General features: G+C 62.9%; 40 protein-coding genes, 2 pseudogenes and 1 riboswitch (1 of these 43 only partly in view). Of the genes and pseudogenes, 19 read left to right on the forward strand and 23 right to left on the reverse strand.

The features are described from left to right. Nucleotides 1–11,743, forward strand: the 3' portion of a protein-coding gene (locus tag ACHIRB_RS13465; RefSeq protein WP_395127705.1) for a non-ribosomal peptide synthase/polyketide synthase. 9,392 nt of this gene lie to the left of the window's left edge; 11,743 of the gene's 21,135 nt are visible here — the last part of the coding sequence; its start codon lies off the left edge, out of view; it ends in the stop codon at nt 11,741–11,743. Nucleotides 11,744–11,750: 7 nt separating this feature from the next. Here the strand turns inward: ACHIRB_RS13465 and ACHIRB_RS13470 are convergent, their stop codons facing one another. Both ACHIRB_RS13470 and ACHIRB_RS13475 read right to left on the reverse strand, forming a co-directional pair. Further along, entirely contained in the window at nt 11,751–12,053 is a 303-nt protein-coding gene (locus tag ACHIRB_RS13470) for a putative quinol monooxygenase (protein ID WP_395112690.1), read from the reverse strand. Between the two features lie 180 nt (nt 12,054–12,233). Next, nucleotides 12,234–13,100, reverse strand: coding sequence for a hypothetical protein (locus ACHIRB_RS13475; protein ID WP_395124532.1), 867 nt, complete (start codon nt 13,098–13,100; stop codon nt 12,234–12,236). Between the two features lie 233 nt (nt 13,101–13,333). On the opposite strand from ACHIRB_RS13475, the gene ACHIRB_RS13480 reads away from it, so the two are divergent. From ACHIRB_RS13480 to ACHIRB_RS13495, 4 genes and pseudogenes are all read left to right on the forward strand, one after another. Next, nucleotides 13,334–13,819 (forward strand): GtrA family protein, encoded by a 486-nt coding sequence (locus ACHIRB_RS13480; RefSeq protein WP_395124533.1) that lies wholly within the window; start codon nt 13,334–13,336, stop codon nt 13,817–13,819. A 222-nt stretch (nt 13,820–14,041) separates the two neighbouring features. Next, nucleotides 14,042–14,920, forward strand: coding sequence for a DUF2637 domain-containing protein (locus ACHIRB_RS13485; protein WP_395124534.1), 879 nt, complete (start codon nt 14,042–14,044; stop codon nt 14,918–14,920). Nucleotides 14,921–14,972: 52 nt separating this feature from the next. Next, nucleotides 14,973–17,197 (forward strand): annotated as a pseudogene (locus ACHIRB_RS13490) (thiamine pyrophosphate-dependent enzyme). 136 nt (nt 17,198–17,333) lie between these two features. Then, nucleotides 17,334–18,320, forward strand: a complete 987-nt coding sequence (locus ACHIRB_RS13495) for an AurF N-oxygenase family protein (protein WP_395124566.1) — start codon at nt 17,334–17,336, stop codon at nt 18,318–18,320. On the opposite strand, the gene ACHIRB_RS13500 is transcribed toward ACHIRB_RS13495, so the two are convergent. Beyond that, nucleotides 18,321–19,055, reverse strand: coding sequence for a TetR/AcrR family transcriptional regulator (locus ACHIRB_RS13500; protein WP_395112685.1), 735 nt, complete (start codon nt 19,053–19,055; stop codon nt 18,321–18,323). A 60-nt stretch (nt 19,056–19,115) separates the two neighbouring features. Between ACHIRB_RS13500 and ACHIRB_RS13505 the strand changes: the two genes are divergently transcribed. After that, on the forward strand, nt 19,116–20,720 hold the full coding sequence (locus ACHIRB_RS13505) for a Na+/H+ antiporter (protein WP_395112684.1): 1,605 nt from the start codon (nt 19,116–19,118) through the stop codon (nt 20,718–20,720). A gap of 29 nt (nt 20,721–20,749) precedes the next feature. Beyond that, on the forward strand, nt 20,750–20,968 hold the full coding sequence (locus ACHIRB_RS13510; RefSeq protein ID WP_199701595.1) for a hypothetical protein: 219 nt from the start codon (nt 20,750–20,752) through the stop codon (nt 20,966–20,968). 30 nt (nt 20,969–20,998) lie between these two features. Here ACHIRB_RS13510 and ACHIRB_RS13515 read toward each other — a convergent pair whose 3' ends face one another. The 8 genes from ACHIRB_RS13515 to ACHIRB_RS13550 are packed head-to-tail and all read right to left on the reverse strand — an operon-like array spanning nt 20,999 to nt 28,669. Beyond that, complete coding sequence (locus ACHIRB_RS13515; RefSeq protein ID WP_395112683.1) at nt 20,999–22,000, reverse strand: DUF5914 domain-containing protein; 1,002 nt, start codon at nt 21,998–22,000, stop codon at nt 20,999–21,001. Next, nucleotides 21,997–23,556 (reverse strand): FAD-dependent oxidoreductase, encoded by a 1,560-nt coding sequence (locus ACHIRB_RS13520; protein ID WP_395124535.1) that lies wholly within the window; start codon nt 23,554–23,556, stop codon nt 21,997–21,999. The genes ACHIRB_RS13515 and ACHIRB_RS13520 overlap by 4 nt, the downstream gene beginning before the upstream one ends. Beyond that, complete coding sequence (locus tag ACHIRB_RS13525; RefSeq protein WP_395124536.1) at nt 23,553–24,290, reverse strand: class I SAM-dependent methyltransferase; 738 nt, start codon at nt 24,288–24,290, stop codon at nt 23,553–23,555. The genes ACHIRB_RS13520 and ACHIRB_RS13525 overlap by 4 nt, the downstream gene beginning before the upstream one ends. Continuing rightward, complete coding sequence (locus ACHIRB_RS13530) at nt 24,287–24,643, reverse strand: lycopene cyclase domain-containing protein (RefSeq protein WP_395124537.1); 357 nt, start codon at nt 24,641–24,643, stop codon at nt 24,287–24,289. Before ACHIRB_RS13530 ends, ACHIRB_RS13525 begins: the two co-directional genes overlap by 4 nt. Then, nucleotides 24,640–24,993: a lycopene cyclase domain-containing protein gene (locus ACHIRB_RS13535; RefSeq protein ID WP_395124538.1), complete on the reverse strand. Its 354-nt coding sequence runs from the start codon at nt 24,991–24,993 to the stop codon at nt 24,640–24,642. The genes ACHIRB_RS13530 and ACHIRB_RS13535 overlap by 4 nt, the downstream gene beginning before the upstream one ends. A 1-nt stretch (nt 24,994) precedes the next feature. Then, on the reverse strand, nt 24,995–26,587 hold the full coding sequence (gene crtI, locus ACHIRB_RS13540) for a phytoene desaturase family protein (RefSeq protein WP_395124539.1): 1,593 nt from the start codon (nt 26,585–26,587) through the stop codon (nt 24,995–24,997). A 7-nt stretch (nt 26,588–26,594) separates the two neighbouring features. Beyond that, nucleotides 26,595–27,713 (reverse strand): polyprenyl synthetase family protein, encoded by a 1,119-nt coding sequence (locus tag ACHIRB_RS13545; protein ID WP_395124540.1) that lies wholly within the window; start codon nt 27,711–27,713, stop codon nt 26,595–26,597. After that, nucleotides 27,710–28,669: a phytoene/squalene synthase family protein gene (locus tag ACHIRB_RS13550; protein WP_395124541.1), complete on the reverse strand. Its 960-nt coding sequence runs from the start codon at nt 28,667–28,669 to the stop codon at nt 27,710–27,712. The genes ACHIRB_RS13545 and ACHIRB_RS13550 overlap by 4 nt, the downstream gene beginning before the upstream one ends. 227 nt (nt 28,670–28,896) lie before the next feature. Between ACHIRB_RS13550 and ACHIRB_RS13555 the strand changes: the two genes are divergently transcribed. Then, nucleotides 28,897–29,994, forward strand: a complete 1,098-nt coding sequence (locus ACHIRB_RS13555) for a GGDEF domain-containing protein (protein ID WP_395124542.1) — start codon at nt 28,897–28,899, stop codon at nt 29,992–29,994. Here the strand turns inward: ACHIRB_RS13555 and ACHIRB_RS13560 are convergent. Then, entirely contained in the window at nt 29,991–30,548 is a 558-nt protein-coding gene (locus tag ACHIRB_RS13560) for an FKBP-type peptidyl-prolyl cis-trans isomerase (protein WP_395124543.1), read from the reverse strand. The genes ACHIRB_RS13555 and ACHIRB_RS13560 overlap by 4 nt on opposite strands. A 78-nt stretch (nt 30,549–30,626) precedes the next feature. On the opposite strand from ACHIRB_RS13560, the gene ACHIRB_RS13565 reads away from it, so the two are divergent. After that, nucleotides 30,627–31,340 carry a DsbA family oxidoreductase gene (locus tag ACHIRB_RS13565; protein WP_395124544.1) on the forward strand — a complete coding sequence of 238 codons (714 nt, stop codon included), beginning with the start codon at nt 30,627–30,629 and terminating at the stop codon, nt 31,338–31,340. Nucleotides 31,341–31,355: 15 nt separating this feature from the next. Here the strand turns inward: ACHIRB_RS13565 and ACHIRB_RS13570 are convergent, their stop codons facing one another. The 3 genes and pseudogenes from ACHIRB_RS13570 to ACHIRB_RS13580 form a co-directional block, all read right to left on the reverse strand. Continuing rightward, entirely contained in the window at nt 31,356–32,456 is a 1,101-nt protein-coding gene (locus ACHIRB_RS13570) for a hypothetical protein (RefSeq protein WP_395124545.1), read from the reverse strand. Nucleotides 32,457–32,897: 441 nt separating this feature from the next. After that, nucleotides 32,898–33,713, reverse strand: coding sequence for an AarF/UbiB family protein (locus ACHIRB_RS13575; protein ID WP_395127708.1), 816 nt, complete (start codon nt 33,711–33,713; stop codon nt 32,898–32,900). 13 nt (nt 33,714–33,726) lie between these two features. After that, a pseudogene (locus ACHIRB_RS13580) lies at nt 33,727–34,323 on the reverse strand (AarF/UbiB family protein); the annotation flags it as partial. Nucleotides 34,324–34,387: 64 nt separating this feature from the next. On the opposite strand from ACHIRB_RS13580, the gene ACHIRB_RS13585 reads away from it, so the two are divergent. The 6 genes from ACHIRB_RS13585 (at nt 34,388) to ACHIRB_RS13610 (ending at nt 40,244) form a co-directional block, all read left to right on the forward strand. Further along, on the forward strand, nt 34,388–35,152 hold the full coding sequence (locus ACHIRB_RS13585; RefSeq protein WP_395124547.1) for a FadR/GntR family transcriptional regulator: 765 nt from the start codon (nt 34,388–34,390) through the stop codon (nt 35,150–35,152). Nucleotides 35,153–35,179: 27 nt separating this feature from the next. After that, entirely contained in the window at nt 35,180–35,623 is a 444-nt protein-coding gene (locus tag ACHIRB_RS13590) for a helix-turn-helix transcriptional regulator (protein WP_395124548.1), read from the forward strand. A 10-nt stretch (nt 35,624–35,633) separates the two neighbouring features. Continuing rightward, complete coding sequence (locus tag ACHIRB_RS13595) at nt 35,634–36,044, forward strand: VOC family protein (protein WP_395124549.1); 411 nt, start codon at nt 35,634–35,636, stop codon at nt 36,042–36,044. Between the two features lie 57 nt (nt 36,045–36,101). Further along, nucleotides 36,102–38,486 carry an ATP-binding cassette domain-containing protein gene (locus ACHIRB_RS13600; protein ID WP_395124550.1) on the forward strand — a complete coding sequence of 795 codons (2,385 nt, stop codon included), beginning with the start codon at nt 36,102–36,104 and terminating at the stop codon, nt 38,484–38,486. Nucleotides 38,487–38,523: 37 nt separating this feature from the next. Next, nucleotides 38,524–39,804 (forward strand): lipase family protein, encoded by a 1,281-nt coding sequence (locus ACHIRB_RS13605; protein ID WP_395124551.1) that lies wholly within the window; start codon nt 38,524–38,526, stop codon nt 39,802–39,804. A gap of 53 nt (nt 39,805–39,857) precedes the next feature. Then, nucleotides 39,858–39,919, forward strand: a riboswitch (guanidine-III (ykkC-III) riboswitch). 10 nt (nt 39,920–39,929) lie between these two features. Continuing rightward, nucleotides 39,930–40,244, forward strand: coding sequence for a DMT family transporter (locus tag ACHIRB_RS13610; protein WP_395124552.1), 315 nt, complete (start codon nt 39,930–39,932; stop codon nt 40,242–40,244). Between the two features lie 34 nt (nt 40,245–40,278). On the opposite strand, the gene ACHIRB_RS13615 is transcribed toward ACHIRB_RS13610, so the two are convergent. Beyond that, nucleotides 40,279–41,739, reverse strand: a complete 1,461-nt coding sequence (locus tag ACHIRB_RS13615) for an alpha/beta hydrolase (protein WP_395124553.1) — start codon at nt 41,737–41,739, stop codon at nt 40,279–40,281. Nucleotides 41,740–41,919: 180 nt separating this feature from the next. Here ACHIRB_RS13615 and ACHIRB_RS13620 point away from each other — a divergent pair, with 180 nt between their 5' ends. Beyond that, nucleotides 41,920–42,513: a TetR/AcrR family transcriptional regulator gene (locus ACHIRB_RS13620; protein ID WP_395124554.1), complete on the forward strand. Its 594-nt coding sequence runs from the start codon at nt 41,920–41,922 to the stop codon at nt 42,511–42,513. 52 nt (nt 42,514–42,565) lie between these two features. On the opposite strand, the gene ACHIRB_RS13625 is transcribed toward ACHIRB_RS13620, so the two are convergent. Further along, complete coding sequence (locus ACHIRB_RS13625) at nt 42,566–43,810, reverse strand: M23 family metallopeptidase (RefSeq protein ID WP_395124555.1); 1,245 nt, start codon at nt 43,808–43,810, stop codon at nt 42,566–42,568. 49 nt (nt 43,811–43,859) lie between these two features. Here ACHIRB_RS13625 and ACHIRB_RS13630 point away from each other — a divergent pair, with 49 nt between their 5' ends. Then, nucleotides 43,860–43,994, forward strand: coding sequence for a hypothetical protein (locus ACHIRB_RS13630; protein WP_395124556.1), 135 nt, complete (start codon nt 43,860–43,862; stop codon nt 43,992–43,994). Nucleotides 43,995–44,037: 43 nt separating this feature from the next. On the opposite strand, the gene ACHIRB_RS13635 is transcribed toward ACHIRB_RS13630, so the two are convergent. Both ACHIRB_RS13635 and ACHIRB_RS13640 read right to left on the reverse strand, forming a co-directional pair. Further along, the gene (locus ACHIRB_RS13635; RefSeq protein WP_395124557.1) at nt 44,038–44,451 is read right to left on the reverse strand and encodes a hypothetical protein; all 414 of its coding nucleotides are present in this window, start codon (nt 44,449–44,451) and stop codon (nt 44,038–44,040) included. A gap of 12 nt (nt 44,452–44,463) precedes the next feature. Next, a complete protein-coding gene (locus ACHIRB_RS13640) occupies nt 44,464–44,646 on the reverse strand; it encodes an antitoxin VbhA family protein (RefSeq protein WP_395124558.1) in 183 nt (60 codons plus the stop codon). A 115-nt stretch (nt 44,647–44,761) separates the two neighbouring features. Here ACHIRB_RS13640 and ACHIRB_RS13645 point away from each other — a divergent pair, with 115 nt between their 5' ends. Next, nucleotides 44,762–44,917: a hypothetical protein gene (locus tag ACHIRB_RS13645; RefSeq protein ID WP_395124559.1), complete on the forward strand. Its 156-nt coding sequence runs from the start codon at nt 44,762–44,764 to the stop codon at nt 44,915–44,917. Between the two features lie 11 nt (nt 44,918–44,928). Here the strand turns inward: ACHIRB_RS13645 and ACHIRB_RS13650 are convergent, their stop codons facing one another. Then, complete coding sequence (locus ACHIRB_RS13650) at nt 44,929–45,132, reverse strand: hypothetical protein (RefSeq protein WP_395124560.1); 204 nt, start codon at nt 45,130–45,132, stop codon at nt 44,929–44,931. 521 nt (nt 45,133–45,653) lie between these two features. Next, entirely contained in the window at nt 45,654–46,130 is a 477-nt protein-coding gene (locus ACHIRB_RS13655) for a DUF4160 domain-containing protein (RefSeq protein WP_395124561.1), read from the reverse strand. Nucleotides 46,131–46,275: 145 nt separating this feature from the next. On the opposite strand from ACHIRB_RS13655, the gene ACHIRB_RS13660 reads away from it, so the two are divergent. Continuing rightward, nucleotides 46,276–47,226: a hypothetical protein gene (locus tag ACHIRB_RS13660; RefSeq protein WP_395127706.1), complete on the forward strand. Its 951-nt coding sequence runs from the start codon at nt 46,276–46,278 to the stop codon at nt 47,224–47,226. Between the two features lie 936 nt (nt 47,227–48,162). On the opposite strand, the gene ACHIRB_RS13665 is transcribed toward ACHIRB_RS13660, so the two are convergent. Continuing rightward, the gene (locus ACHIRB_RS13665) at nt 48,163–50,601 is read right to left on the reverse strand and encodes an AAA family ATPase (protein WP_395124564.1); all 2,439 of its coding nucleotides are present in this window, start codon (nt 50,599–50,601) and stop codon (nt 48,163–48,165) included. A 603-nt stretch (nt 50,602–51,204) separates the two neighbouring features. Next, nucleotides 51,205–51,725: ATP-binding protein (locus tag ACHIRB_RS13670; protein ID WP_395127707.1), on the reverse strand; the 521-nt coding region annotated here is incomplete at its 5' end.

A 51,725-nucleotide genomic window follows, 5' to 3' on the forward strand; every position in this document is an offset into this window, starting at 1 on the left:
GCGGCATCTGATGTCGGTCGGCGTCGGTCCTGAGGACATCGTTGCTGTCGCTCTGCCACGATCGATCGACCTGGTGGTCGCCCTGGTGGCGATCACGAAGGCAGGCGGCGCCTACCAACCTGTCGATCCGTCCGCACCCCGAGATCGCCTGGAATTTATGCTCGCCGACGCCGCCCCGGTCTGTGTGATCGCGTATGCGGGCGGATCGACGGGCGATACCGCAGGCACCGTCGTGACTATCGATGTTCTTGACCTGTCGGACTATTCATCCGCGCCCGTCACCAACGCGGACCGCACCCGACCAGTTCGTGTGGACGATGCGGCATACGTCATCTACACCTCGGGATCGACGGGGCGCCCGAAGGGCGTCGTTGTCACACATGCGGGCATCGCAGGACTCGTTGCGGCTGAGCGCAGCCACTTCGATGTCACCGCGAGGTCGCGCGTATTGCAGGTGTGTGCCCCGAGTTTCGATGTGTCGATGCTCGAGATGACGCTCGCGTTGACCTCCGGGGCGGCACTGGTCGTCGCACCTGCCGACGTCTTCGGCGGTGACGACCTCGCCGAACTGCTTGCGGCGCAACGTGTGAGCCACATGCTGATCACACCCGCCGCGTTGGCGACCGTGCCTGCAGCGAACCTGCCCGACCTGTCTACCGTCGTCGTCGCGGGCGACACCTTCGGACCCGACCTGCTCGAACGCTGGGCGACGGGACGCCGTTTCGTCAACGGCTACGGTCCGACCGAGGCAACCATCCTTGCCACGAGCAGTGCTGTGCTGCAACCCGATTCGCAGATCGTGATCGGAGCGCCCGTCCCCGGTGTCGCGGCACTCGTACTCGATGGTCGGCTTCGTCAGGTGCCGTCCGGAGTGGTCGGCGAGCTCTATCTCGGCGGTCCGCAGCTTGCTCGCGGCTACCACGCCCGGCCGGGTCTGACCTCGGAACGTTTCATAGCGAACCCTTTCCATGCCGTAGGAGTTGCCGCGTCACCGTACGGCGCTCGCCTCTACCGGACCGGCGATCTGGTTCGCCGCTCTGCCACAGGCGAATTGGAGTACGTGGGTCGTAGCGACTTCCAGGTGAAGTTGCGTGGCTTCCGCATCGAACTCGGCGAGATCGAGGCACAACTTGCCCGTATAGACGGAGTTGCACAGGCAGTAACGCTCGTACGCACCGATACGTCCGCATCCGACCGACTGGTCGCCTACCTCGTCCCGGTGGCCGGTGCGACTCTCGAACCGACCGCTGCCACAAGGTTCGTCGCCGAGTTCTTGCCGACGCACATGGTTCCCGATGCTGTGGTCGTACTCGATGCGCTGCCGTTGACGGCCAACGGCAAAGTGGACCGCAGAGCGCTGCCTGCGCCGGTTATCGATGGCCCGGAGACCTTCCGAGCGGCGGAGACCTACGTCGAGCTTGTGATCGCGGAGGTCTTCGCCGAGGTTCTCGGTGTAGCGCGGGTCGGTCTCGACGACTCGTTCTTCGCGCTCGGCGGCGACAGCATCGTCTCGATCCAACTGGTGTCGCGGGTGAAGGCTCGCGGTGTGGTCATCACACCGCGAGAGGTGTTCGAACACAAGACAGTCGCCGCACTGGCGGATATCGCACGGCTTGTCGACGAGTCCGCAGCAACGCTGTTGCAGGAACTTCCCGGCTGCGGAATCGGCTGGATGCCGCTGACGCCGATCGCGCGGGCGATGGTCGACGGTCCAGGCGGCTTCGCCCGCAACAGTCAGACGATGCAGCTTGTGCTGCCGAGTGGAATCGACAGGGCTGCACTCGTGCAGACGATCACCGCTGTCGTCGACGGCCACGATGTGTTGCGGTCGCGGCTGGTGCACGACCACGACCGCGGCTGGGGACTGGAGACTCGAGTGCGGGGGAGCGTCGACGTTGACGCAGCCGTCACACGGGTCGAATTGGCCACCACTGGTTTGGCCACCACTGGTACCGAGAGCATCGGCTCCGTGGCCGACCAAGCCTTGGACGAGGCACTCGGCCGCCTCGATCCGCGCGCGGGTGTGATGACGCAGTTCGTGTGGTTCGACCGGGGCCCGGCGCAGTCCGGATACCTGCTCGTCGTCGCCCACCACCTTGTGATCGACGGCGTCTCCTGGCGAATCATCGTGCCCGACCTGATGTCCGCGTGGGGGCAGCTCACGTTCGGACACGACCCGGCAGTTGCGCCGGTCGGTACGTCGATGCGCCGGTGGGCACACGCCCTCGTCGACGACGCGCACAGCGAAGCACGCGTCGCCGAGCTCGGGATGTGGCGGTCGACCCTCTCGGGCTCGGATCCGGTGCTCGGTCGCCGCGCTTTCGACCGCTCGCTCGACGTCGTTGCGACGGTCCGTCGGCTCGATGTCGTTGTGCCCGCGGATGTCACGACAGCTTTGACGACGACGATTCCGCGGCTGTTTCGCGGTGGTGTGAACGATCCGCTGCTGGCGGGACTTGCTTTGGCGCTGGTCAAATGGCGCGCAGATCGTGGTGTCACCGAACCGACCGCACTCGTGCAACTCGAAGGCCACGGTCGCGAAGAGGACGCCTTCCGGGCTGGTTCGGCGCCAGAACTCTCGGCGGACCTGTCGCGCACCGTCGGCTGGTTCACGACGGCGTTTCCGGTGCGGCTCGACCTGACCGGTATCGACGTCGACGATGCATTCCGGGGAGGTGCCGCTGCTTCCGACGCGATCAAAGCGGTCAAGGAGCAGTTGCTTGCGATACCCGACAAGGGACTCGGCTTCGGTTTGCTGCGCCGGCTCAACAGCGAAACAGCCTCGGAGCTAGCGCAGTTCGAGAGTGGTCAGATCAGCTTCAACTACCTCGGCCAGGTTGGCGTCGGTGACGCCCAGACCGCGTCCGACGTCCTCGACTGGACGCCCGCCGACGGCGTGGGTGAGCTGACTGCCCGTGGCGACGCGGACATGCCCGCGAACAAGATCATCGATATCAACGCGATCGTCACCGGATCTGCCGACAGCGCAACAGGTCCGAGTCTCGGTGCGTCGTTCGCCTACGCCTCGGACGCGATCGCCGAGTCCGACGTTGCCGACCTCGCGAACCTCTGGGTAGCTGCGTTGACGGCACTCGCGACACAGGTCCAGTCGCCCGCAGCGGGTGGACTGACCCCCTCCGACCTGACGCTCGTCTCGCTGCTTCAGCACGAAATCGAACGGTTCGAGTCGAAATACCCAGCGTTGACCGATATTTGGCCTTTGGCACCACTGCAGTCCGGCCTGTTGTTCCACGCCCTGCTTGCCGAGACCTCGCTCGATGCGTACTCGGTTCAGGTTGTCCTGACGCTGTCCGGCACAGTCGATGCCGTTCGACTGCGCACCGCCGCACAGGGATTGCTCGACCGGCATGCCAACCTGCGTACAGCCTTCGTAGGCGCCGACGACGGTACGTCGGTGCAAGTCGTCGTCGACGAGGTCGACGTCCCATGGCGCACAGTCGATCTGAGCGCCGTCGAAGGAGATGGGCAGCGATCGGCGCTGGCGGAGGTACTGTCCGCCGACCGTACGACCCACTTCGACGTAACCCGACCGCCGTTGCTGCGATTCGCCCTCGTCACCCTCGGCCGCGACGAATCGGTCCTCGTCGTCACCAACCACCACATCTTGCTCGACGGCTGGTCGATGCCGTTGCTGTTGAAAGATCTGCTGTCGCTGTACGCAACTCACGGCGACACCCGAATGCTGCCCCGGGTCCGGCCGTATCGCTCCTACCTCACTTGGTTGGCCGAACAGGACCGGCATACCGCGGAGCAGGCGTGGGCTCGAGCATTGGCCGGAGCGAGTGCGACGCTGATCGCGCCGGGCGACCACAATCGTGAACTCGGTTCCTTTGCCGAGGATCTCACCGTCGATCTGGCCGAGGATGTAACAGCCGAGCTGACCACCCTGGCGGGTGATTGGGGGGTCACACTCAACACGATCGTGCAGAGCGCGTGGGGAATTCTGTTGAGTCGCCTGCTCGGTCGTGACGACGTCGTGTTCGGCGCGACGGTGTCCGGTCGTCCTGCAAGCCTGCCCGGCGTCGAGTCGATGGTCGGTCTGTTCATCAACACACTGCCCATTCGCATCCAGTTCGACCCGGCGGAGTCGATAGAGGCGTTGCTGCACCGCATTCAGCGCGAGCAGGCGGCGCTGCTCGATCACCACTATCTGGCATTGCCCGACATCGTTGCTGCCGCGTCGTCGGAGATCGTGTTCGATACCTTGACGGTCTTCGAGTCGTACCCGATCGATCACCAAGGCCTTGCTGCCCAAGCCAGCGCGATCGACGGCATGGCACTCACCGGCGTTCGAATGTCGGACGCGACCCACTACCCGTTGACGCTCATCACAACCGTCGATACCCGGGTCCACCTCGAGTTGCGCTATCAGAGTGCACTGTTCGACGAATCGACGATCGCGACGTTCGGACAGCGGTTGCTCGCGATCCTGCACGCAGTCGTCGCCGATCCCGCTGTTCGTGTCGGCGACATCACGCTGACGACCGCTGCCGAACGCGCTGTTCTCGAGAACGTTCGAGGCCCGGCCGGGGAACCCGTCGCGACGCTTCCGCAACTGCTCGACGCGGCCGTCGCGGCGAACGCCGACGGACCTGCCGTTCGCTTCGACGGCAACGACATCACCTACCGAGAACTCGATCGGCGATCGAATCGCATTGCCCGCGAACTGATCTCACTTGATATCGGTCCGGAGTCCTACGTCGCGGTCGGGATCGAGCGATCGATCGACTCCGTCGTAGCGGTATGGGCGATCGCCAAGACCGGTGCCGCATTCCTCCCCGTCGACCCGGCGTATCCGACGGAACGCATTGCGCACATGCTTCACGATTCGCAGTGCGCAACCGGACTCACCGTAACCACGCACCGCGATGCGCTGCCTGCCGCAACCCGCTGGTTCTCCCTCGACGATCCTGAATTCGTTGCGCGCGTTGCCGAACACTCGGCAGGTCCGATCACCGACGACGACCGCACGACCGCTGTGCACGACACACACGCTGCCTACGTCATCTACACATCGGGATCCACCGGTGTGCCAAAGGGTGTCGTCGTCACCCATGCCGGTCTCGCCAACTTTGCCGCCGAGCAGCGAACCCGATACAAGATCGTTCCAGCATCGCGGACACTGCATTTCGCGTCGCCGAGCTTCGACGCCGCGGTGCTCGAGCTTTTGCTTGCCGTACCTACCGGAGCAACGATGGTCGTTGCACCGCAACAGCTCTACGGCGGTGACGAGGTCGAGACGCTGCTCGCCGACGAGCGCGTCACCCACGCCTTCTTCACACCTGCAGCGTTGGCGACCATAGATCGCGCGGGGCTGACCGCGCTCGAGGTCGTCGTCGCGGGCGGTGAAGCCTGCACACCAGAGCTGGTTCGGCAGTGGGCCGCGACGGACCCGACCGCCACACCACGGCTGTACAACGGCTACGGACCGACCGAGACCTCGATGATGACGAACATCAGCGACCCGCTGGTACCGGGTCGCGACATCACCATCGGCGGGCCGATCCGAGGGGTCCGTGCGCTCGTACTCGACTCGCGCCTGCAGCCGGTTCCGATCGGCGTGGTCGGCGAATTGTATTCGGGCGGTCTGCAATTGGCGCGCGGCTACCTGAGCCGTCCAGCGTTGACGGCGCAACGCTTCGTCCCCGACCCCTACAGCACCGACGGCGCACGGCTCTACCGCACCGGCGACCTCGTTCGCTGGACGGCCGACTGGTCCCTCGAGTACCTGGGACGCGCGGACTCCCAGGTGAAGGTTCGTGGCTACCGCATCGAGCTCGGTGAGATCGAATCTGCTCTGGCTGCGTACGACGGAGTGCGCCATGCGGTTGCCGTTGTGCACAACGACTCTCTGACCGGGGACAGGTTGGTCGGCTACGTCGTACCGACGACCGATGCAACCATCGATCTCGATCGGGTGCGGAACAACGCGGCCGACGTGCTGCCCGCATACATGGTGCCGGACGTCGTCCTCGTCCTGGACTCGATACCGCTGACGCCGAACGGCAAGCTCGACCGAAAAGCGCTGCCTGCACCGGTATTCGGCAGCACAGCCGAGTTCCGGGCAGCCGAGACCTACCTCGAATCGGTGATTGCCGAAGTGTTCGCCGAGGTTCTCGGTGTCCAACGAGTCGGGCTCGACGATTCGTTCTTCGCACTCGGCGGCGACAGCATCGTCTCCATCCAGTTCGTCTCCCGCGCCAAGGCTCTCGGCGTCGTCCTCACGCCGCGACAGGTGTTCGAGCACAAGACGGTTGCACGACTCGCCGAAGTCGCGCAGCTTGCCGACGAATCGGCAACCGTTGTCCTGCAGGAGCTTCCCGGTGCCGGTGTGGGGTGGCTGCCGCTGCTGCCGGTAGCGCGCGCACTCGTCGAAGGAACCGGTGGATTCGCCCGCAGCAATCAGTCGATGATCGTCGACCTACCGGTCGGGATCGACCGCGCCGGTTTGCTTGCGACCATCGGGGCGGTCGTCGAGCAACACGACATGCTGCGGTCGCGGCTCGTTCACGACAACCACCGGGGCTGGGGGCTGCAGACCGTTCCAGCAGTTGGTTTCGACGTGGATCAGCTGCTCACCCGCGTCGAACTCGATCCGGCACTCGACAGTTCGGCGAAGACGGAAATCGCCTCCGCCGAACTGGATGCCGCACTCGGTCGCTTCGGTCCAGGCGCCGGACGGATGCTGCAGTTCGTGTGGTTCGACAGCGGCGCAGGCAAAGCCGGTCAACTACTCGTTGCAGCCCACCACCTGGTGATCGACGGTGTTTCGTGGCGAATCCTGCTGCCCGACTTCGCGGCCGCGTGGGCACAGGTCGCAACTGGCCAAACCCCCACTCTCGCTCCGGTCGGAACATCGATCCGCCGGTGGTCGCACGCGTTGCACGAAGTTGCATTGGAGCCCAGCCGCGTTGCCGAGTTGGCGTGGTGGCGCTCCGCCCTCGCCGGACCCGATCCGGCGCTCGGTTCGCGTGAGTTCGACCCGCTCGTCGACGTCGTGTCCACTGTTGCTCGGCTCGATCTGCATGTGCCCGCCGACGTGACGGCCGCATTGCTCAAGACGATTCCAGGCTTGTTCAGGGGGAGCGTCAACGACGGACTGCTAGCCGCACTGGCGCTGGCGGCCACGAAGTGGCGATCCGAGCGCGGCGTCGAGGTCACGTCGACGTTGATCCAATTGGAAGGGCACGGTCGGGAGTCCCACGTTGTCGCAGGGGCTGATCTGTCGCGCACTGTCGGTTGGTTCACCAGCGTGTTCCCGGTGCGACTCGATGTGTCCGGTATCGACATCGACGACGCGATCGCAGGCGGAACGGCAGCGGGTGCGGCAATCAAATTGGTGAAAGAAACGCTGCTCGCGATACCCGACAAGGGTCTCGGCTACGGGTTGCTGCGGTACTCCAACGCGTCGACCGCGGTCGAATCGGCGGATCTCCCGGACGGGCAGATCAGTTTCAATTACCTCGGCCAGGTGCTGCTCGGTTCGGGCGACAAGGAGGCGGGGGCCGTTGCTTGGGCTCCAACCGGCGCCTTCGGTGACGTCACGGCCGCCGCTGACGCGGACATGCCCGCCAACAAGGCCGTCGACATCAACGCCATCGTCACCGAGGGACCGGATGGCCCAGCGCTGCGCGCCTCGTTCGCGTATGCATCGAAGCTGCTGTCGGAGAGCGAGGTTCGGCACCTGTCCGAACTGTGGCTGGACGCCTTGACTGGGTTGGCACATCACGCGAGCTCTGGCACCGCGGGTGGGTTGACCCCGTCCGATGTGCCGTTGGTTGCGCTGGATCAGAGTGAGTTGGACCGTTTCGAGAAGCGGTACCCGAGCGCGGTCGACGTGTGGCCGTTGGCGCCGCTGCAGGCGGGCTTGCTGTTTCACGCGCTGCTCGCCGAATCGTCTGTCGATGCCTACTCGGTGCAGGTCGTTCTCGATCTCGAGGGAGCCGTCGACGCCGCGCGGCTGCGCGCCGCCGCACAGGGCCTGCTGGATCGACACGCGAATCTACGGACCGCGTTCGTCAGCGATCGGCACGGCACAGCAGTGCAGGTTGTGCTCGAGTCGGTGACTGTGCCGTGGCGCGATGTCGATCTCCGCGGTCTGCAACCTGGCGACCGCAACGACGCTCTGGCGACCTTCATCGCACAGGACCGCGTCGCGCATTTCGATGTAGAGCAACCACCGTTGATCAGGTTCGCGCTGCTCGAGCTGGAGGACGGCGTCTACAAGCTGGTCGTGACGAACCATCACATTCTGCTCGACGGTTGGTCGATGCCGTTGCTGCTCGCCGACTTGCTGACCCTCTACGCGACAGGCGGTGACGGATCGTCGCTGCCGCGGGTTCGGCCGTACCGGTCCTACCTGGAATGGGTCTCCGAACAAGACCACGAAGCGTCCGAACAGGTCTGGCAACGCGCCCTAGCCGGGGTCGAGCCAACCCTCGTCGCACCGATCGACCCGGGTCGTGAGCTGAGCTCGCTATCGGAGCAGGTGAGCGTCGAGATCGATCACGCATTCACCGCGGCCCTGGCGGCGGTCGCAGCCGAGCACGGCGTCACCCTCAATACCATCGTGCAGGCGTCGTGGGGAATTCTGCTGAGCCGCTTGGGTAGTCGTGACGACGTCGTATTCGGCGCGACAGTATCCGGCCGGCCGGCCGGCTTGGCAGGCGTCGAGTCGATGGTCGGTCTGTTCATCAACACATTGCCCGTACGGATTCGCGTCAACGCGGACGAGACCTTCGCGACGCTGTTGCGGCGTGTGCAGAACGAGCAGACGGAACTGCTCGACCATCACTACCTCGGCATCACCGACATCCAGGCTGCTGGCAACGGCGGGGCCGTGTTCGACACGTTGACGGTGTTCGAGTCGTACCCGATCGATGCGAAGGGACTCACCGAACAGGCGGGCGCTGTCGACGGCATGACGCTGGCGGGTGTCTCCCTGCGCGATGCGACGCACTATCCGCTGACCCTGGTTACAACCGTCGACGACGGCATGCACCTGCAATTGCGTTACCTCAGTGCACTTTTCGACCGGCACGAGGTCAGCGCGATCGGGGGGCGCCTACGCCGCATCCTTGCCGCCGCCGCCTACGAAGCCGACAGACCGGTCGGTGCGATCGACATCCTCACCCCGGACGAGCGGCGCGAGTTGCTGGTCACACGAAATGCCACCGCACACTACGTGTCCGAGCAGGATCTCCTCGCAGGATTCGATCAGCAGGTACAGCTGACGCCCGCGGCACCGGCGTTGATCTTCGGTGACCGGACGCTCGGCTTCGCCGAGGTCGACGACCGGATCAACCGGCTGGCGCGGCACCTTGTCACGCTGGGTGTCGGCCCCGAAAAGACTGTCGCACTTGCCATGCGACGCTCGATAGACCTCGTCGTCGGCATGTACGCGGTTGTGCGTGCCGGTGGTGCGTTCGTCCCGGTCGATCCGGATCACCCAGCCGCCCGCAACGCCTACATATTGGATACGTCCGCACCCGTGTGTGTGCTGACGCAGGGCGACACTGACCCGGTCGTGCCCGCAGGCTTGGCCGTTGTGCGCATCGATCGGCTCGATCTTTCCCAATACTCGGGCGCTGCAGCCGGATTCGTCATACCTTCGCAGGCGAGTCCTGCGTACGTCATCTTCACCTCGGGATCGACGGGCCGACCCAAGGGTGTTTCGGTATCCCGCGGTGCCTTCGTCAATCAGCTCGAGTGGATGCGGGCCACCTACCCGATGTCCAGTGCCGACGCCTATCTACAGAAGACGGCCACGACGTTCGACGTGTCGATGTGGGGATACTTCGTCCCGTGGCGCTCGGGCGCGCGCCTTGTGCTTGCGACTCCCGACGGTCACCGCGACGTCGCATACGTCTCCGATCTCATTGCACGACACCAGATCACCGTCACCGACTTCGTGCCGTCGATGCTCGCGGTGTTCGCGACTGACGCCGATTCGGCTGCGCTGTCGAGCCTGAGATGTGTATTCGTGATCGGTGAGGCGCTGCCGCCTGCGACGGTTGCAGCGCTGCGACGTGTCAGTCCCGCGGCGCTGTACAACCTGTACGGACCGACAGAGGCCGCTGTATCGGTGACGGCCGAGCAGGCCTTCGCGAACGGCGCGCCTGTCCCGATCGGAGCGCCGATCTGGAACACGCAGACCTACGTCCTCGGCGCGCGGCTCGAGCCCGTTCCTGTCGGTGTGACCGGCGAACTGTACTTGGCGGGAGCACAACTCGCGCGCGGCTACGTCACGCGACCGGACCTAACGGCCGACAGATTCGTCGCCGACCCGTTCGGCAGCAACGGTTCTCGGATGTATCGAACCGGCGATCTGGTGTCGTGGAATGCGAGCGGCGGGTTGAACTATGTCGGCCGTACCGACTTTCAGGTGAAGTTGCGCGGTCAACGGATCGAACTCGGCGAGGTGGAAGCAGCGCTCACCGAATCGGACGACGTGTCGCAGGCCGCCGTAGAAGTTGTCGGCACCGCGGTGGGGGAGCAGTTGGTCGGCTACGTTGTCGGCATTCCGGGTGTTGCGCCCGCACCGGACCGACTGCTGACCGCACTGCGTGATCGGCTGCCCGGCTACATGGTCCCCGACACGATCGTGCTGTTGGCAGCGTTCCCGTTGAACGCCAGCGGAAAGCTGGACCGCGCGGCGCTGCCGCAGCCGACACGCACGAACGACCTCGAGTTCGAAGAGCCGACAACGCCGGTCGAGCTTGCGATCGCCGACGTGTTTGCCGAATTGCTCGCCGTCGATCGGGTCGGTCGCAACGACGACTTCTTCGCTCTCGGCGGCAACTCGCTCGTCGGTGCGCAGGCGATCACAAAGATCAAGGGAGCCACCGGACTCGATGTTGCGTTGCGGTGGTTGTTCACTCATCGCACCGTCGCAGAGTTGGCAGCGCGAGTGGAACGTCCCGCCGTGTCGGCCGACGACACCGGCGGGCTAGACATTTTGCTGCCGATCCGTGAATCCGGCGACGGGGCGCCACTGTTCTGCGTGCATCCTGTCGGTGGCCTCGCGTGGCAATACCTGGCTCTGACGCGGCATCTCGATCCGCGTACGGGTATCTACGGTGTGCAGTCGCCGAACATCGTTCACGCCGAACCGAGTCCGTCATCGATCGAGGAGATGGCAGCGCGCTACGTCGAGGAGATTCGCCGAGTTCAGCCCGACGGACCGTACCGGCTCTTCGGCTGGTCGCTCGGCGGCGTCGTCGCGCATGCGATGGCAGTGCAGTTGCAGGCTGCCGGCGCCGACGTGTCCGTCCTTGCTCTCGCGGACAGTCATCTGGCGATGGACAGCGCCGCGTTCAGGAAGGCGCTTCGCGCGTTCTTCAGGTCGGTGGGCATCGCCATTCGCGACGACATGGATCTGGCGGAACTGTCCACCGAGCAATCCGCGCAGTTCATCGCGGCGACCCGTGCCGACATCGCCGATTTCACCGTCGATCGAATTCAACGGATCTTCGGTGATGCAGCCAAGGCGCCGACACTCGTCAACGAGTATCGCCCGGGAGTCTTCGACGGCGACCTGCTGTTCTTCACAGCCGCGCTGGAGGGTCCAGCGAGTGCGGCGGATGCGACGAAGTGGCAACCGTTCGTGCGAGGTCGCGTCGAGAATCAGCCGATCACCGCGCTGCACGCCGACATGATGACGGAAAACGCACTCGTCCAGATCGGTCCGCTAGTCGACGAATGGATGGCGAAGCGGGAGTAGCTGGTTGTCAGTTCGGCAATTTGGTCTCGAGGATGTCGACTGCGTTGACGATCGGCGGAACTGTGAACAGCTGTTCCCATTGCGCGTAGAACCGCTCGCGGACTTTCCCGTGCAGATGGGTCTGCCGATCGTCTTCGGTCTCGAAAGCGTCGAAGATTCGAAACGTGGTCGGCCCGACTCGAAAGGCGAACCACGCCAACGTTCCTGGTTCGTCGTCGACGAGTACCTTCGCTTCGGCGAGGAAAGTCGCGACGGCAGCCTCGCGTCCTGGTTGTGCTTCCATCTCCACCAGAAATCCGAATGCAGGCATGGTGTCCTCCCGTTGATATAGGCGCGTAACTCTTTCCTGTAAGTCAGTCTGCATGGCTGGATCTGGTTAAAAAGCTCAGATCCAGCCAAGATCGCCACAGATCCAGCCATCGTTGGCGGCGAGCAGGCTGTTGTTGCGATGTCCTCTCGCACGTTGTTCCGCTAAGCGCCTGCTCGGCGGTCACAACGGGGCGCCGGCGTCACGCAACTTGGCGCTGATGCGGCGAATCAGCTCCTCCCGCCTGCTCAGCAGAGCGGACCCCACGCGAACGATTCGCCAGCCCAGCTCTTCCAGTCGCGGGTAGCGCTCGAGGTCACGCTGCTTCTGCCGAGGATCGGACCAGTGTCCATCGCCCTCGTATTCGACGAGCACCTGCCACCGCCGCCAGCCGAGGTCGGCGCGGGCAACGAAATAGCCTGAGTCGTCGGTGATGACGAGTTGCGTTTCCGGGCGCGGCAGACCGGCGTCGATAATCGTGAGTCGCGTCCGGGTTTCGGGCGGTGATTCGGCGCCGCCGTCGACGAGTCCGAGCATCGAGCGCAGACCGACGATGCCGCGAGCGCCGGGGTGACGTTCGGCCAACTCGGCGACCTCGTGCGGTCGCAATTGCGTTGCATTGCATAGGGCGTCGACGATTTCGATCGCTCTCGGCGCTTGCAATGTCCGCCCGAGGTCGAACGCGGTCCGTGCCGGTGTCGTCACACGTCTGCCGTGGATTGTCACGATTTCGTCGGGATGGATGGCGTACTGCCGCACGATCAAACCCTTGGGGGCGTGAAAGTTGTCGTGGCGGATCACTTCTGCGGGTTCGTGAGGGTCGATCCACTTCGTGCCGTGTAGCGCTGCGGCCGAACGGCCGGCAAGGATCGAGTTCTCGCCCGAATACATTGCGGCAGCATGTGCCCGCATGTGGGCGGTGAGTTCGATTCGCTTCCGAACGTAGATGTCGCGGTACACCCGGGTGAAGTCGCAACGAAGTTGATACGCGGTCAGCTCACCGAGGGCGATCGCCTGCGAGCCCCGAAACGGTCGGTCGTATGTCCCCACCGATCGAGCCTTGCAAAATTCACGGCGACGCTCGCATGGAAATCACGCGGCTGTGGATAATCGCCCCGTTATCCACAGCTGAGCCGCGCAAGCAGGCTGTTAGGTGTACATCGAGCGAGTGGACAGCCCAGCAACAGCCTGGTCGACAGCATTCCGCGACATGCCAACGTCCGCCGAGCTGCGGGTTTAAGCGAGCTGTAAGTGAGCAGCAAGCGCCGCCTGTGAATCTGACAATGCGTCGAACGCCGCCGCATACGTCGAAGAAGGGTGGTTCGAAGATGTTGGTCGCCGAACCTGCCCTCCGGCAGCTGCGAGCGTTCGACCTTCATGGCAACCACGCATTCGCGCAGCTCGTCCGATTCGCCATGGTCGGAGTCGTCAGCAACATCGTGTACTTCGTACTCTTCGTCGCACTCCGCCCCGAAGGGGTGATGACTGCCAACCTCGTCGGCGCTGCCGTCAGCACCGCGCTTGCCAATGAGCTCCATCGGCGGGTGACGTTCGGCGCCGCACATCGAGTCGGCTGGCTCGCCGCACAGTGGGAGAGCGGTGGCCTCGCGATCGTGGGTTTGATCACCAGCTCCGTCGCGTTGGGAGCGCTCGAGATCGCCTTTCCGGACGCGTCCGCAATGACGGCAGGCGCCTTCGTCATTGCGGTCGGTGCGGCGGTCGGCGGAGTGCGTTTCTTGCTGCTCCGGGGCTGGGTTTTCGCCGCGTAGTTCCCGTTGCAGACCGTTTGGGCGTGTCGTCGGCGCGGCGTCGATCACCGCGGCGTGTCAGCGTTCGCAGCCGACCTGGAGCGAGAACGATTGCTGCAGTCGGCCATTGCAACGTCGCTTCGGGCCGGTGACCCCACCGCCGCGCAAACGCACTTCTGCGTGCCTCGGTGCCCACACACCCGCACCCAACGTTGGCAACACGCCATTCGGGAGGACAGACCCGTGACCCTAGATGTCGAATCGAATTCGGAGACCAGTTCATCAGCGCCGCCACTGGTGCTGCGGGTTGCCCTGTGGGCCGCCGTCGTAATCACCGTCGTGATCGTCGCGGCGAGCTTCGTCCTGTCGTTCTCCGCGCTCTGGGACTTGGCGACGCTCGCCGGACTGCCGCGGGAACTGTCGTGGCTGTGGCCTGTCGTCGTCGACGGCACGATCCTGCAGGCGACCATTTCTGTTGTCGCGCTTGCCCCGTACGAGGAGCAGCGCAGAGGGCGCCGGTTCTTCTGGTCGGTCCTCGCCGTGTCCGCGATGGTCAGCATTGCGTCGAATGCGTTGCACGCGGTCGTGACCGATGCCGCCGAACTGCCACCGTTACTTGCAGCAGCGATTGCGACCGCAGCACCGATATCGCTGCTTGCTGCAACCCATGGAATCGCGGTGCTCTTCCAGTCGAGAGTCCGAGTCGCGGCTCCGGTCCGTCGGCAGGCTGCGGTGCATGCACCCGTCGACGTGCTTGTCGACCCGGCTCCCGAGCTGCCGACGGCCGACGAACAGCACCCGGTATCGACTCCGGAAATCGAGCAACCGGTTGTGGTCGAACAGGATTCGTGGGATCACGTCGCGGCGGACATGACCCGCGATCAGCTGACGACCCGCCCTGCGGCTGAGGTCGCACAGATCTTGCGCCTTCGCTATCAGCGCGACCTGTCCAAGACCCAGATCGCACGGGAGCTGCGCTTGCACCATTCGACGGTGGGACGCGTCATCGATGCGTCGGCCGGTGTCCTGCGACCGCAGGCGAGCGTCGATGCCCCGCTCGGTCGGCGCCGCAGCGTGCCGCGCCACGATCCTGCAGCCGGGGTGCTGTCCGCGGTCAGGTAGCAGCCTCTGTGCGTAGATTGGACGCGACGCCGATCTCAGCGAGGAGCACCCTATGGCCGAGCCGATCGACACGCTCTTCCTCGAATCGATCGCCGCGCTGCCTGGGCATGCCGAGGTCGAGTCGCGTAGCCACCGCGACCCGATCAGGGATGGTTCGTCGCTGACAGTGGGCCGCTGCGCCGAGCTTTCGACGCTCAGCTCGGTAGCAGGCACCTGGACCTCGCCGCCCGCTCGCTACGTGCCGAAGGCGCGGGCTTCTACACGATCGGGTCGTCGGGTCACGAAGGCAACGCAGCAGTCGCCGGGGCGCTTCGGCTTACCGATCCCGCACTGCTGCACTACCGTTCGGGCGCATTCTTCCTCGAGCGGGCGCGGCAGGGGAGTGGCGGAAATCCGCTCGACAATCCGCTCCGAGACATCCTGCTCGGCATCGTCGCGGCGCGCGACGAGCCGATTGCAGGCGGCCGACACAAAGTCTTCGGCCGCCACGACCTCAACGTGATACCGCAAACCTCCACCATCGCATCACATTTGCCACGCGCCGTCGGTGTCGCCTTTGCAACCTGCCGGGCACCGAAGTTGGGAGTCGAGGCCGCGTGGCCGCAAGATTCCGTCACCGTCTGCAGCTTCGGCGATGCGTCTGCGAACCATTCGACGGCGGTCGGTGCGATCAATGCCGCGCTGTACACCGCGTATTCGGGTGTGCCGCTGCCACTGCTGCTGGTGTGTGAGGACAACGGCATCGGCATCAGTGTGAAGACCCCGACCGGGTGGATCGAGCGGTCCTACGGCCACAGGGACGGCCTTACCTACTTCAGCGCGGATGGTTGCGATATCGCGTCCGCATACGACGCAGCCACTGCCGCAGCCGCTTTCGTTCGGACCGAACGCCGCCCCGCGTTTCTCCACCTGCGGACCGTACGGCTGATGGGACACGCCGGATCGGATCTCGAAGCCGCATACCGGGTTCCAGCCGAGATCGCCGACGAGCTTCGACGCGATCCGCTGCTCGCCACTGCTCGACTTCTGGTCGCGGCCGGACTCTATACGCCACAGGATGTGGTCGACCTCTACGAGACCAAGCGCGACGACGTTGCAGCGTTGGCACGGGAGGCCACCCGTCGACCCAGACTGGAGTCTGCGGCCGACATCATGGCGCCGCTGCAACTGCCCGACCCGAACAAGGTCGCCGCGGCTGTTCCTTCTCGGGGCGTTGGACGACCCGCGCCCGAGGAAGATCGGCTGACTCTGGCACAGTCGATCAACCGCGCGTTGCTGGACATCCTTGTCCAACATCCGAATTCGCTGGTCTTCGGTGAGGACGTCGCCCGGAAGGGTGGTGTCTACGGCGTCACCCGAGGGTTACTGAAGAAGGTCGGTCCGGCGCGGGTGTTCGACACACTTCTCGACGAGCAGTCGATCCTGGGCGTCGCGCTCGGCGCGGGAGTGTCGGGCCTGTTGCCGATACCGGAGATTCAATACCTCGCGTATCTGCACAATGCCGCCGACCAAATCCGCGGTGAGGCAGCGACACTCAAGTTCTTCTCGAGCGGTCTGTACCGAAACCCGATGGTCGTGCGAGTTGCGGGCTACGGCTATCAGAAGGGTTTCGGTGGCCATTTCCACAACGACAATGCCGTCGCCGCACTGCGAGATATTCCTGGCATCGTCGTCGCGTCGCCGGCACGACCCGACGACGCGGCAGCGATGCTGCGCACGTGCGCGGCGGCCGCGCAGGTGGACGGCACGACGTGCGTCTACCTCGAACCCATTGCGCTGTACCATGTTCGGGATCTGCACGCCGACGGTGACGCCATGTGGTCGGCCCCGTATGCGAGCGCGGAGGAGTGGGGTGCAACGCACGTTCCCATCGGGTCGGCACGTGTGTACGGCTCGGGCAAGGATCTGACGATCGCGACCTTCGGCAACTGCGTCTACATGAGTCTTCGCGTGGCGCAACGGCTTGCACACATCGGCATCGAGGTCCGCGTCGTCGATCTACGGTGGCTCGTACCGTTGCCGACGGCCGACCTCCTTCGCGAAGCGAAGTCGACCGGACGCGTTCTCGTCGTGGACGAGACCCGCCGCTCCGGGGGAGTCGGAGAGGGGATCGTCACCGAACTCGTCGCCGGTGGCTTCGACGGTGACATCGTCAGAGTCGCATCCGAAGACAGCTTCATTCCGCTCGGCGACGCGGCGCTGCGGGTACTGCTCTCCGAGGAATCGATCGAGGCTGCGGCGCTCGCCCTCTGTGGAAACGGTGCTGGATCGGTCTGACTGCGGCGTTCATCCGGTATGCGAGGTCCCACTCGCTAGGACTTGTGTGGGACTCGATGTCCCACTAGCCTGGGCGACGACAGAAAGTGAGACACCGATGACGTTGTCGATACCGTCCAGGCACATGCAAACCGAAATGCCCCCATCTCCGTACGGGGAACAAGCATCCGGTCCCGAGCACCTCGCGCGAATCCAGACCTTGTCCGACGGATCCGTTCACCGCAGTTTCGACCCCTATCGCGACATCGATTGGGACTCGCCGGAGTTTGCGATCGACGTCGGCGATCCACGCTGGATCCTCTCGCCAATATCGGACCCCCTCGGCGCGCATCCCTGGTATCAGGCACTGAGCGAAGAGCGTCAAATCGCAATCGGATTTGCGAGGCAAGCGAACGTCACCAAAGTTGGATTGTTCTTCGAAAGCGTTCTCATCCGTGGGCTTATGCAAACTGCCATGCGAATGCCCAACGGATCGACCGAATTTCGGTATTGCATGCACGAAATGACCGAAGAGTGCAACCACATCCAGATGTTTCAAGAACTGATCAACCGCATGGGCGTAGATGTTCCAGGGATGCGGTGGTTCTACCGGCGCACATCGCCTGTCTGGCCCTTGATCGGGGCTGCCATGCCCGTGGCTTTTCTTTACGGCATTCTCGCCGGGGAAGAGCCGATAGACCACTTTCAGAAGGACCTCATTCGCGAAGGACGTGCGGTACCACCGGCAATGCTGCGGACGGTGGAAATCCATATCGCCGAGGAAGCGCGGCACATTTCCTTCGCCTACGAATTCGTGCGCGCCCGAGTTCCCGAGAAGGACCCGATCAGCAGGGCTCTGCTCTCCCTCTGGGTGCCCTTCATCATGCGCTTTCTAGCCGGTGCAATCATGGTTCCGCCGCGACCGTTCGCTCGTGAACTCGGTATTCCGCCGCATGTCATCAGGGAAGCATTTTGGCGAAGTCCCGCGTCGCGTGAGATCTTGGCCGGCTACTTCGGCGATATCAGAATGCTGACCGAAGAACTCGGACTGATGAACCCTGTTGCCCGTTTCGCGTGGCGGGTACTCCGCATCGACGGACCCGCGGCACGCTATCGCGGCGAGCCCAACCGCCGAGACCGGTGATCAGGACAGCGGCTGCGGACCCAACAACGCGCTGATAACCGCCAGCACTTGCATGTCGGGATCGACGGTGAGACCTCGCGTTCGAAACTCACCGTCGACCACGAACCAGACGTAGGACGTCAGCGTGTCGACCATGGAACTCCGGCTCATGGTCACGTCGGGGTCGCGGATCCATTGCCGAACACTACCGTCCGTCATCGTCACGAGTGCCGACGTCAACGATTGAAAGTCGTTGTCTGCCATGCCAATCGACGTTGCCAGTGCTGACATTATTTCGTTGGCCCTGCGTGCAACCGACTTCGCGAGGCTGCTGACGGCATCGAGATCGTCGTCGTCCGCCGACGGTCCGGTCCGCATGAATTCGACCAGCTTCGGATGATCGGACACCCAATCGACCAGTACGAGAATCGTTCGCGAGATGATCTGCCGAATCGTGCCCTGCGTGTAGTCCAGTTCGGAGTCGAACGCAGCACTCAGTTGGGCGGCGATGAACGATCTGATCCGACGATCCAATTCGTCGCGGCCGGTGAATCGTCGGTACAGCACCGATTTGGCCAATCCGGCGCGTTCCGCGATCTGCGCGATCGTGAGGTCCGCTCCGGCGTCGCTGAGTTCGATCAGTTCCACCGCTGCTTGCAGAATGCGGTTTTCCCTGTCGGTGTTGTGTTTCTCCCAGCGCGCGTCTTGACCGGTCAACGGCACTACTGTGCGCGGTTCGGCGGGGGCGCTCGGCATCACGCCATGGTAGCGACAACTGTCACTGTTGGATCTCACGCCACGGGGTATTCGTCGACGATGGGCCAGTTGACGTTATTGCTTGTGCTGTTGACCGCGACGATCGCATTGTCGCCACTGGCCGTCAGGTGGAACGTGCCGTATCCCGTGCTGCTGCTTGTGTTCGGGCTATTGATCGCCTTCGTTCCGGGTTTACCCAGAGCGGATATCAGTCCCGATCTGATTCTGCCGCTGGTGCTTCCGCCGTTGCTGTTCGCTGCCGCTCGCAGAACGTCGTGGCGGGAATTTCTGGACAACCGGCGCGCGATCGGCTTGCTTGCCGTAGCGCTGGTCGGGGTGACGGCCCTTGTGGTTGGAGTCGTATTGCAGGCACTCGTGCCGGGACTGCCGCTCATTGCCGCGATCGCGCTCGGTGCGCTCGTCGCACCGCCGGACCCGGTCGCCGCGACAACCGTCGCCCGCGGGCTGCGGTTGCCCCGTCGTTTACAGACCGTTCTCGAAGGGGAGGGCCTGTCCAACGATGCAACGTCACTCGTCCTGTACGAGGTAGCCGTCGCCGCTGTCGCGACCGGAGCGTTTTCGCCCGTCAAAGCCGGCGGGCAACTGCTTCTTGCCATTTCGCTCGGCATCACGATCGGGCTGCTGATCGCGCTTGCGACTCGGTGGTTGTTGAACAGGCTGCCAGCGCATCCGGCGGGCACAGCTTTGGTTCTCGTGGTGCCGTTCGTTGCCTATGTCGCCGCTGACGAAGCACACGGCAGTGGCGTTCTCGCCGTGGTCACCCTTGCACTCGCGTTGAGTCGCTACGCAGACAAGGAATCCGCGGCGACCAGACTCGCGGCCGGAACGACATGGGAGATCGTCGAACTTCTCGTCACCGGAGCGGCTTTCGCTTTCGTCGGTCTGGAACTGCGAGTTATCGCCGAAAGTGTTCCGGGTGATGTCACAGTGCTGATCGGTCAGGCGCTGGCGATCACGGCCTTCGTCGTCGTGGTTCGCTTCGTGTGGATCTTCCTGGTCGGTTCCCTCGAGGAGAAGTTTCGTAGACGGCGTGGACGCGACGCCGAACCCGTTGGCTGGCAAGAGATGACCGTCGCGTCGTGGGCAGGCATGCGCGGGGTGGTGACGCTGGCCGCCGCGCTTGCGCTGCCGACCGAAGGATTTCCCGAACGCGACCGTTTGATCTTCATTGCCTTCGTCGTCATCATCGTGACGCTTCTCGTGCAGGGCCTCACGCTGCCGTTACTGGTGCGGCGCCTCGGTGTACAGACATCCGAGTCGCATCGCATTGCGTCGGAACAGAAGGTGATGCGGCGTGCTCGCGACGCCGGTTTCGACAGGCTCGACGAGTTGAAAGGCGACGACTCGGTCGACAAACGACTCCTCGAGCAGGCCTATCAGGATGCGACGACGATGTGGCACAAACTCGGTCTCGAGCCCGACGAGGACGAGGACCGCGAGTTTCCGGTCCGCAGTATCGCCCATGCCCGACACTTGGCGCGCGTCGAAGCGGAACTGCTCGCGGCCGCGCGAACCGAAGTTGTTGCAGCACGCAACGAGCACGGCGCCGATCCGGTGATCGTGGACGAGGTGCTGCACAGACTCGACGCAACAGGGGCCGTGGCGAAGACGAATTCGGTCTCCGACGAGACCGAACACGGTTGAGCTCTTCGGCCACCGGGTAGGTCACCTACATGACCGAACCACTCACGCCGCCGAGTCCGTCCGAGCCCACCCCGGTGCCGGAGCCGTCACCTGTGCCTGATCCCGTTCCAGCGCCGGATCCAGCACCAACGCCGGAACCGTCGCCGACGCCGACGCCCGCTCCCAACCCGGATCCGACGCCTGCACCTGCACCCACACCGCCTGCCCCGCCGGGTCCGAGCCCCGATCCGGCGCCCGTGCAGATCTAGGCCCGGGTGCAGATCTAAGCGGTCAGCGCCTCAGACGTGGCCGGCGCGTAGCAGGTAGCGGCGCTCCGCATAGTCGAGGTCGTCACGCCACAGCCTCGCGGCGGACCGACGCATCAGTGGGCGCAGCAACGTTTGCGCCTTCCGCGCGACGGCAAAACCGGGCCGCTCCGAGTCCGCTGCGACAGCTTCGATCACCGCGGTCCTCGGTAGGCCGTCGGGACCGGGTCCGAGGGGGGTGGCGTGCGTTTCGACGACGCTGCCGATGCCCTCGCCCTCGACTATTCGCATCACTACGGTCCGTGGATCCGGACTGGTGAATTCGGCCTTGACCGGAACTCCTATCCGACCCCCGAGGCGGAAGGTCACTGCGACGAGGAAGCGGTCGTCGCTGTCGCCGTCTTCGATCACCGGCGGCGAACTGAGAACGTCGAGCCGCGTGAACGAGTACGGGTGGAACCATGCTCCGTGCCACGGGTCGAGCCTGTTGGCCACGATGTCGTAGGGCTCACAGGTGCCGACGACGGTTGCCACAGCGTCGATACTCGTCGCCTTGTTCGGTCGCTCCGGCACGATGGGCGCGTCGAGCGGTTCTTCACCGCCTACGGTGTCGAGTCGGACCCAGACGAGGATGCCGTCGTCGTAGCTGGGAAAAGGCCTCCAGCCGTACGCCCCTTTCGAGTCCAAAGCCAGACCGTGCCACCGGCAACGAAGGGTGCCGCAGTCGACTTTTCCGAGTGACAGCGGAGCACCGAGGTGCGGGCACGCGCCAGGACCGACCAGGAGGCCGCCGTCCTCGGCTCGCCACGCAACGACCTCGACGCCGTCGACGGTCGTGCCGAAGGGTCGGTCGGAGCGGACCTCTCGACTAGCGCCGATGACGTACCAGTTTCCCGACGGGCGTTTGTGCGCACGTTCGGCCGCCGCCGCGATCAAGTCGGGCCGCGCTTCACGGTAGGTGGTCTTCTGCGAGGCCCAGTCGATCCGCGGAATCGCCCGTAGCGGCACTTTGGCGGCCCAGCGTGACTTGCTCATGTGCGCTCCTTGGCTGCTCGGGTTCCGAGCCAGCGCAGCGGCCGTGATCGCCCACTGGTCGGAACGGTGTACGTGTCGTGGCCGGCAAGTTTCCAGCTCGACAGCAGGATGTTCGCAGCGCGCCAGCCTGTTGTTGCGGCACGTTCCATCAACGCGACAGGCAGGTCGATGCGAATACCGTCCCCTGCCAGGACAAGTCGGGGGTGTGGCGTCGATACCGTCGGCCGTGCGGCGAAATCGCCGAGTCCGAACAAGGGGCAATCTTCGCGCCACAGCGTCGATTCGTGGACTACCTTGGCGTCGGCCGTTTCCGGATAGAGTTCGTGCAGACGTGCGACGAGTTGGTCCCGAATCTCAACGTCGGTCTTGCCGCTCTCGTGGGAATGTGCTGCGTAGGCATGCAATTCGACGACAGTGCCACCCGTTGTCCGGGCCCACTCCGCCGCTTCGCGTTCGTAGCTGTCGAGGATGCTGATGTTGTCGAGGGGTGGCAGACCACCTGTTCCGAGGAACGGCGAACGATCCTCGGCGACCGGCCGGTCCAACCACTGCCGTACGACCAAGAACTTCGGTGCCGACCGTAGCCGCGCGACCTGGTCACGCCATGTTGCGTCACCGAGCGAGGGGGAGCGCTCGACGATGCCGCGCAACGCACCGACGTCGGTGGACAGGACGACTCCGTCGGCGGTCGTAGTGCCCGAGTCGTGTTCGACGACGAAGGTGTCGCCTGCGGTCGCCTCGATGCTCGAAACCGTTGTATCCATTCGAAACTCGACGCCGAGACGCTCGAGATAGGCGCGCAGCGGATTCCAGAGGCTGGTGTCGAATGCACTGTCCGGCACGTCGAACACAAGTCCCTCGTTCGAGCCGAGGAAATAGATGTGGAACATCGTCGCCAACTCCGCGGCCGACATGTCGGTCGGCGCGGCGAAGAAGCTCCGCGAGAACACGTCGAACGCAAGATGCCTGGCCGGTTCGGGAAAGTTGATGCTCAGCAGAAACTCTTCGGCATCGACGTTGTCGAGTTGGTCGAAGATCTCGGGCACCGACACCATCGCCAGAGGAGCGGCCGCGCGGGGATTCATCTTGACGAGGTCGCGCACCCGAAAGGTCGGGCTGCGCAATGCGAATGCGATCGCGTTCCAGGGCGGGGTTCGCGGCAGTCCACGAAATCCGTCGACGCGACCGTGTGCGTCGATCAGCGGATAGTCCTCGAGCGCGGTGAGACGACTCAGCTGCGGGTCGGTGCGGCGTAGGAGTTGGCGCAGGTTGTAGTACTGCCGAAAGAAGGCGTGGAAGCCGCGACTCATCGAGACGTCGGCACCGTCGTCCGTCCGTTCCGACCAGGCGCCGACGCGACCACCGAGGTACGACTCGCGCTCGATCACCTCGACACTGACACCACGCTCGGCGAGACCGGTCGCTGCGGCGAGACCCGCGATACCGCCACCGACGACCACAACGTGTGGACGGCGAGCCAGGGTCCGGGCATCTTCGGCCCCGCCGGCAGCGGGGTGGGTTACCAACCGGCGATCGCGACCTATCGAACGCGTCATGTTCCCTCGCAGGTCGGGACGTCTGCCAGGAAGGTGTGAACGACGTCGCGCTGCCACCCGGTCATCGGTTCGGTGTGCACACCGTCGAAACCGGCTGTACGCAAACGCCTTTCGAATGCCGCAACGCCGTCGAAGTCCGAGACGCTACGCCACAGATGCCGATAGAGCGTCGCGTCACCGGACGTCACCTTGCCGAGGGGAATGATGATGCTCCAGCACACCGCATTCCAGATGGCACGGGCGACAACCGAGTCTCGAACCGAGTATTCGTGCACGGCGAGTGTGCCGCCAGGCGCGAGCATGTTGCGGAACGCCCGCAACTGGCGACCTTGATCGGCCACGTTACGAAGCAGGTAAGCAGCCAGGATGGCGTCGAACGGCCCTTGAACGCCCGCCGCTGCCATGTCCTCGACAGTCGTGTGGACGAAGCGGACCGACTCCGGCCAGTCCTTCGCCTTCGCTTGCGCGAGCATCTGCGACGAGGCGTCGATCGCAACGATGTCGGCCAACGGTGCGGCGGCCAACAGGGCTGCGGTCGAAGCTCCTGTGCCGCATCCGGCATCGAGCAACCGTAGTCCGGCCCCGTCGCGGGGGAGTCGCAGCCGAAGCGCCGACATCCGTAGATGAGCGTGATAGCCGGGATTGGCACCGACGAGGCGGTCGTAGGACTTCGCGCCGACATCGAAAGCGGCGGGGACGGCATCGCGTGGCAGGCCCGATGCACCGACGGTCATTCGTCGGCCTCGTTAGGTGTCTGAATCATTTTCTGTTGCTTCGGCTTTCGTTTCTTGTGGTGTTCCCATAGCAACAGCGTTGCCGTGATCATCGAGAATCCGAAGAAGAAATCTTCGATCGGGATGTCCCATGGGAAACGGATCCCGCTCACGTGATCGGGCGAGTAGAGCACGATCGGCGCACTCAGCTTCGTGAGCCAGCCATCGACGAGAATCTGAAACGCGAAGACGATCGCCATCGTCGCCCAGTACGTGCTTTTGCGGAAGAGTCCGGTTCGCAGGTAGGTCAGTTCCCACGCTACGACGACAACGACCGAGACGAGGGCGGGAAGTGTGTAGCCGATGCCGGTCACGAGGTGCGCTCCATCGTGTTACGTCGAGCCACGAACGTTTTCCAGCGATCGGTCAGCGCCTCGACACAGCCATAGGTCAACAGTGCACAGAGCGGTATGACCAGGAAGAACACGAACTCCTCGATCGGAATGTCCAGGGGCAGGTCGAAGCCAGTTACGTAGCGTGGGTTGTAGGACCACACACTGCCGGCTATCGCGATGGCGTCCCACACGAGAAAGACGGCGGCAACGGGCAGAATCGATCGCAGCGCGGTGCCGGGATCTCGATAGACCCGCGCGCCGAGAAACTCGAGCGGGATCGTCACCGCGACACACAACGCCATCACGATCAGGTACTGCCAATTGTCCACGTCAGCTCCCTCCGGTTGCGCTCGACGCCGATGGTGCTGCTGCCTGTGAGGATACCGGCCCCGCAATACGTTCGGCTGCGAGCTTTCCGGAAATGAGAACCGGCGGTATGCCGACGCCAGGCGTCGTGCCACATCCCGCGAGCACGATGTTGTCGCTGCCACGCACCAGGTTCCGGCGGCGGAACGGGCCGGTCTGGCGGAACACGTGTGCCGAGGAGAACGGCGAACCGGCAACCATCCCGGCGTCGAGCCAGGTTTTCGGCGTATCGATGCGGTCGATCTGCAGGTTGTCCGAAATGCCTTTGTAGCCGCGGCTTTCCAGCGTCGTCAGCAGTTCACGGACGTAGGGATCACGCAGTGTTTCCCAGTCGAGCGGTGCACTGACGAGGTTAGGGCACGGTGCGAGTACCGAAACCGGCTCGTAGACAGCCTCACCGCGGCGAACCAGCAGGGACGGATCCGTCTGGGCGGGCCGAGTGATCAGCAGCGACGGATCCGACATCACCTTGCCGCGTCCGCGCTTCGCGATGATCTCGTCGAAAGTGCCGTCCCACTTGGCTCCGAAGTCGATCGTGTGGTGCGACTGCGCCTGCCAACCCTGTGCGACCTCGATCGGCACTGTCCCGTGCACTACGACAGCCGACGGCGACACGCGGACGCGACGTCGTGGCCGCAGCCCGATCGGCTCGAGCAACTTGTCGGTGACCAGAAGGTCGGGCGTCAGTACGAGCGCGTCGCATTCGTGGCGGCTGCCGTCGTCGCACACCACTGCTCGCGCACGTCGACCGTCGAACTCGATGCTCGCGACGGACGTACCGGTTGCAAGAGTGCCTCCAGCAGTCGTGAACGCATCTGCCATCGCTGCGGCGATGTTTCGCATGCCGCCTGCCGGAAACGTCACTCCGAGCGAGGTGTCCATGTGCGCGATAGCGCCGTACGCGGCAAGAGCTTTGGCCGGTGCGACGCCGGCGTACAGCGCCTGAAAGGTGAATACCCGACGCAGATTCGGATCCTTGATCAAGCGATCGACGTGCGGACCGAGACGTCCGAACCCACCGATCCGCAACAACTGCAGAAAGTCCTTCGCCGCGGTGCGACCCGAGATCAGGTCGAGCGGCGAGTCGAAATTGGCGTCGATGAAGGTCCCGAACTCGGCGTCGAAGATGTCCGAGAGCCAGCTTCGCAGCCGTCGATAGCGTGTGGCTTCTTCTGTCCCGCACTTCTTTTCGACTTCTGCGCTCATGAGCTCGGGATCGGAGTACACGTCGATCGATGTGCCGTCGGCGAAGCGGGCGTGGTACGCGGGCGACAGCGGGATCGGTTGTAGTTGCGGCACAGTGGATTCGAAGGTCGCCCCGACCGCTGCGAGCGCTTCCGCGATCAGATTGGGCATGGTGAGCACGCTCGCGCCGTAGTCGATCGAGTAGTCGTCCGCGACGTGGACACCGACCCGACCGCCGACGATGGCCGCCCGCTCCAGCAGAGTGACATCACGCCCTGCGCCGCGAAGGTGCAGTGCCGCAGAAAGTCCTGCGAGCCCTGCACCGACGACGACGACTCGGTCGGTCGGTCCTGCAACAGTCCGTAAACTCATCTACTCGTCATGCCTCTCGCCGGGTTGCTGACAGTGCCATGCCACGGAGCAGTCGCTGAGCGGTCGGCGTGGCCTCCGACGTTTCCAGTGCGACGATTGCGCGGTCGGTCAATCGTTCGATCCGGCGTTCCAGGTCCTCGACAACGCCGGTTGTTCGTAGAACGTCACATACTCGTGCAAGGTCGTTGTCGGACATAGCTGTTCCGATGCAGCGCCGCAGCAGCGCGGACTCCTTCGGATTGGCTCGCTGCAGTGCGAGCGCCAGCAGTACCGTCCGCTTTCCTTCGCGTAGATCATCGCCGATCGGTTTCCCGGTGACTACCGGATCGCCGAAGACGCCGAGAAGATCGTCGCGCAGTTGGAACGCAATGCCGATGTCGACACCGAATTGCCGATACGCACGGATAAGGTCCGGTCCGGCGCCTGCCAACTCGGCACCGAGGTGCAGCGGACGCTCCACCGTGTACGCGGCGGTCTTGTACCGATCGATACGCAACGCCGCCGCTTCGGATTCGTCTCGCTCGGCAACCGTCGCGATGTCGAGAACCTGACCGCCGATCACTTCGGTTCGCATGGCGGACCACACCGGTGCGACCCGCTTGTGCTCGTCCATCCGTAGATAGGCCGACCGCAGCATGTCGTCGGCCCAGCACAGGCCGAGGTCGCCGAGCAGGATCGCGATTGCCTCGCCGTACTTCCGGGAGTCGCCCTCCCACCCACCGCGGCGATGGCGATTCGCGAACTGGACGTGGACCGACGGTGCACCGCGCCTCGTGCTGGATTCGTCCATCACGTCGTCGTGAATCAGAGCGCTGGCCTGGATGAACTCTTGCGCCGCGGCGACGGTCAGAACGGCCGTTGCCCGATCGCTGTCGGGGCTACCTCCCGCACCGAGCCAGCCGGCCCAGGTGAACGATGGCCGCACCCGTTTGCCACCGTTGAGCACGAAACTTTTCAGCACCTCGACGGCATCGGCGAAAACGGGTCCGACCGAGCCGACCGTCGCCTGCTGGGTTTCGAAGAACTCGGCTAGAACGGCATGCACCGCGGTCGCGAACTCCTGCCGCGCATCGACATCGGATGCGAGCTTTTCGTGTTCTGCGACCATCGGGATCGGTGGGCTCATGCCGGCCTCCTCATTGTGTGAGCGGGGGAGGTCGCGACGCGCGCGAAAGCTGTGCCGGTGACCGCCTTGGCCGCGAGACCAAGTCGACGGGGAGTGCCGACACGGGCTCGTCCTGCGAACACGTTGTAATCGAGTGCTTCTATCCGCTCGAGGATCCCGCCGTAGAGCGACAGTGCCGTGGCCACACATGGCCTCGACCGCGGATGCAACATGGCGATGCCCGGCCGGGCGCGGTCGTACACCGATCGTGTGAATGCGATCTGTTCGATCAGCGCCCGACGTACCCGGCTGTCGACCGTTCGATACTGCGCACACCACTCGAGCAACTCACGGTCGACGCCGAAGTCGGCCAACTCGTCGGCCGGTAGGTACACGCGGTCCCGTTGCAGGTCCTCGGCCACATCACGAAGAAAGTTGGTCAGCTGAAAAGCCTCGCCGAGCGCGGCGGCGGCCGGGGCGGCCTCCTCCTGATCGCAGACCGTCTCGAGTACCGGAAGCACCTGCAACCCGATCACTTCGGCCGAGCCGTAGACGTAGCGCTGCAAGTCCGCACGAGTCGGGTAGTCCGTGACGGTGAGGTCCATGTGCATGGAATGCAGAAAGTCCGTGAACAGGGGAGTGGCGATGCTGTATCGAGCCGCCGTGTCGACGACGGCAGCGAGCAGGGGATGATCCGTCCGCCCGGTCGCCAATCCGGCCTGCAACGCGTCGCCGAGTTCCGTCAGAGCCGCTCGTACACCCTCTATGCCCGTCGACGGATCGGGCTCGTCGACGATATCGTCGGCGTATCGCGCGAACCCGTACAACGCGTGCACTGCGGGCCGCTGCCTTGGCTGCAACAATCGGGTAGCGAAGAAGTAGGTGCGTCCGTGCATCGCGTTCAGACGCCGACATTCGCGGTAGGACGCAGCGAGCTCCGGATCGGTGATGTGCGCCGCCGAGAGTTCCCGATTCACGACTGCCTCCCTTTCGAGCTTCGTTACCAACGATACCGACTAGTGATGCACAAACGATGCATCAATTGATGGAAGCGTACATTTCCAAGGGGACGGGCGCCTACCAAGTGTTATTACCCCACGTCGCAGCTACCGAAGCGCTGAAAGGCCCGGTCCTTGTCTCCTGTCCTCGTAAGCTTCATTCTGCGCGGTCGGGAGCGCTCGAGTGCGGTGAGGGAAGGTTGGGTGTGCTCCGATCGAACGTTCGTCGCTGGTGGCGGACCGAGTTCGATTACGGATGGCTGCCCGCGTTTCTGGATCGGCGATCCCTGAGCCGACCGATTCGTACGGCGATCGGGATCTGGTGCGCAATATTCGGGATCTGCGCAGTGCTCGTGCAGTTCAGCGACAGCGGCCCGCGCGCACCGACGACCCGACTCGTCGTCGTCGTACTGACACTGAGCGCACTGTACGCCGCCGTCCGATGGCCGACGATGCCGTGGCCTGCGGAGCGCAACTCGCTGTGGTTCGTTTGGTGGGCCGAGATCGGCCTTGCCGTCGCCGTGCTGTTCGGTACGGACGAGAGGCTCGCCGCCTTACCCGGATGCGGCCTTTTCGTCGTCATCGGAATGTACGTCACCCTGCTGCACAGCCCGCGTGTGATCGTCGCCCACCTGGTGTGGGCACTGACGGTCTGCAGCGCCGTCGGCGTCCACGTCGCACTCGGGCCGAATCCGGACGTGCCGGTTCTTGCAGGCCAGCTGCTGGTCCTCATGGGGTTGATCGTGCTCGTCCCACTCGGATTGCACGTTGGCGTCACGTTTCTGAAGGAGGACGCCAGAGATTCCTACCGAGACCCGCCGACGGATCTGCTCAATCGACGCGGAGTCGAGGACGAAGCGCAGCGACTGCTCGGTATACCGTCGACGGACGGACTCGCCACGGTGGTCATGGTGATCGATCTGGACAGATTCAAACGTCTCAACGATGCGAACGGCCACGCAGGCGGCGATCTCGCGTTGCGCGCCGTCGCACAACGGCTCGCCGATGTCGTTCCAGCACACGGACTGGTCGGCCGACTCGGTGGCGACGAATTCGCCGTAGTTCTGCTGTGCCGCCCCACCGACATCGATGCGACGACCGAACGCATTCACAACGCTGTCTATCGCAGCGAGGACCGGTTACCCATCACAGCCAGCTCGGGTGCGTGGATCTTGGCGAGGTCCGCGCTGGATTCACCGGGGGAGTACAGCACGTTCGAGGGTGTCCTTGCCCCGGCCGACCTCGCCATGTACGAGGCGAAGAAGGCCGGCGGCAACCGACTTGTTCGATGTTGGGAGCGTTAGTTCACCGCGACCGCGTCGATCACGAACACGAGCGTCTCGTTCGGCTTGATACCGTTTCCGCCCTTGCCGTAACCGAGCTCCGGCGGCACGATCAGCAACCGACGTCCGCCTTCTTTCATCCCGATCAATCCCTCGTTCCACCCGTCGATAACCGGTGCCTGACCGACCTTCTCGACGGTGAACGGCTTGTTGCGGTCCCAGGACGCGTCCTTCTCCGCCTTGTCCGACCACGTCACGAGCTGGTACTGGACGGTCGCGTCGGTGCCCGCAACGACCTCTGCACCCGTACCCGCGGTGAGGTCCTTGGTCAGCAGCTGTGTCGGCGGCCCGCACGTATCCGGAATGGTGATCTCCGGCCTCGAGTCAGGTTCGCCGCCGACAACGACGTCGTCGGCGGTGCAGACGGTGTCGAACGTTTTCGCCGTAGTCGCCGCGGCCGAAGCGCGCGTGGTTGTCGAAGCAGCAGAGGAATCGTCGTCCGAACCGCAGCCGGCCAACATCGGTGTGACGGCAAGGGCTGCGGCGATGGTCGCAATCGTGATCTTGGAGCGCATGGTCGGCCAGCCTAGCGGGTCGGCAGCGGCGAACCTGCCGACGGAATCTTTTGCCGCACTCGCGTTGTTGCACCGGTCATGAGTATGAAGGTCGAGATCTGGTCCGATGTCGTGTGTCCGTGGTGCTACGTGGGAAAGCGGCGTTTCGAGAGGGCGCTGACCCGGTTCGAGCATCGCGACGAGATCGAACTCGTCTGGCGCAGTTTCGAATTGGATCCGAACGCCGCGCCGAGTGCCACTGAACAGGGCAACCACGCCGAGCGCATCGCAGCGAAATACGGCGTCTCGGTCGCCGAGGCGCAGACCATGACCGACCGGCTGACAGCGACAGCTGCGGACGAAGGCCTGGACTTCCGATTCGACCTCGCCCGGCCGGGCAACACCTTCGATGCCCACCGTCTCCTGCATCTCGCGCTGGAACACGGCGTTCAGGACGAGCTCAAGGAACGCTTGGATCGCGCGACGTTCACCGAGGGCCTGGCCACTTCGGACCACTCGGCGCTGCGCGTGCTTGCGATCGAAGTCGGTCTCGACGCCGCCGAGGTCGACGCGGTGCTGGAAGGCGACCGCTACTCGGACGCCGTACGCGCCGACGAACAGCAAGCTCGTTCGTACGGAATCAGCGGCGTGCCGTTCTTCGTGATCGACGAAAAGTACGGAGTATCGGGCGCGCAGTCTGCCGATATCGTCTTGCAGACCCTCGAACAGGCCTGGTCGGAGCGGGCGCCGCTGACCCTCGTCACAACCAGCGGCGCCGCACCCAACTGCGAAGGTGATTCCTGCGCTATCTGAGCCCGGGTTCCTCCATCAATTGTCGATACCGACATTCGGTGGCAGGTTGTAGAACGCGGGCATGATCTCGTCGAAGTTGTTCAACTCCCAGTTGGTCTGGTGCAGGATGTCCGGATCCACGGTGCTGAACGGCATCCAGCCCTCCTGGAACCAGCGAGTGGCACCGTCCGCCGGGCGATGCAACGCCAGTTCTGCCGTGCACGGGGTGAACCCTTCCTGAAGCGCGCGGCACGAGTCGTAGATCAGGTAGTCGACGTCCAAGTCGCGGACGATGGGGATCATCTTCATGATGTCGCCCAGTGCGATCGGTAGGGCGCGAATGATCTGGCCTTCGATGCCGGGGCCTGCGACCTTGCCGAGCCCGATCATCGCGTTGAGCAGGTCGCTCAGCGACTGATCGGTGATCGGCCATCTGTTGCCCTGCAATCCGATTCCGGTGTCGGACACTGTGCGCCAGTCGATTGCGGTCGAGTTCCGACCATCCCACGGCGATCGGGCGTCGTTGCGCACTCGACCCTGAACGGTCTGTCCGTTCCCGCCGGGAAACAGCCACGGCATCGCCTTCATCAAGGGGTCGAACACCCCGATTTCGGTGACGGGAGCGAAGAACCGGTTGGTGATTGCCCCGCCCTCGTTGGTCGGTGTGTAGAGGTGTTTTCCGGCCCACACCAGCTGACCCAGCTCCTCGGCTACACGTGCCAACACGCCTGTGCTGCAACCGAAGTGGTCGGTGATTGCCGGAGTCAGTATGGCCTTCAGAGCATTGGCGATGAGCCCTTCCGGTATGTGGAATCCCCACTCGAGGACGTTCATCAAAGTGTCGAGACGCGAGCAGGTCGGCACAGCGAGGGTCAACGTATCGTCGCCGAACATCGGTCCACTCTGGCCCGCGAATTTGAAGATGTCCTTCTTGCGGTCGTTGCTCGACACGCGAAACGCCATCATCGTGCGACGCCAGTTGTCGTTGTAGTTCGAGCACGCCTCGCCTAGTTCGTCCGATACGCGATACATCGCACCGGGATTGGCGGCCTTCCACTCCTTGGCCAACCTGTGCGAACTCGAGTTGACGGGATCCGGTGCGCCCGCGGGTCTGATCCGCGTTGGGGACGAGAACACAGTTGTCGGCCCAGTTGGTTACCCCATCCGAATCGAAGTCCTGCCAGTACAGGACTTCCGATCGAGGTGGTGGGTTCTCCGTCGTCCAGCCGCCTGCAGGCGCTTCGGGAAGGGGCACTGCAACGGGATAGTCGACGGGCAACAGAGGTGGCTCATCGGTGCAGCCCCACAACCCACAGACCACGGGATCGATTGCAGGTTCGGGTGTAATCGCGGGCTCGGCTAGCGACGTCACGGGCACGGTCGCGAAAAGTACCGCGACCATTCCGGCTAAAACCAGTCTTCTTGGCACCAAGGTCCTCCTTGTCGTTGACGGAGAGCCAGTCGTGACCTTGTGCTGCACACGGGGACGTGTACGTCGACATCAGGTCGGCTCGACGAGGACTGTATCGGCCAGTGTCTCGATCGGCAAGCACTGTCTCAGACAGTGAGGATAGGTAGCTAGTCGATACCTGAAGAACGGATGCTGGTGATCGGTGCGGTGTTCGCTTCCCCGGCAAACTCGGGCACCAGCGTCAGAACCGCGTCTCGAACTCGCACCTCGCCACCGATCTGACACAAAACCCCAGCGCCGGCGACGAACGTTCGGCCGATCGGAGTCAACCGCGCGGGCAGTGTCAGCTGCCTGTTGACGTTGCTCAAATGCAGCTGGGAGACGTGCAGGACAACCGATCGCAACCACTTCGTCGTGAAACGAAAAGTCGGGCGAACGAGAGCTTCGCGAAAGAGGCCGAGTTCGTCGGCGAGGGCCGCGGCATCGAGGTCGACGCCGGGCGCGACGAACCCGTACCGGCGTGCATTCGCCGCCATTGTTTCCGGATTGCCGCCGACGATGCCGGCAAGTAGATCGGCCGCCATCTCGGTGAATCCCAGCGGCGGTTCGGCGCAGGCTCCGAAGTCGAATACGGCGAGTCGACCATCAGCGGTGACGCGGTAGTTCCCGGGATGTGGGTCGCCGTAGAAGAGCCCGCACCGCGCAGGCCCTGTCAGGTTGAATCGGAGGAAGAGCTCACCCACACGGTCCCGCTCGCGTTGGTGGCCGTTCGCGATGACCTGCGAAAGTGGCTTGCCATCAACCCATTCCGTGATCAGGACATCGCCGGACTGGTGCACGACGGCCGGAACGAGGAAATCGGCACTGCCCGCGTACGCAGCCGCGAAGCGCCGCTGGTTGGCTGCCTCGAGTTCGTAGTTCAATTCGTCGGTGATGCGCAGACACAACTCGTCGACGATGCCCCGAATGTCGGCGCCGGACAGAAAAGGGACTGGCCAGCCACGAGACCCGCTTCAAGTGCCTCAGATCGCCGGCCACAGCTTCCCGCGCTCCCGGGTACATCAATTTCACGGCGACGGTCCTGCCGTCGTTCCACACGGCCCGATGTACTTGGCCGAGGGATGCGGCAGCGGCGTGCCTGTCGTCGAAGTCGCGGAACAGCCCCCGCCAGCCTTCGCCCAACTGTTCAGCCAGCACTGCGTGAACCGCCTGCGGCAGCATTGCCGGTGTCGATTCCTGCAACTGCGACAGGGCAACTCGATACGGTGCGGCGATCTGATCAGGCAGGACGAGTTCGTAGATCGACATGAACTGCCCGAGTTTCGCCGCGCACGCCCGCAGTTCGCCGAGCACCTCGAACATGTGGCGTGCCGTGCGGGCATGCAGTTCGGCATTCACTTCGACTCGAGGTCGACCGATCATCCTCTTGCCCGTCGCTGCGACTCGGCGGCCGGCGAAACCGAGCGGGATACTCGCCAGCCTTGCGGATCGCACCACCGGCCGCACGGGAACATCGCCGGCGCGTCCGAACCGCAACACCGAGCCAGATTCGTCGCCGTCGTGCACGCTTGTCCTCCTGCTCGAGTCAGGCATATGGACCGATGCGTCCGCTGCCTCTAAACTGTCTGAGACATATCCTAGGGACGAAAGGGGCTTCGTGGAACACCACTCGGTAGTCTCCGATGTTGCGGAGACGCTGGCCCGCCGAATTGCGTGCGGCCAGTACGCTCCGGGCGACCTGATGCCGTCCGTCCGGACTGTCGCGTCCGAGTTCGAGGTGAACCGAGCGACAGCTGCACTGATTCTCGGCAGGCTCGCAACGATGGGCTTCGTCGATGCGCGTCGCGGAAAAGGGTTCGTCGTCAGAGACGTTCGACTGACCGGCGGTATGGATATGTACAGCCGTGTCTTCGAACTGTCGATGGGCGACCACGACGTCACTATCGCGTGTTTCGAGGACATCATCGAGGTGGAACAGTCGATTTTGACCTCAGCGCTGCTCGCCTTCACCGAGAGCGCCCCGATCGACGCGGTGCCTGGACTCGAAGAGCGAATAGCAGGCCTCGAGACGATTGCGCGCAGTGAGCCTGCGGACCTCACAGAATTTCTCGAGGCCGAAACGGACCTTGTTCGGACGCTGCTGACCGCGACCGGCAACACGGTTCATCTGGCGATCTTCAATTCGATCGCCCGTATCCTTCTCGAGGTTCCCGAAGCGACTCGTGCCGTTTTCGCGGTTTCCCCCGACGTACACGTCATCGTGTGGCGAGCCTTGTGCAGTGTCTGGGCCAGGGGAGCCGAACCGTCGAAATCGGAATTCAGCCTGTTCGACGACCTTCTCGCGATGTATCACCGCAACGTCGTCGCCGAGTTCGAACGCCAGATCCTCGGTCCGCAGGCAGCCGATGCCGCGACGGCGTGACCCGATCCGACGTGGGACGATCTGAGGGTGACCAGCAAAGCGGACGAATCGCAGAATCTTCGCGACCTCGCGCGGTTACGTCGGGTCCGCGACCGGATCGACCGTGAATACGCGCAGCCACTGGACGTCGAGGCGCTCGCCAGAGACGCGCACATCTCGGCAGGCCATCTCAGTCGTCAGTTCCGGCTCGCGTACGGCGAATCGCCCTACAGCTACCTGATGACCCGGCGAATTGAGCGGGCCATGGCGCTGCTGCGTCGGGGCGACCTCAGCGTGACCGAAGTCTGCTTCGCGGTGGGTTGCTCTTCGCTGGGGACGTTCAGTACACGCTTCTCCGAGTTGGTCGGGGTGCCGCCCAGTGTCTATCGCACGCAACAGGAACGCACCACCGAAGGCATGCCGTCGTGCATTGCGAAACAGGTGACCAGACCGATCAGGAATCGAGAAGCGCACGCCACAGGGACGCAATAGCCTGATCGCCATGGACATCACAATCAACGCCAGCTTCCTCCCACAGGACGACCCCGAGGCCGCCCTCGCGTTCTACCGCGACACCCTCGGATTCGAAGTCCGAAACGATGTCGGCTACAACGGCATGCGCTGGATCACCGTCGGTCCGGCCGGTCAGCCTGGTACGTCGATCGTCTTGTATCCGCCTGCTGCGACCCCCGGCCTCACCGACGACGAACGCCGCACGATCACCGAGATGATGGCAAAAGGAAGCTTCGGCAGCATCCTTCTTGCCACCAAGGATCTCGACGGCTCCTTCGAACAATTGCAGGCAAGTGACGCCGAAGTCGTCCAGGAGCCGACCGATCAGCCGTACGGTGTACGGGACTGCGCGTTCCGCGACCCAGCGGGCAATATGGTTCGCCTGCAGGAACTTCGCTGATCCTCCCGTTCACCGACAGCTCGAGCCGACCCGCGAACAGATGGAGACACCAAGAGCATGGCCACGAGGAAAAACACAGCCACGCCTGTGCAGCACGCCGCCGATACCCACGATCTGATTCGCGTTGTCGGCGCACGTGCGAACAACCTCAAGGACGTCAGCATCGAACTCCCCAAACGACGGCTGACGGTGTTCACGGGTGTCTCCGGCTCCGGCAAGAGTTCGCTCGTGTTCGCCACCATCGCTGCTGAATCGCAGCGCATGATCAACGAGACCTACAGCGCGTTCGTCCAAGGTTTCATGCCGACACTCGCACGTCCCGAGGTCGACGTACTGGAGGGTCTCACTACCGCGATCATCGTCGATCAGCAGCGGATGGGTGGTGACCCGAGGTCGACGGTCGGCACCGCGACCGACGCCAACGCGATGCTCCGGATCCTGTTCAGCCGAATCGGTAAGCCGCATATCGGCTCACCCCAAGCGTTTTCGTTCAACGTCGCCTCGATCAGCGGCGCAGGTGCGGTAACCATCGAGAAGGACGGCAGGCAGGTCAAGGAGAAGCGGACCTTCAGCGTCACCGGCGGCATGTGCCCGCGGTGTGAGGGTCGCGGCTCTGTCTCCGACTTCGATTTGACCGCCCTCTACGACGGCACGAAGTCGCTCAACGAATCTGCCATCACGATCCCCGGCTACAGCATGGAGGGTTGGTACGGCCGCATCTTCCGTGGTTGCGGCTGGTTCGACCCCGACAAGCCGATCAACAAGTTCAACAAGCGCGAACTCAACGACCTGCTTTACAAGGAACCGACCAAGATCAAGGTCGAGGGCATCAACCTGACCTACACGGGATTGATCCCGCAGATCCAGAAGTCGTTCCTGTCCAAGGACATCGATGCGCTGCAACCCCACATCCGAGCGTTCGTAGAGAAAGCGATCACGTTCGCGGGATGCCCCGAGTGTGGCGGAACCCGGCTCAGCGAAGCCGCCCGCTCCTCGAAGATCAACAAGATCAACATCGCCGACGCCTGTTCGATGCAGATCAGCGATCTCGCCGAATGGGTGCGCGGACTCGACGAACCCTCCGTTGGGCCGCTGCTGACAACGCTGCAGAAAACGCTCGACTCGTTTGTGGAAATCGGGCTCGGCTACCTGTCGCTCGAGCGATCGTCGGGCACGCTGTCCGGGGGAGAAGCCCAGCGCACCAAGATGATCCGCCATCTGGGTTCAGCGCTGACCGACGTGACGTACGTCTTCGACGAACCGACGATCGGCCTGCATCCCCACGACATCCAGCGGATGAACGAACTGCTGCTGCAACTGCGGGACAAAGGCAACACCGTTTTGGTCGTAGAGCACAAACCGGAAGCGATCGCGATCGCCGACCACGTGGTCGACCTCGGCCCAGGTGCTGGTACCGCGGGTGGTGAGGTCGTGTTCGAGGGTTCGCTCGAAGGCCTGCGCGCCAGTGACACACTCACCGGCAAGCACCTCGACGACCGGGCAGCCTTGAAGGAATCAGTTCGAAAGCCGTCCGGCGCGTTGGAGATTCGCGGCGCGGACGCGCACAACCTGCAGAAGGTCGACGTTGACATTCCCCTCGGCGTCCTTGTCGTTGTCACCGGTGTCGCCGGATCGGGAAAGAGCTCGCTCATCAAGGGCTCGGTATCCAATCAGGACGGCGTTGTATCCGTCGACCAAGCACCGATCAAGGGCTCGCGGCGCAGTAACCCTGCGACCTACACCGGCCTGCTCGAACCGATCCGCAAGGCATTCGCGAAGGCGAACGGTGTGAAGCCGGCGCTGTTCAGCTCCAACTCCGAAGGGGCCTGCCCCAACTGCAACGGCAACGGCGTCATCTACTCCGACCTCGCAATGATGGCCGGCGTCGCCACCACATGTGAAGTGTGTGAAGGCAAACGGTTCATGGCCGAGGTTCTCGACTACAAGTTCGGCGGTCGCGACATCAGCGAAGTGCTCGCCATGCCCGTCACCGAAGCAGAAAAGTTCTTCGAAACGGGGGAGTCGCGGATCCCAGCCGCGCACGCCATCCTGCACAGGCTCGCCGACGTGGGACTCGGCTACGTCAGTCTCGGCCAGCCCCTCACCACGCTGTCCGGTGGCGAACGCCAGCGGCTCAAGCTGGCAACTCGTATGTCGGAAAAGGGTGGGGTCTACGTCCTCGACGAGCCGACCACTGGTCTGCATCTGGCCGATGTGGAACAGCTACTCGGTCTGCTCGATCGGCTCGTCGAATCCGGAAAGTCGGTCATCGTGATCGAGCATCACCAAGCGGTCATGGCCCACGCGGACTGGATCATCGACCTCGGTCCCGGTGCCGGACACGACGGCGGTCGAATCGTTTTCGAGGGAACGCCCGCAGACCTGGTCGCCAAGCGGAAGACTCTTACCGGCAAGCATCTGGCGGAGTATGTCGCCGGTTGACCCACTCGATTCGAACCGAAGCAAAGGCGTAACCTTCATGATCGGTCTTGCCACCGCGTCTTACCGCCGATTTGCGACAGTCGCGGCAATAGCGCTCGCTGGAACGTTCGTCGGAACCGGCACTGCGCCGGCCGCACCAGGCCAGCTGCCGCCTTCAGCGGACCCGTTCTACGCCTATGCGGACTCGCTCGGTGCCACCGCGCCGGGTGACGTCCTACGTACGCGCACGGCGGCATACGGCGCACCGAATCTGGCGACCCCCATAACCAGCACCCAAGTGCTGTATCGCACCACCGACCAGCAGGGCGCCGCGGTGAATACGGTGGCGACCGTGCTGCGGCCTCTCGTTCCTGGGCCCGCAAAACTGATCTCGTTTCACACCGCCTACGACGGGCTGGGTGCGGAATGCGACCCCTCGTACACGTTGAGCGGGCACGGCGACAGCACGACCGCGACCGTCGAGCAGGCCGTCATCACCGGCTACATGGCCGCCGGATACAGCGTCGTCGTCCCCGACTACGAGGGCGAAGACCTCGAATGGACCATCGGACGGCAATCGGCGTATGCCGCGCTCGATGGCATCCGAGCGGCTCAAACCGTGCTCGGACTACCGGCGTCGACGCCTGTCGGGTTGATCGGCTATTCCGGGGGATCGGTGCCGACGCAGTGGGGTGCTGAAGTTGCGCCGCAGTATGCGCCGGAGCTCAACATCGTCGGCGCTGCGGCAGGTGGACTACCAGTCGATCTGGCGCACAATTTGCCTTACGTGAGTGGGTCCAAGGACTGGGCGGGCGTCATTCCGGCCCTGATCGTCGCGTACAAACGCAGCTACGGCATCGATACCGATGCGTTCCTGTCGGCGAAGGGCAAGCAGATCGTGAACGCGGTCGAGACCAATTGCATCAATGCGTTCGCCTCGGAGTACCCGGGTCTGACCGACACCGAGATGCTCGCGCCGCCTTACACCTCACTGCTTCAGATCCCTGCGGTCGTCGCTGCGATCGACGACAACATCATGGGCACCGCTGGAACGCCCGTCGTCCCTATTCTTCTGGGCGTCGGTGATTCCGACGGCACGGGCGATTCGGTGATGATCACCAAGGACGTCGAAGGTCTCGCCCGTGACTACTGCGACCGAGGTGTCGCCGTCACTTACGCCCAGTACACCGGACTCAGCCACGGCCAGGCGTTCGCTCCGTTCCAAGCGCATGCCGCGCAGTTCCTCACCGAACGCTTCGCCGGAGCGATGCCCGCAACCAACTGCGCGGTGGTGGGGCCGGGCAACGAGCTCACGCCGACACCGATACCGCAGGGCTGAGACGAACGCCTCCATAACGGTCGGCTGACCGGTTCTTAGATTTGCTAAGCTTGTAATTGTCGATCAGACACTCGGACGAGCGCACCGTACCCGACCAGCGACAAGACGGTGCTTGGGAGTTCGTCATGGCGTGGCTGGTGTTGATTGTTTCCGGTGTATTCGAGGCTGTGTGGGCCACGGCGCTGGGTAAATCCGAGGGATTCACCCGTCTGGTGCCGTCGATCGTCTTCACCGTCGGTCTCGTCGTCAGCATGGCCGGTTTGGCCTATGCGATGAAGAGCCTTCCCATCGGTACGGCGTACGCGGTGTGGGTGGGAATCGGTGCGGTGCTGACCGTGACATACGCGATGGCGACCGGAGAAGAGTCGATCTCGTGGATGAAGATCGTATTGCTGCTACTCATCGTCGGCGGGGTCGTCGGGTTGAAGATTCTCCACTGATCTAACCGCGTGGTCCGTGAGGATCTTGCCCACATCAACAGGTGGCGTCGGTCTCCGGCACGACGCCGTCGACCAGGTAAGCGGTGATGACATCTTGGGCGCACTTGTTCTTTCCGAGGGCGTAGACGCCGTGCCCGCTGCCGTCGACGGTGAGCAGGCGTGAGCGGTCGCCGAACTTCTCTTTCATCCGTTCACCGTTGCTCAGCGGTGTGACGGGGTCGCGCCGGTGTTGCGCAATGAGAACGTTCGTCGGGCCGTTGGACTCGACGGCGACCGGTGGCTCGCTGTGCTCGATCTGCCAGTACGCGCACGGAACGATATTGGCGCTGGCCGCGCCGAACAATGGAAACTTGTTGCGGTCTTCTGCGATGGCCTGCCTGTAGACCGCGGGGTCGCGTGGCCATTCGACGTCGTTGCAGGTGACCGCAAGGAACACCGACCACGTGTTGTCGAATGCCGAGAGCACGCTCCCGACGGCCGGGTCCGTCGACGGCGGGGTGTCCAGCGCGGTTCTCCACGATCGTGCTGCGGCTTCGTATGATGCGGGGTTGTACAGCGACACGAACGTCCCGAGCCGGAAACTACGCCCGTCGAGTCCGTCCACAGAACCGCGATCGAGCTTGTCCGCGATGGTGAAGTACGTCTGCCGCACCTCGTCGGGCGTGCGGCCGAGGCCGAATCGATCATCGCGCGCGGCAGCCCATTGTGCGAAATCCGGGAATGTGTCCTCCATGCCCTCGGCGTACGTGCGCAGGCCGCTTCGGTCCAAATGGGTGTCACCGATGTTGCTGTCCAACACTATTCGATCCGTCGTGTCCGGGAACATCGATGCGTACGCGGCGCCGAGCGCGGATCCGTAGGAATATCCGAGGAAGCTGCCCTTCGCCTCGCCGAGCGCTTGACGGATGCTGTCGAGGTCGCGGGCCATGTTGGCCGTGGTGATGTGGCGCAGGCGACCGTCGTCGTTGGCTGCGCATTTCTCCGCCACCTTCTTTGCCACGGCATTTTGCTCGTCGAATGCCGTGTCGTCGTAGGCATATGGCGGTACGGCCCCGCGGTATCCGATGTCGTCGGTGATTCCACAACTGATGGGCGAGGAATGACCGATGCCGCGGCTGTCGATGCCGATGAGGTCGTAGCTGTCGAGGGTCTGCTGAGGGATCCCGCGCTCGACGAGGAATGCGGGTTGGTCCAGTCCGGTTCCGCCAGGCCCGCCCGGGTTCAGCATCAGGACGCCGCGTCGCTTCTCGGGGTTCTTCGATGCGAGTCTGGAGATGGTGAGGTCGATGGTCGTGCCGTCGGGGTCGTCGTAGTCGAGGGGGACCCGGACCGTTGCGCACTGCAATCCGGGGCTGTCGACGTCGTCGGGACATTCCGTCCACGAGATTGGGGGCGGCGCCGGGATCGTCTGGCTCGCCGGGGTCGACGGTGCTGAGCAGCCAGCGATCGCCACTCCGGACAGTGCGGCGATCAGCAAGGAACGAACGAATCTCATTGTTGTCAAACTTTCTGGTGTCAGTTGTGGGCGGCATCGAGCAGCCAAGCGATGGCGGAAGGCTGCGCGCCCGTCCTTCCTGTTCAATCGACTAGCACGCTGTACTGTCGAAGGCGATGACATCACGCTAGCACACCGTGCTAGCACAGTGTACTGGACGCCGATTGAATGGAGGTGGAGGTGACTGATCGACTCGATTCGCGAGCGAAGATCCTCATCGCTGCGTGCGAGATGTTCGGCGAGAATCAGGCCTCGCCGCTGAGTGTGCGCTCGGTTGCCGCAAGGGCGGGTGTCAGCATGGGATCGCTGCGTCACCATTTCCCGACTCAGCGCGCGCTACGCGACGCGGTACTCGAGACCATCTACGACGTGGTGACGACAAAAGACCAGGCTATTCATGACACGTCGCTGCCCGCGCGCGATCGACTCGTGCACTGTTTGCGCTTGGTTCTGGCACCTCTCGACGACGACAAGGCGCGGAAAGCCTGGATCACTCTCATCGAGTCGTTCGTGGAGCCCGAACACACCGACTCACTTCGAACCACCTACGCGGCGATCGCCGACGAAGGCAAACGCAGGGTCGAACACTGGCTGCGTGTCCTCGACAAAGAAGGTGTTCGGGCCGACGGGGATCTCGGCAGTCAGGCGACGTTCCTCAACATTGTATTGAATGGACTGTCGCTCGATCGGGCGTTGCCCACCGATCACTCGGTTCTACACTCTGAGACCGCGACGCTCTATCACGCAGCGGATTCGGTGCTGAAGGACTCCTGACACTGGAAGATGCCCGCCGCGCACTAGCCACACGGCGGGCGGTCGCCGCAGTCTAGTTCGACACCTTGTAGCCCATGATGTCGCGCATCAGCGGACTCTCGTTCGTACGCTGCCCGGCATCGACGTCGGGCGCGTACTCAGCCTTCGCCCCGGCGTCCAACAGTGCCTGTGTGTTGTCGTTCGAAACTATGCGCCCTTCCAGTTCGAACGAGTCGAATTCGAAGGGAAGTCCATTCGCTGCCAGCGGGTCGGGACCGTCCATTATGTGGAAATGCAAGTGCGGGGCGTCGGAGTTGCCGGTGTTGCCGAGCAACCCGACGACCTGCCCGGCCTTCAGGTCGTCACCGACCTGCACTTTCACTCCCTCCTTTTCCTGCAAGTGTGCATAGAACGCGTAGCGGCCGTTGCCGATGTCCTGCACGACGTGGTTGCCGCCGTACTCGTCGATGCGCAAACCTGTCGCCCCGATGCTTGGTGTCTGTTCTTGCAGATTGTTCACCACCGCAACAACTTTGCCGTCAGCGACCGCGTGTACGTTGGCTCCGAAGTATGCGTAGCTCGAGGTCTTCGTCTTGTCGCCTGTGTACAACAACCCATCGTTGGTCAACTGCACGTAGTCGATGGCGAATCGTTCGGCCACGAAAAGCTGGCCATTGATCGGATTGGCGGCGCCGCGGTGTCCACCGACTTCGCAGCAGCTGTCGCCGTCCAGCCAATGGGCCCCGTCAAGCGGTGGCTTGATCACGATCGGTTCGTTCTTGTCGACCTTCGTCGTCGCGACATCCTCCACCAGAGTCTGGGGGATCAGGGGCGGGCTCGGTTCGGCAACTTCGATGTCGACGGCGTGCGAGATCGTGTCGGGCACCTCGGCGCGAGTGTCAACCGTGGCGTCGATCCAGACCAGCGCCGACTGTCCCGGTCCGAGGACTGTCCCTGGTTCTTTCGCGCCGAGCACCTTGATCCACGGCAGGGTCAGCTTGTCACCAGAGAGATCGAAAAGTGTGCGGTCGCCCGCCGTCGCCTTGACCGACCGAATCGTCGTCGGCGACGTGAGGACGTTGGTCAGCATCAGTTCGTAGGCCATGTGGATCTTCTTGTCGGTCGCCAGCACCGCGACCGGCGCTGCGATGACCGAGGCAATCACTGGAGTAACGACGGCCGGAACCGAAGCTGTGGACTCGGTGCTCGACTCGTCCGACGAAGAATCAGACGATGACGAGCACGCAGCCATGGGCACGCAGATGGCCACAGCCACTGCCAATTTCGCAAAGCGATTCAGACGAATCAGGCGTTTCATCGGTCGATGCTAGCGCTGTCTGGGCGATGGCGGAGCGAATTTGCCGGCGGTGAATTCCGCTCCCTACGGTGCGCGAATCGAAGCCGATTTCGTCTCATCGGAAGCGTTGCTGGGCAACATCTTCCAGCGCCTTCGCGATGCGCGCATCGGCCGGACCGGTGCTGTCACCGAGGTTTGCGAGTGACGGTGGAGTCAGATCCGTCTGGATGGGCAGCCGCGTTGACCGATCAGAAATCATATGCGGGGTCAGCGTCGAGGATCCTCCCGAACATTACGGTCAGCCCTGCGAGGTCGGACTCGGCTCGCACAGTGTGGCATGCGCTGTGCAATTCAGTCAGGTCGGTCTTCTGCCAGTCGAGGCCGGTGCGGCGTACCGTTCGCAGATCACCCGCCCAGACGTACATGTCTTGAAAGAGCTGGCGATGGATCGCACGCAGGTAGTGGAGGCCATACGTGCGGTCACCCAGTAGTTCGGGGGCCTCACGGAGTTCGATAACGCGTGCCTCGACGAGATCGTTCTCCGCGTCCCGGAGCGCCTCAGGCGTTTGGGCGTCGACACGGTTCCTCAGAATTGTCGTGCCAGGTATGTAATAGCCTTGCCAGTTCAGTTCGAGGTTGCCGGTGTCCCAGGGGTTCGGCATTCCAACCTCGGTTTACGTCAGCTTGTACCGACGCCGAACCCGATCGCCCAATTCGGCAGCAGTAATGGTTCCGCGGGCGTAGGCGACTTGGTCGGCACGCGTGGCATTTGTGCTGCGGGAACCTTCGAGTTCGGTGCTGCGGCGGATCGCGCGCACGACCTTGACCCGACGCTTGGCCTTCTGCAGATCGGTCACTCGGCACACCACCTTTTGTGAAGTTACTCCAGGATAGTCGACGCACCTGACATCGGGTGGACGCGCGAGTTTGTGCCGGGGCAAACGCGCTGATTAGACCCGCAAACTGTGCGACGTGTACTTCATCCATGGCTTGTACAGGGTCGTCGAAGACAAGGCACGGGACGATGTGTTCGACGGCGAGGTGGAGCGCGAGAAACAGGGACAGTGCTGCGGTGTTCAGGTTGCCCGCAGACAGCATCATCTGAGGTTGATCGACGTCGTGTCGTAGCCACGCGGCATTCATGTCAGTATCGAGAACGCCGGGGGCGACCGCGTTGACGGTAATGCTGCGACCGCCGAGGTGGACTGCAAGGCTGCGGTGAAGTTTTCGATCGCTGCCTTGGTCATGGCGTAGCCGATGATGTGCGGGCTGGCGTAGCGGGCGGATCCGTAGGAAATGTTGATGATGCGGCCGGAGTCAGGTGGGCTGAGATCGGCTGTCACGCGGTCGAATTCCGCGCTTGCACAATCGCTCGCGGATTGTCGAAGTCGGCGGCAACGGGGTGCGGCAGACTAACTTCAAACCGTCACAGTGACGTTTCTAAGTAGTCAAACGGGCTCGCGCGACTGGCTAAACCGAAGAAGTCGATCGCGCGACGCCGGAGGCAGCTCTCATCTAGTACCGGAACTTTCGATACAGACCGGACAACTCTCAAGTTAAGGCGGACTACTGAAAACATTTCCTGGATCGGACAGCTGTCCGATCCGGGAAAAGGTGAGAGTCGCTCAACCTGCTGACGTCGGCACTCTCAACTTGTTCCGAGCAGCTCCGAACCAATTCGTACTGAACGACTTGAGAGCGTCGGCGATAATCCGCAGAGACTTGAGAGTGTCGGTCACCGCCGGTCTTACACCACCTGAGTAGGACACAGACAGCGATTAGCCCGGGGCGGTTGCTTCTTCGCACGCGTGAAGGGCCCGGAACTGGCGCAGTTCCGGACTTCTAGGTGTCTGGAGTTACAGCTTTACGACAGTAGCGTGACAGTGGTTCCGTGGTTCTTCAGCCACCAGTCTGCGAAGAGTGGGTGATACTTGAGGACTAGCGCCTTGATGTTTTTCAGCTGCTTGCGGCCTGCCCACGGCGGCAGATCACCCTCACAGTCCCCAGTCTCAAGGTTGATCTTCACGTACTCGTTGTCCGGCGCGGACTTTTTCAAGATGTGCACATGGGGCGGCGGGTGGTCGTTCGGCCACACGTGGACGCTGATGCCACCGTCGAAAGTCTTCCCCTCCGCGGTCAAAGCGGTGAGAAATCCCTCCGGGTCGAGTTCCATCGGCCAGTCATCTTTGTTTTCGCCGAACTCGTACAATGCGATGCTCACGAGTCGGCCCAAAATGTCTTCGGCTTCTAGACGACCTTCGGACTCGGCTAGCTCCCATCCATCGGACTGGCCGAGGTTTCGGCTCGTCCGCTCATATGGCGTGAGGTCGTCGTCTTTCACCGACGCAATCTATAACCTAAGGCTGCTCGCCGCTTGACTTCATCGGCGTCGAAGAGTTGGCAATGACTGCGCAATCGGGATTTGCGCGTAATGACCGCCACGCGAACTGTGAACAAGTTGAAACAGCGTTCAGTTACCGTCGGTCATGGACAAACGCCGACTGGAAGCCCGTGTTGCAGACCTAGTCGACCACGTCGTCGCAGGGGGAACGATCGAGGACGACTACGTCGAGTGTAAGGCCGAGTGGCCGATCGACGACTATCGCAAGACCGCCCGACAGATTGCCGGACTTTGCAATGCTGCCCGCGGCGACGACGCCCTCTGGATTGTCGGCGTCGACGAAAACGCGCATAGGGTGGCTGCGGCGGTACCGACCGAAATGGCTAACTGGTGGCCAAAGGTCGAGCGACGCTTTGATGGCCTTGCGCCCGAAATTTCAGTGCTTGTCGTCCCAACACAGCATGGCCGCGTCACAGCGCTGTCTTTCGCAACCGACCGCTCACCTTACGTCGTCACGACAGACGGCGGCAGCGTCACCCACGAAACCCCGTGGAGGGTCGGCAACAAAACCAGAACAGCCAACCGATCGCAGCTCCTGAGCCTACTTGTGGCCAATACGGTGGTGCCCGACCTCGAGCTGATCAATCCCGAAATATCGTGCATCGCGGCCACCGCCACCGTAGATAACCTGAAATTCGAAGCGGGCCTCTTCATCTCTGCGAAGGAGCGGGCGATGCTTCCCAATCACCGATGGTCAGTTGCTATCTCTAGCGAAGAATGGGACGCCGAGGGATGGGGGCCACTCCGCCCAACGCTGCACGTCAATCGTGTCGGCCTCGACGTGGAAGGGCCGGGCGTGCATGTCAGCGATCACTCCGGCCTCCACGTCGACGGCTCGGGTCGTGTTGCTCTTCGGGCCGAATTGATTGCCGCCGACAACTGGTCGTCAGAGCATCGCCGGACTCTTTCGCTGCAACCAAGCCTGCGCGTCGTCTTGGAGATGCCGGTCGATCGACAGAACCGGTCCGCCCGGACGACGACCACACTCCGCCACCGCCCATCGCCGACCGCGGCCGCATTCTGGCGGGAACACTGACTCCTGTCTCGGTTCGAGTCGCCTCTTTGGGGACGAAGGCCAGATTGCGATAACCTTCTGCCGCGATCGGTGAGTCTCTGACGAGACGCTTTTGCGCCTTGGTTACGACTGTTGGGCATGCAGCACCAGCCCGCCCAGGAAGCCTGCGTTTCCCAACAGCGCTGTACGACGGCCTTGAACGCCTACTTCAAATGCGTCCGCATTCTGACCGCCTTTGGGAGTTGCGGCCGCGCGATGGTCAAGGCCGCTCCTTTTAGGAAAAGGTGCGAGATGTCGCTAACCAGCTCGGTCGATGCAGCGAGAAGTGAACACCCAAGTCGTAGAGAGCGGTTCAGGATCGTTGTATGGTAGTCCGAGTCTCGACGTCACATACGTCGTCCACCGAGTTGCCTGGACGCCAGGAATTACAACCCCGCTATTCACCGCCAGCTTTCCTGATTCGCCGATGTCAACCCGAATGCTCACACCGGTGAGCCTGTTTCCGATTTCCTAGCCCAGCACGGATTTCTGGTGGGTTACCAGAGACTTGCAACGGTCATCTCGGGGAGTGATCACGTCAGCTGTGACTGTGAGATCTGTGCGTGCGAGTGACATGCGCAAGGCCTTCAAGAGATTGGCGTGCTGGAGCGCAAGGAAGGTCGTGAGGATAAGCTGCGCGAAGAACAGGCCGTCTTTGTGAAGCGCAACGAAGCGCATTGAGATCCACCGACACGTTGAAGACGCAGGTTGACGCTGACCAGGAAGACGCCAAACTGTATATGAAAGAAGCGGGCATAAAGACCACACTGTGGACTGACTGCAACGCTTGACGAGATCTTGCACGTTAAGTCTAAATGTAGAGTTCTTTGTCGTCTCCAGCGGTGACAATCTGCCGTGCTGCCTCGGCTCAGCGCCTGGTTTTTTTGAAGGGATCTGCGAGCCCGATACACGAAGGCTTCACCTGCGGGCGGAGGTGTCCTGCCGGAGGCGGTCTCGTGTGTCGGCGAGAGTTCTTCGCGCGCGTCTTTGACCTTCGTATGCTTCGTGGTCAGGAACCGTACAGTAATTAGCATCCTCCGCTAGCAGGTAGTCAATAAATACAGCCGACTTTTCACGCCACCCGCCTCCGGCGTCGGCTATCGCGTCGCGTAACTTATCGAAGGTCTCCCGATCGCGCACGGGCGTTATGTCTGCCATTGTGCTCACGTAATCGAAGTTCGATCGCGCCCAATACAGGTGCTGTTTTCCTGCCGGTGTAATTTCCAGGCGCGACGCCGTACTAACACTAGTGACGGTCGGATCATAGTCGTGGCACAGCGCACTTTCGAGTAAAGCGTCAGTCCAGACCTGAACTGCTTGACTGTCGTATCCCATTGCTTCGCAATACTGGTCAATCTGGGAAAGATCCAACATATGGCCCAGCGCCTCGTCCTCAGGTGCGTCTTCCAACAACTGCAAAATGGACAGCCCTAGGAGGGGTGACGAATCGATCACGTCACTCATTGCATACGTGTTCTGAACGAATTCAGTTTGGCCGCCGTAAACATCGTAATTGCCTCGCATGATCGCCAACGCTGCCCGTCGTTTGCTTATCTGCCTCGTCGTGCCGGCTATGTGCGCTTTGAGCAGATCTTCCACTTCGAGATGTCCAGAAGTGACGAACTGTCGCGCGAGTTTCAGTGAACGCCGAACATCGTTATTGGAGAGGTTGCCAATCCAGCGCGCGGTCTCGTCCGTTTGCAGAAATACTCCTTGAAGCGAACGGGTGAACGCCGACAGGTCTTTCAGGCTGAGCGAGATTCCTCGCTTAACGAAATACCGATCGTCCGGACGCAGGCGCTCCGATTCCGCCAATCTCGTTTGCATGAACTCGATGCGACGTCGAATGACCTGGCCAGTTGGCGGTGTCGGTAGGTAAAGTGCCTCGTGCTCAAACGACTGGAGTGCGCCGTGCCGAGACAGTTGCCAGCTCGTTCGATCGGTAATCGGCAGCATAATCAAGCACAACGCGCTCTCGTATATTGACCGGGCGTATTGGTAAACTTGCTCCTGGAAAGAAATATGGAAATGGTCGGCGTTGTCGAATACGATTACCGGGAGCTTCTTCCTACTGTTCACGATGTGCCGAACGAGACCACGAATATAGTCATTGGGTTTGTGCTCGCGCATTTCTTCGACGCGATCGCCAAATTTAATCTGAAATCCCGTACGGTCCGATTCGTACAAACGGTTCCACGGCCCTTTTCGGAGTCGGGTGTATTCGTCATAGAAGATGCCCTCTAGTTCTTTGAATTCCGGAGGACTACCAGCGAAAACGGCATCTTCGAGTGCCGCGAGAAGGTGTTGGTCCAGCCATGAGATTATCGTCGTGCCGTCACCAGAGCTATCTGCGAGATTAATACGGCACGATATGCATTCGGCTGCGAGATCGGGACTGAGAATCCTTGTGAAGAACCTGGTGATGAACGTTGTTTTGCCGGCACCCTTGGTGCCGACGATCACAACGAACTCGTGTCGCTTGGCCTGGGTCGCGCGTTCAATGAGTTCGACGAGAGCAGTCGAATCGCTTGTGTCTAAGTTGCGAATCTTTCCTACTATATCTTCGGATATCCGGGCGAGCTTTGTATCGGCTTCCCGACTCTCACTCGTCTCGACGAAGCATTCGGCGAGTAAACCAGGATCCTCGTCACCTGTAAGTCGGTCGAAGAAGGCGGTCATCACTCGATCCACGTCTGACGACAGCTGCGACGACTTCATCAGACGCGCCGAGCGCATGTCGCGTAGCGCCTTCTTGAAGTTGGATGATCTGATTGGTCGTCCTTCGACCTCCTGAAAGTAGGCCCGGAACTCGTGTCGCTCGATGTCGTCTCGTGACAGCAGCGCGTAGAACAACTTGAACTTGTCCTGAATGCCCTGCAATGAGGGAAATACGAACGCCGTGCCCTTCATCGTGTCCGACCCATCCCCGAGTCGATTTCCGCGAAAAACTATCCATTCACGCCCATTGGTCACACAAGCAAGTTCAGCATTCTTCATTCCGCAGTATCGGATCGCCTGACGGATCCCTTCCTTTGCTGCCTCGTCGCGAAAAATCGGTCCATCGAGGACAAAGCCCCGGCCCGTATCTCGCCCTGCGCAGCCGAGTGGTCTGCTGTCGCGCTTGGCTTCGACGACCAATCGAGACCGCTCAGAGATTTGAAAGACGTAGTCGACGAACCCATCGGCGGTAGCGTTCTCCGCGAGGTACTCGTTCCCCGCCCAACCAAGTACTTGAGTGAAGATCGGGTCGATGACTTTCGATCGCACATCCGCTTCGGTGACGAGAGTCGCTTCGATGGCTGCGATGTCAGTACGCAACGCTACGAAGGTCTCATGCGCACTGTCAATTGGCTCCATTTGCCACCGTATCCTCCAATGGATGTGATCGACCGAGCATAGCGACGGACTTGCTCCGCCAAACAATGCGACACGTGACTGGATCAGTCGATCTAGGCACGGCGGAGACGCCTAGTTGCCGAATGTCTTAGTCTGCGAGCAAGGAACCAACTATCGGGATATGTCCAGAAGGCTGGTCCGCCTCCTGGTGGCAGCTACCGCCCCCAGTAGGTGCTTCGAGTCCAGGACCCGTGTCAATGAATTGCGTTGACAACATGGTCGAGCATAAATAGTCGGGTCAATGTCCCAAAGTCACCGATGATCTCGCAGATGGTCCCTATGCGTCCTCACTGCCGTAGTCGGTGTGAGGTGTGTCAAGGATCTTGGACAGATCCTCGTGGGGGTTAGGCAGCCGATGCTGCGGGTTGGTATTCGTTGAATGCTTCGACTGGTGTTCGGTAGCCGTGCGTCGAGTGCAGGCGTTGCCGGTGTAGAACACTTCGATGTATTCCGCGACGGCGAACCGTGCCCGGTCGCAGGTCTGGAACGACTGGTGTCACGATGATGACGCTCAGCGAAAATGCTCAGACTTGCTCGGTGAAAGTGCCCACCTGTGAGCTGTGTTCACTGTAGTGGTTGGCGGGTTCCGGTTGTTGCTCTTCGGAGCGTTTCCGACCATGCGTGGTGGTCGCGTAGTCGGTATGAATCGCCGTCGAGGTTGAGCACAACCGATCGATGCAGCAGGCGGTCGAGCATCGCGGCGGCGACGGTGGTGTCACCGAGTACCTCTCCCCATTCTCCGACGCCACGGTTGGTCGTGATCACGATGCTGGTTTTCATATACCGTTGCGTCACAACCTGAAACAACGCCGAAGCCGCCTCACCCGGCAGTGGTAGATAGCCGAGTTCATCGATCACCAACAGTGTCGGACCGGCGAAGAACCGCATCGTTGTCGCCCACCGGCCTTCGATCGCAGCGCGGTGACAGCGGGCGGCGAGGGCGGCGGCGGTGGTGAAGTAGGTGCGGTACCCGGCGTGAGCGGCAGCGCGCGCCAAACCTACCGACAGATGCGTCTTTCCGACGCCAACGGTTATCGAGGGTTGTGGCGTGCCGGTGGCGTATTTGCGCACGTGGAAGCGTTGAT

This window comes from Antrihabitans spumae (assembly GCF_043944905.1).
Classification (GTDB): domain Bacteria; phylum Actinomycetota; class Actinomycetes; order Mycobacteriales; family Mycobacteriaceae; genus Antrihabitans; species Antrihabitans spumae.

Bases quoted from the DNA above. Each gene is read 5' to 3' on its own strand.
- ACHIRB_RS13470 (WP_395112690.1), bottom strand. From the start codon at position 12,053: ATGCCTGCATTCGGATTTCTGGTGGAGATGGAAGCACAACCAGGACGC.
- ACHIRB_RS13480 (WP_395124533.1), top strand. From the start codon at position 13,334: ATGCGTCGAACGCCGCCGCATACGTCGAAGAAGGGTGGTTCGAAGATG.
- ACHIRB_RS13495 (WP_395124566.1), top strand. From the start codon at position 17,334: ATGCCCCCATCTCCGTACGGGGAACAAGCATCCGGTCCCGAGCACCTC.
- ACHIRB_RS13500 (WP_395112685.1), bottom strand. From the start codon at position 19,055: ATGCCGAGCGCCCCCGCCGAACCGCGCACAGTAGTGCCGTTGACCGGT.
- ACHIRB_RS13505 (WP_395112684.1), top strand. From the start codon at position 19,116: ATGGGCCAGTTGACGTTATTGCTTGTGCTGTTGACCGCGACGATCGCA.
- ACHIRB_RS13510 (WP_199701595.1), top strand. From the start codon at position 20,750: ATGACCGAACCACTCACGCCGCCGAGTCCGTCCGAGCCCACCCCGGTG.
- ACHIRB_RS13515 (WP_395112683.1), bottom strand. From the start codon at position 22,000: ATGAGCAAGTCACGCTGGGCCGCCAAAGTGCCGCTACGGGCGATTCCG.
- ACHIRB_RS13520 (WP_395124535.1), bottom strand. From the start codon at position 23,556: ATGACGCGTTCGATAGGTCGCGATCGCCGGTTGGTAACCCACCCCGCT.
- ACHIRB_RS13525 (WP_395124536.1), bottom strand. From the start codon at position 24,290: ATGACCGTCGGTGCATCGGGCCTGCCACGCGATGCCGTCCCCGCCGCT.
- crtI (WP_395124539.1), bottom strand. From the start codon at position 26,587: ATGAGTTTACGGACTGTTGCAGGACCGACCGACCGAGTCGTCGTCGTC.
- ACHIRB_RS13545 (WP_395124540.1), bottom strand. From the start codon at position 27,713: ATGAGCCCACCGATCCCGATGGTCGCAGAACACGAAAAGCTCGCATCC.
- ACHIRB_RS13560 (WP_395124543.1), bottom strand. From the start codon at position 30,548: ATGCGCTCCAAGATCACGATTGCGACCATCGCCGCAGCCCTTGCCGTC.
- ACHIRB_RS13565 (WP_395124544.1), top strand. From the start codon at position 30,627: ATGAGTATGAAGGTCGAGATCTGGTCCGATGTCGTGTGTCCGTGGTGC.
- ACHIRB_RS13595 (WP_395124549.1), top strand. From the start codon at position 35,634: ATGGACATCACAATCAACGCCAGCTTCCTCCCACAGGACGACCCCGAG.
- ACHIRB_RS13600 (WP_395124550.1), top strand. From the start codon at position 36,102: ATGGCCACGAGGAAAAACACAGCCACGCCTGTGCAGCACGCCGCCGAT.
- ACHIRB_RS13605 (WP_395124551.1), top strand. From the start codon at position 38,524: ATGATCGGTCTTGCCACCGCGTCTTACCGCCGATTTGCGACAGTCGCG.
- ACHIRB_RS13610 (WP_395124552.1), top strand. From the start codon at position 39,930: ATGGCGTGGCTGGTGTTGATTGTTTCCGGTGTATTCGAGGCTGTGTGG.
- ACHIRB_RS13615 (WP_395124553.1), bottom strand. From the start codon at position 41,739: ATGAGATTCGTTCGTTCCTTGCTGATCGCCGCACTGTCCGGAGTGGCG.
- ACHIRB_RS13625 (WP_395124555.1), bottom strand. From the start codon at position 43,810: ATGAAACGCCTGATTCGTCTGAATCGCTTTGCGAAATTGGCAGTGGCT.
- ACHIRB_RS13635 (WP_395124557.1), bottom strand. From the start codon at position 44,451: ATGCCGAACCCCTGGGACACCGGCAACCTCGAACTGAACTGGCAAGGC.
- ACHIRB_RS13660 (WP_395127706.1), top strand. From the start codon at position 46,276: ATGGACAAACGCCGACTGGAAGCCCGTGTTGCAGACCTAGTCGACCAC.
- ACHIRB_RS13665 (WP_395124564.1), bottom strand. From the start codon at position 50,601: ATGGAGCCAATTGACAGTGCGCATGAGACCTTCGTAGCGTTGCGTACT.